This window comes from Stenomitos frigidus ULC18, from assembly GCF_003003795.1.
In the GTDB taxonomy this organism is placed as follows: domain Bacteria; phylum Cyanobacteriota; class Cyanobacteriia; order Leptolyngbyales; family Leptolyngbyaceae; genus Stenomitos; species Stenomitos frigidus_A.
Genome location: NZ_PVWK01000062.1, coordinates 57,672 through 113,038, shown reverse-complemented (window position 1 = coordinate 113,038; position 55,367 = coordinate 57,672). Strand labels below are relative to the sequence as shown.

General features: G+C 51.8%; 48 protein-coding genes and 1 pseudogene (1 of these 49 only partly in view). 28 read left to right on the top strand and 21 right to left on the bottom strand.

Annotated elements, in window-relative coordinates; genetic code table 11:
• Both C7B82_RS11695 and C7B82_RS11690 read left to right on the top strand, forming a co-directional pair.
• Positions 1-255 (top strand): annotated as a pseudogene (locus C7B82_RS11695) (photosystem II q(b) protein); the annotation flags it as partial.
• A 123-nt stretch (positions 256-378) separates the two neighbouring features.
• Positions 379-1,398, top strand: a complete 1,020-nt coding sequence (locus C7B82_RS11690; RefSeq protein WP_106256460.1) for an alpha/beta hydrolase — start codon at positions 379-381, stop codon at positions 1,396-1,398.
• A 27-nt stretch (positions 1,399-1,425) separates the two neighbouring features.
• On the opposite strand, the gene C7B82_RS11685 is transcribed toward C7B82_RS11690, so the two are convergent.
• Entirely contained in the window at positions 1,426-3,360 is a 1,935-nt protein-coding gene (locus C7B82_RS11685) for a primary-amine oxidase (protein WP_106256459.1), read from the bottom strand.
• A 349-nt stretch (positions 3,361-3,709) separates the two neighbouring features.
• Between C7B82_RS11685 and C7B82_RS11675 the strand changes: the two genes are divergently transcribed.
• The 4 genes from C7B82_RS11675 to C7B82_RS11660 all read left to right on the top strand — a co-directional run bounded on the left by C7B82_RS11675 (position 3,710) and on the right by C7B82_RS11660 (position 6,181).
• A complete protein-coding gene (locus C7B82_RS11675; RefSeq protein WP_106256458.1) occupies positions 3,710-3,949 on the top strand; it encodes a tellurite resistance TerB family protein in 240 nt (79 codons plus the stop codon).
• A gap of 50 nt (positions 3,950-3,999) precedes the next feature.
• Positions 4,000-4,302 (top strand): MarC family protein, encoded by a 303-nt coding sequence (locus C7B82_RS11670; RefSeq protein WP_106256457.1) that lies wholly within the window; start codon positions 4,000-4,002, stop codon positions 4,300-4,302.
• Positions 4,303-4,528: 226 nt separating this feature from the next.
• Positions 4,529-5,293 carry a hypothetical protein gene (locus tag C7B82_RS11665; RefSeq protein ID WP_106256456.1) on the top strand — a complete coding sequence of 255 codons (765 nt, stop codon included), beginning with the start codon at positions 4,529-4,531 and terminating at the stop codon, positions 5,291-5,293.
• Positions 5,294-5,389: 96 nt separating this feature from the next.
• Complete coding sequence (locus C7B82_RS11660) at positions 5,390-6,181, top strand: MlaE family lipid ABC transporter permease subunit (RefSeq protein ID WP_106256455.1); 792 nt, start codon at positions 5,390-5,392, stop codon at positions 6,179-6,181.
• 5 nt (positions 6,182-6,186) lie between these two features.
• Here the strand turns inward: C7B82_RS11660 and C7B82_RS11655 are convergent, their stop codons facing one another.
• The 4 genes from C7B82_RS11655 to minC all read right to left on the bottom strand — a co-directional run bounded on the left by C7B82_RS11655 (position 6,187) and on the right by minC (position 9,724).
• A complete protein-coding gene (locus tag C7B82_RS11655; RefSeq protein WP_106256454.1) occupies positions 6,187-7,053 on the bottom strand; it encodes a shikimate dehydrogenase in 867 nt (288 codons plus the stop codon).
• A gap of 50 nt (positions 7,054-7,103) precedes the next feature.
• Positions 7,104-7,445 (bottom strand): cell division topological specificity factor MinE, encoded by a 342-nt coding sequence (minE, locus tag C7B82_RS11650; RefSeq protein ID WP_106256453.1) that lies wholly within the window; start codon positions 7,443-7,445, stop codon positions 7,104-7,106.
• Positions 7,446-7,612: 167 nt separating this feature from the next.
• Complete coding sequence (gene minD / locus C7B82_RS11645) at positions 7,613-8,419, bottom strand: septum site-determining protein MinD (RefSeq protein WP_106256452.1); 807 nt, start codon at positions 8,417-8,419, stop codon at positions 7,613-7,615.
• 507 nt (positions 8,420-8,926) lie between these two features.
• Positions 8,927-9,724: a septum site-determining protein MinC gene (gene minC, locus C7B82_RS11635; RefSeq protein ID WP_106256450.1), complete on the bottom strand. Its 798-nt coding sequence runs from the start codon at positions 9,722-9,724 to the stop codon at positions 8,927-8,929.
• Positions 9,725-10,124: 400 nt separating this feature from the next.
• On the opposite strand from minC, the gene C7B82_RS11630 reads away from it, so the two are divergent.
• The 6 genes from C7B82_RS11630 to C7B82_RS11605 all read left to right on the top strand — a co-directional run bounded on the left by C7B82_RS11630 (position 10,125) and on the right by C7B82_RS11605 (position 18,513).
• Positions 10,125-11,936: a serine/threonine-protein kinase gene (locus C7B82_RS11630; RefSeq protein ID WP_106256449.1), complete on the top strand. Its 1,812-nt coding sequence runs from the start codon at positions 10,125-10,127 to the stop codon at positions 11,934-11,936.
• 251 nt (positions 11,937-12,187) lie between these two features.
• Positions 12,188-14,134: a lipoxygenase family protein gene (locus C7B82_RS11625; RefSeq protein ID WP_106256448.1), complete on the top strand. Its 1,947-nt coding sequence runs from the start codon at positions 12,188-12,190 to the stop codon at positions 14,132-14,134.
• Between the two features lie 101 nt (positions 14,135-14,235).
• On the top strand, positions 14,236-15,327 hold the full coding sequence (locus tag C7B82_RS11620; protein ID WP_106256447.1) for a polysaccharide biosynthesis/export family protein: 1,092 nt from the start codon (positions 14,236-14,238) through the stop codon (positions 15,325-15,327).
• Positions 15,320-16,735: a GumC family protein gene (locus C7B82_RS11615; protein ID WP_106256446.1), complete on the top strand. Its 1,416-nt coding sequence runs from the start codon at positions 15,320-15,322 to the stop codon at positions 16,733-16,735. Before C7B82_RS11620 ends, C7B82_RS11615 begins: the two co-directional genes overlap by 8 nt.
• Positions 16,736-16,965: 230 nt before the next feature.
• Positions 16,966-17,694, top strand: a complete 729-nt coding sequence (locus C7B82_RS11610; protein WP_106256445.1) for a phycocyanobilin:ferredoxin oxidoreductase — start codon at positions 16,966-16,968, stop codon at positions 17,692-17,694.
• Between the two features lie 186 nt (positions 17,695-17,880).
• Complete coding sequence (locus tag C7B82_RS11605) at positions 17,881-18,513, top strand: Crp/Fnr family transcriptional regulator (protein ID WP_106256444.1); 633 nt, start codon at positions 17,881-17,883, stop codon at positions 18,511-18,513.
• On the opposite strand, the gene C7B82_RS11600 is transcribed toward C7B82_RS11605, so the two are convergent.
• Positions 18,508-19,689, bottom strand: coding sequence for a septal ring lytic transglycosylase RlpA family protein (locus tag C7B82_RS11600; protein ID WP_106256443.1), 1,182 nt, complete (start codon positions 19,687-19,689; stop codon positions 18,508-18,510). The genes C7B82_RS11605 and C7B82_RS11600 overlap by 6 nt on opposite strands.
• 412 nt (positions 19,690-20,101) lie before the next feature.
• Between C7B82_RS11600 and hpnJ the strand changes: the two genes are divergently transcribed.
• From hpnJ to C7B82_RS11560, 8 genes are all read left to right on the top strand, one after another.
• Positions 20,102-21,550, top strand: a complete 1,449-nt coding sequence (gene hpnJ, locus C7B82_RS11595) for a hopanoid biosynthesis associated radical SAM protein HpnJ (protein WP_106256442.1) — start codon at positions 20,102-20,104, stop codon at positions 21,548-21,550.
• Between the two features lie 111 nt (positions 21,551-21,661).
• Entirely contained in the window at positions 21,662-22,501 is an 840-nt protein-coding gene (locus C7B82_RS11590) for a hypothetical protein (RefSeq protein ID WP_146141140.1), read from the top strand.
• A gap of 192 nt (positions 22,502-22,693) precedes the next feature.
• The gene (gene hpnI / locus C7B82_RS11585) at positions 22,694-23,938 is read left to right on the top strand and encodes a bacteriohopanetetrol glucosamine biosynthesis glycosyltransferase HpnI (RefSeq protein WP_106256440.1); all 1,245 of its coding nucleotides are present in this window, start codon (positions 22,694-22,696) and stop codon (positions 23,936-23,938) included.
• 25 nt (positions 23,939-23,963) lie between these two features.
• Positions 23,964-24,827, top strand: coding sequence for a ferritin-like domain-containing protein (locus C7B82_RS11580; RefSeq protein WP_106256439.1), 864 nt, complete (start codon positions 23,964-23,966; stop codon positions 24,825-24,827).
• Positions 24,828-25,016: 189 nt separating this feature from the next.
• Entirely contained in the window at positions 25,017-25,904 is an 888-nt protein-coding gene (gene hpnK, locus C7B82_RS11575) for a hopanoid biosynthesis-associated protein HpnK (protein ID WP_106256438.1), read from the top strand.
• A complete protein-coding gene (hpnI, locus tag C7B82_RS11570) occupies positions 25,904-27,130 on the top strand; it encodes a bacteriohopanetetrol glucosamine biosynthesis glycosyltransferase HpnI (protein WP_245939841.1) in 1,227 nt (408 codons plus the stop codon). Before hpnK ends, hpnI (C7B82_RS11570) begins: the two co-directional genes overlap by 1 nt.
• Positions 27,131-27,755: 625 nt before the next feature.
• Positions 27,756-29,105 carry an HlyD family secretion protein gene (locus C7B82_RS11565; protein WP_106256468.1) on the top strand — a complete coding sequence of 450 codons (1,350 nt, stop codon included), beginning with the start codon at positions 27,756-27,758 and terminating at the stop codon, positions 29,103-29,105.
• Positions 29,106-29,313: 208 nt separating this feature from the next.
• Positions 29,314-30,918 carry an MDR family MFS transporter gene (locus tag C7B82_RS11560; RefSeq protein ID WP_106256437.1) on the top strand — a complete coding sequence of 535 codons (1,605 nt, stop codon included), beginning with the start codon at positions 29,314-29,316 and terminating at the stop codon, positions 30,916-30,918.
• 350 nt (positions 30,919-31,268) lie between these two features.
• On the opposite strand, the gene C7B82_RS11555 is transcribed toward C7B82_RS11560, so the two are convergent.
• The 9 genes from C7B82_RS11555 to C7B82_RS11510 all read right to left on the bottom strand — a co-directional run bounded on the left by C7B82_RS11555 (position 31,269) and on the right by C7B82_RS11510 (position 39,514).
• Complete coding sequence (locus C7B82_RS11555) at positions 31,269-31,463, bottom strand: hypothetical protein (protein ID WP_106256436.1); 195 nt, start codon at positions 31,461-31,463, stop codon at positions 31,269-31,271.
• Positions 31,456-31,782, bottom strand: a complete 327-nt coding sequence (locus tag C7B82_RS11550) for a hypothetical protein (RefSeq protein ID WP_106256435.1) — start codon at positions 31,780-31,782, stop codon at positions 31,456-31,458. The genes C7B82_RS11555 and C7B82_RS11550 overlap by 8 nt, the downstream gene beginning before the upstream one ends.
• Before the next feature lie 193 nt (positions 31,783-31,975).
• Positions 31,976-32,209 carry a hypothetical protein gene (locus C7B82_RS11545; protein WP_181357457.1) on the bottom strand — a complete coding sequence of 78 codons (234 nt, stop codon included), beginning with the start codon at positions 32,207-32,209 and terminating at the stop codon, positions 31,976-31,978.
• Positions 32,187-33,500, bottom strand: a complete 1,314-nt coding sequence (locus tag C7B82_RS11540; protein WP_106256433.1) for an AAA-like domain-containing protein — start codon at positions 33,498-33,500, stop codon at positions 32,187-32,189. Before C7B82_RS11540 ends, C7B82_RS11545 begins: the two co-directional genes overlap by 23 nt.
• A gap of 438 nt (positions 33,501-33,938) precedes the next feature.
• Positions 33,939-36,593 (bottom strand): AAA-like domain-containing protein, encoded by a 2,655-nt coding sequence (locus C7B82_RS11530; RefSeq protein WP_245939840.1) that lies wholly within the window; start codon positions 36,591-36,593, stop codon positions 33,939-33,941.
• A gap of 12 nt (positions 36,594-36,605) precedes the next feature.
• Entirely contained in the window at positions 36,606-37,277 is a 672-nt protein-coding gene (locus C7B82_RS11525; protein ID WP_106256432.1) for a toll/interleukin-1 receptor domain-containing protein, read from the bottom strand.
• 190 nt (positions 37,278-37,467) lie between these two features.
• Entirely contained in the window at positions 37,468-37,695 is a 228-nt protein-coding gene (locus tag C7B82_RS11520; protein WP_106256431.1) for a toll/interleukin-1 receptor domain-containing protein, read from the bottom strand.
• Positions 37,696-37,864: 169 nt separating this feature from the next.
• On the bottom strand, positions 37,865-38,470 hold the full coding sequence (locus tag C7B82_RS11515) for an exopolysaccharide biosynthesis protein (RefSeq protein ID WP_106256430.1): 606 nt from the start codon (positions 38,468-38,470) through the stop codon (positions 37,865-37,867).
• A gap of 387 nt (positions 38,471-38,857) precedes the next feature.
• Positions 38,858-39,514, bottom strand: a complete 657-nt coding sequence (locus C7B82_RS11510; RefSeq protein WP_106256429.1) for an NAD(P)H-dependent oxidoreductase — start codon at positions 39,512-39,514, stop codon at positions 38,858-38,860.
• Between the two features lie 160 nt (positions 39,515-39,674).
• Here C7B82_RS11510 and C7B82_RS11505 point away from each other — a divergent pair, with 160 nt between their 5' ends.
• The 6 genes from C7B82_RS11505 to C7B82_RS11485 all read left to right on the top strand — a co-directional run bounded on the left by C7B82_RS11505 (position 39,675) and on the right by C7B82_RS11485 (position 47,400).
• The gene (locus C7B82_RS11505; protein ID WP_146141139.1) at positions 39,675-40,001 is read left to right on the top strand and encodes a hypothetical protein; all 327 of its coding nucleotides are present in this window, start codon (positions 39,675-39,677) and stop codon (positions 39,999-40,001) included.
• Between the two features lie 83 nt (positions 40,002-40,084).
• A complete protein-coding gene (locus C7B82_RS32235) occupies positions 40,085-40,252 on the top strand; it encodes a hypothetical protein (RefSeq protein WP_219904289.1) in 168 nt (55 codons plus the stop codon).
• A 61-nt stretch (positions 40,253-40,313) separates the two neighbouring features.
• Positions 40,314-40,484, top strand: a complete 171-nt coding sequence (locus C7B82_RS32230) for a hypothetical protein (RefSeq protein ID WP_181357455.1) — start codon at positions 40,314-40,316, stop codon at positions 40,482-40,484.
• A gap of 71 nt (positions 40,485-40,555) precedes the next feature.
• Positions 40,556-41,902 carry a toll/interleukin-1 receptor domain-containing protein gene (locus tag C7B82_RS11500; protein WP_106256427.1) on the top strand — a complete coding sequence of 449 codons (1,347 nt, stop codon included), beginning with the start codon at positions 40,556-40,558 and terminating at the stop codon, positions 41,900-41,902.
• A gap of 358 nt (positions 41,903-42,260) precedes the next feature.
• The gene (locus C7B82_RS11490; RefSeq protein WP_106256426.1) at positions 42,261-45,242 is read left to right on the top strand and encodes a UPF0182 family protein; all 2,982 of its coding nucleotides are present in this window, start codon (positions 42,261-42,263) and stop codon (positions 45,240-45,242) included.
• A 550-nt stretch (positions 45,243-45,792) separates the two neighbouring features.
• A complete protein-coding gene (locus C7B82_RS11485; RefSeq protein ID WP_181357454.1) occupies positions 45,793-47,400 on the top strand; it encodes an ammonium transporter in 1,608 nt (535 codons plus the stop codon).
• A 127-nt stretch (positions 47,401-47,527) separates the two neighbouring features.
• Here C7B82_RS11485 and C7B82_RS11480 read toward each other — a convergent pair whose 3' ends face one another.
• From C7B82_RS11480 to C7B82_RS11470, 3 genes are all read right to left on the bottom strand, one after another.
• Positions 47,528-49,603, bottom strand: a complete 2,076-nt coding sequence (locus C7B82_RS11480; RefSeq protein WP_146141138.1) for a chromosome segregation ATPase — start codon at positions 49,601-49,603, stop codon at positions 47,528-47,530.
• 189 nt (positions 49,604-49,792) lie between these two features.
• On the bottom strand, positions 49,793-50,254 hold the full coding sequence (locus C7B82_RS11475) for a hypothetical protein (RefSeq protein WP_146141137.1): 462 nt from the start codon (positions 50,252-50,254) through the stop codon (positions 49,793-49,795).
• Between the two features lie 317 nt (positions 50,255-50,571).
• A complete protein-coding gene (locus C7B82_RS11470) occupies positions 50,572-51,015 on the bottom strand; it encodes a helix-turn-helix domain-containing protein (RefSeq protein ID WP_106256423.1) in 444 nt (147 codons plus the stop codon).
• Positions 51,016-51,315: 300 nt separating this feature from the next.
• Here C7B82_RS11470 and C7B82_RS11465 point away from each other — a divergent pair, with 300 nt between their 5' ends.
• The gene (locus C7B82_RS11465) at positions 51,316-51,963 is read left to right on the top strand and encodes a class I SAM-dependent methyltransferase (protein WP_106256422.1); all 648 of its coding nucleotides are present in this window, start codon (positions 51,316-51,318) and stop codon (positions 51,961-51,963) included.
• 161 nt (positions 51,964-52,124) lie between these two features.
• Here C7B82_RS11465 and C7B82_RS11460 read toward each other — a convergent pair whose 3' ends face one another.
• Positions 52,125-52,988: a 3'(2'),5'-bisphosphate nucleotidase CysQ family protein gene (locus tag C7B82_RS11460; protein WP_245939839.1), complete on the bottom strand. Its 864-nt coding sequence runs from the start codon at positions 52,986-52,988 to the stop codon at positions 52,125-52,127.
• A 198-nt stretch (positions 52,989-53,186) separates the two neighbouring features.
• On the bottom strand, positions 53,187-54,074 hold the full coding sequence (locus C7B82_RS11455; protein WP_106256421.1) for a PfkB family carbohydrate kinase: 888 nt from the start codon (positions 54,072-54,074) through the stop codon (positions 53,187-53,189).
• Between the two features lie 17 nt (positions 54,075-54,091).
• Here C7B82_RS11455 and rsmI point away from each other — a divergent pair, with 17 nt between their 5' ends.
• Positions 54,092-55,069 carry a 16S rRNA (cytidine(1402)-2'-O)-methyltransferase gene (gene rsmI / locus C7B82_RS11445; RefSeq protein WP_339375280.1) on the top strand — a complete coding sequence of 326 codons (978 nt, stop codon included), beginning with the start codon at positions 54,092-54,094 and terminating at the stop codon, positions 55,067-55,069.
• A gap of 241 nt (positions 55,070-55,310) precedes the next feature.
• Here the strand turns inward: rsmI and C7B82_RS11435 are convergent, their stop codons facing one another.
• Positions 55,311-55,367, bottom strand: the 3' end of a protein-coding gene (locus tag C7B82_RS11435) for a type II toxin-antitoxin system HicA family toxin (RefSeq protein ID WP_106256417.1). Its footprint extends 156 nt past the window's final position; 57 of the gene's 213 nt are visible here — the last part of the coding sequence; its start codon lies off the right edge, out of view; the stop codon is at positions 55,311-55,313.

Below are 55,367 nucleotides of genomic sequence, written 5' to 3'. Positions count from 1 at the left end.
GCCTGGCCAGTGATTGGCATTTGGTTCACCGCTTTGGGCATCAGCACGATGGCGTTCAACCTGAACGGGTTCAACTTTAACCAATCCATCATCGACTCACAGGGTCGTGTCGTGGGCACCTGGGCAGACATCTTGAACCGTGCGAACCTGGGTATGGAAGTGATGCACGAGCGCAATGCTCATAACTTCCCCTTGGACTTGGCAGCTGGTGAAGCGGCTCCGGTTGCTCTCTCCGCTCCCTCCATCAACGGTTAGTACTGGCTGCTTGAAAGTCTGATTGATTGATTGAAAAGCGCTCCCTCATATGAGGGAGCGCTTTTTGCATGGAAGGTTACAGTACATTGAGGGTTACAGTGGTTAGGCGTCAGAACGATCGCAATGATTAGTAGCAGAAACAGTCGGTTTTACGGACGGAAACAACTGTTGTTTGTGGTTAGCTCAGTTACGATCGCTTACATCTCAACCTGTATTTTGCTCTTTTTGGGGCAACGCTACCTGCTCTATCGCCCGAAGCCTGAACTGGCGATGCTGCCCAATGCAACAGCTTTTAACTTGCCGTATGAGGATGTCTGGATACCGATCGCGGGCTCTCATGACCGACTACACGGTTGGTGGATACCCTCACCCTCTAAGCACGATCGCTATGCTGTGATCCCTGGTGAACCAGCGAATGTGCTGTCTGCTCCAAACGTCATGCTGTATTTCTGTGGCGTTGGCCGCAACATGGGCGATTATAACTACCTTGCGAGAGTTGCCGCCTTTCACCAACTCGGCTTTTCTGTATTCGTTGTTGACTACCGGGGGTATGGCCGTAGTGAAGGATTGTTCCCTTCCGAGCCTCAAGTTTATGAGGACAGTCAGGCTGCCTGGTCTTACCTTCGCGAGATCCGTCATCTACCGCCTGAGCAAATTTTGCTGTATGGCGAGTCTTTAGGAGGCGCGATCGCGTTAGATCTGGCTGTGAGGCACCCTGAAGCAGAAGGGTTAATTATGCAAAGTTCCTTCACATCAATGTCTGAGGTCGTTGAGCGTAGGCAGTTTTTGCGTTTCTTTCCTGTGAATTGGCTGCTAACAGAACGCTTTGATTCGCTCTCTAAAGTGCGATCGCTCCGCATTCCTATTTTGTTTTTGCATGGAACGGCTGATTCCGTAATTCCGCCTGAAATGAGCCAACGGCTGTATGCTGCTGCTCCTCCTCCCAAACAACTCTTTTTTATCGCTGGTGCTGAGCACGTTAGGCTTTATCAACCGGGAGCACAATCGTACTTAAGAGCCATTCAGCGGTTTGTTGAATTTTTGCTGCCGCGTGATGGTGGGCGACAGCTTTCAACGCTCCCAGAATCAAAGATCGCGCCCTCACTCTCAACCGCACGATCGCCGATTTACTATCAGCAATGACGTTACAGGTAAAGCTCCTACAAATAGTCAGCTGTGGCAATGCCCCGTTTTGGGTTGACTTGGTGGCACATCCAGAGCAGGGCTGGCAGCAAAAAAGCCGATCGGCTTTAAGGTGAAACCGCTGTAGGCAGTGGGCATTACAGGCCAATCTTCTGGGCGAGGGATGTGATGGTGTCCGAACGTGTACCAGACGACGACATCAGTATTGTCGATCGCACGGTCGGCTTGCGTCCATTTCGGCAACCCTTCACCACCGGGGTGCTGGTTGGGGTATTTACCAGCGGGATAGCGCTCATCGGCATGATACGGTGTAACCCACAAATGCTTGGTCATAAAGCCTGCCCGCTTAAGAATCGGCGATTCGGGATGGGCAAACGGCAGAATGGTATCGCCCGGAATCAGCTTGTAACCGACGGGTTGACCCAGACGGTTGTGGACATTTGGATTGACGACTTTCCAATAGCGTCCAGCCAGGGGATCAACAATGCGTTGAGCCGCTTGCTCGGTGGCTAATAGCGTTGATTCAGCATAGAAGGCGTTCCCATAGGGATTGCTTTCTCCCATTGGTTCGGCGTGGGTATTCACTTCGTAAACAGAGTTGGGCTGACCGTCAATGTCCATATCCAGCCGCATGTTGAAAAAGTGCTGATGGTTGAGGGCGTTGAGTTCTGGAGCGACGATCGTGCCGTATTTGGCGTTGTCACCGAGCGCACCACAGAGCAAAATGCCCGTGAGCTTGATTTCGTATTGAATGGTGCCGTCCTGGTAAAAGTACCAGAAAAAGCCGTACTCATAGTTATCAACCGTGGCAATAAAGGACAGGACTAAGCGGCGCGATCGTCGAACTTCGACCGCATCCAAGCGCCAGTCGGTATGCTTCCACAACATGCCGTAATCTTCTTCGTGCAAGCAAACGGCATTTTCGGTAATGGCAACCTCACCGCGACTGTCCGTAAGGACGGCGTCAAAATAATAAATTTCGCCCAGGCAATCGCAGCCCAGCTTGAGTGAGTTTGCCAGCAAGCCCACACCATGTTCGCCCAGATCAAAGGCATTTTTGCGGTAGTGCTGGGGGCGGGGATCGCCATAGGGCACCACCATCTCTGCCATCGATGCCCGGTACATAATCGGGCGCACGTTGCCGTCATCGTCGTAGCTCACGGTATAGAGCACCAGACCTTCACGTGGCGTAAACCCAAGCCGCATCTGCCACTTCTGCCAGCGAATATGGTGTCCATTGACCTCAAAGCTAGCGCCCTCAGGCTGCGTGATGTTCAAAGGTTTGATGTCATCACGCCATTTGGGGATAAAGGCAGGGGCATATTCGCCCGGATCAGGGGGTACAGGCATTATGCCCAGATCGTCAATGCGTAGAACCTGCATTTTATTCAGGTCGACGACGGGCACTAAACCATCGATCGGACATGAGTAAAAGTTACCATTTGCCACTGCCCGGAGATAACAGATGCAGCGTGATAGCCGCTGACCCATTTCGTCGGCAAACCCAAAGTGACCGATCGCCCAGGGATCGATGACCACTAACGACAGATTGGTAATGCCCCGTTTTGCCAGGGCAGCCTGAAACTCTGGATGGGCTTTAACGGCGATCTCACATTCTGCCAACTCATCCGCCATAATATTTGGCTGTACGTCTGGGATGTGCTGCCAGGAGCGAACAGTTTTCTGGTTGAGATCCACGATCGCCTCATACGTTTTGCCTGTTTCGTTGTCCAACAGCACCAGAAACACTTCACGCGGCACAGAATCACCCGGCTTGAAGCTGAGTACAACGCTTTTTGGTGGCTCGTTCAAAGTGACCGTCGGGAAGCGAAACTGCTGGCTCAGATGACGTTCCGATCGCACAATTGCCACAGCTGTTTGCACTTCCTCGGGTGTCAGCGGTTCAAGCGGATGAAGCACGGGTTGAGTGCTATTGGGTGCGATCGAGGGAGAGATAGTCATGGGAGCTTAGCCGGCAATAAAGCGATGTAGATGTTCCATCATTATCTGTAGAGTGGGCACAATGATGTCGTCTGTGGTACGGATTGTGGAGAGAAGGCAGGAGACAGGAGGCGGGAGGTACGAGCAGCGGACAGCTCTGTTTTATAGTCGGTTGCTGACCACTGACCGCTGACCGCTGATAACTGACCGCTGATAGCTGACCGCTGATAGCTGATGGCTGATAGCTGATAGCTAACCGCTGATAGCGGAAATGCCTGAAACCTTGCTGAAAACGGTATACCAGTATGAAGACAGGACGTTTATGATCACGATCAATGCCTCACGCTCCCTGTCTTAGGAGGAACTGCACATGGAAACTGAATACTCCAACAAGCCCGCACACCCACTTGACGATGCTAAACACCTGGAAAAGCTGAGAAGTACGATCGAACGAGCGATCGCAGATGGTAAATTGACCGCTCAGGAAATGCAAACGATCAAAGCCATCATTTGGTCCAATGGCAAGGTCAGCGCGGAAGAGCTGGATTTAGTCCGGGAACTGATTCACGAGAAGGTTGCGAGCGGAGAGGTTGTTTACGATTGGACGTAAAAAGCGTGTAGTGTAGCGACAAGGCTTTGCCTGTATAGACATGGTGATTAGTGGAGTCATACGCCCTTCCCCTGATTAGTGGGCCTGGTGCGATCGGGGTAGTCATTGGCATGTCCGAACGCACAACTGAGATGGGTGACTACATCGGTTGTCTTTTTGGCATTGTGCTGCTGGGTTTGATGTTGTATCTCTGTCTCATTTTGGGAGAGCCGTTAGCAAAACGGGCTGGCAGCCATGGATTAGGTGCGCTTAATCGAGTGCTGGGCTTTTTTATGCTGGCGATCGCCGTTCAGTTTATTGCGGATGGCCTTTTTGATCTGGTGAAACAAGCGGCTCCAAATCTATTGCATTGACGTGCGATCATTCGTTTTAGGCTTTTTGGTGCTGAGCGATCGTGCAAACCGCAAAATTTTCGTTCAAAAAATGCTTGCTTAGTGGAATATATAAGCATTAAAGGATTTGCAATCTTGATTTGATTGTCGATTCTGAGACTTTGGAACTAACAGTGCCGCCACTTTAGGTAGTGCGCTCCCTTTCGCTCCAGGGTTGGGCTGCTTAAATGACCCATCAAAGGAACTAATGTTGATCAGGATTGCCGTTCTCTCGTTTGCGCTCTGCCTCGTCTCTGGTTGCAGTACTCCGATCGCCACCTCACCCGCTGGGAACTCGCCGCGAAGTGCGAGCTTCAACACGGCTCAAAAAACGACTGCACCAACAGCGACATCTCAGCGTTTAGCAGCCGGTGAAACACCCGCGTCGAGAGGCTATAGCGATGGTTATGGAGACGCGACCATAAGCGATCCGCGTAATCCCGATCGATGGCTCCCGCAGTTAGGCTTTTCAGCCGCCGACCAACAAATCTATCGGCAAGAATATTATCGTGGTTACGATTCAGTGACCACAATTTCGCCGCCACCGCCACCGACAGGATCAATTTCACCCGATCGTAAAGCTGAACTACAGCGGCGCGGTCGCCAGGATGGCTTGAGTACTGCACAGTCTGGTTTTGATGCTAACCCAGGCCAGGGCATTACAGCCCTAGGGCTAACAGATCCCACTGAAATCCGCATTTACACCACCGCTTATAACAATGGCTATCAACGGCAGCCGTCACCAACACCCGCGCCGACTCTTCCTCCTCAGCAGCTTGCTCAAGTCAGGCAACAAGGCTACAACGACGGTTACAACGATGCTCAATCCAATTTTCCACAAGATACAAATCGGGGTATTACTCTTCTAGGCTTGGTCAATAATGCCGAACAGCGAGCTTACACTAACGGCTATAACAATGGCTATCAAACCTATATCAGCAGCCAGCAGCCGCTTCCTTCTGTGCTGTGGTAAGAGGCTGTAGTAGTAGTGAGTTGAGTGTCTTTCCTCACTCGTCTCACTGGAAGCGGGTAGAGAGTATGATTCAGATAATTTTTACTGGTGTTTCCGATGAATGACACGCTCTCGTCTTGGGAAGCATGGAACCAACGGCTGAAAGCAGCGGTGTTGCTGGGTGGACGGGTCGTCTATCATGTGCTGACAGGTAAAATCGATCGCCGCAACACGATTGAACAAATGAAAATTGTGGGTCCGCAATCGCTGTCTATTGTTTTGATCACGGCTGCCTTTATTGGCATGGTCTTTACTATTCAAGTGTCGCGAGAATTCCTGCGCTTAGGAGCAGGGTCGGCTGTGGGGGGGATTTTGGCGATCGCGCTCTCCCGTGAACTCTCGCCCATTTTGACCGCTGTTGTCGTTGCAGGACGTGTGGGTTCTGCCTTTGCAGCAGAACTCGGTACCATGCGGGTTTCTGAGCAAATTGATGCCCTTTACATGTTGAAAACCGATCCGGTCGATTACCTGGTGGTGCCACGCGTGGTTGCCTGCATTATGATGCTACCGGGATTAGCCATCCTCTCTTTTTTTACGGGTATGGCTGGCGGTGTACTCATTGCCAGCCAAATGTACGATATGCCCACCAGTGTGTTTCTCTCGTCTGCCCACGACCTGATGAGCGTGTGGGATATCTGCGCAGGGCCCATTAAGGGGGTGATCTTCGGTGCGTTGATCGCGATCATCGGCTGTAGCTGGGGTTTAACGACCAGCGGCGGTGCAAAGGGCGTTGGTCAATCGACCACGACCTCTGTGGTCACGAGCATCCTTGCGATTATTATTTCCGACTTTTTCCTGTCGTGGATTATGTTTACAGGCGTTGGCGATGCGGGATTGAAGGGCTTTTGAGGAGACTATGAGCCTAAACCCAGGTGCTGTTGGAGCGATCGCCGCATGACATCGACTGGAACATGCTGCTGTAGCCAGATTTCTAAGGCGGCAGCACCTTGCTGCACCAGCATTTCTAAGCCGTCGATCGCGATCGCGCCCCGATCGGTTGCCTGTTGCAGAAAAACGGTGGGATTGGGGGTATAGATCAGGTCGTAGGCGATGAGCGTGGGCACCAGAAGGTCAGCCTCTTCTGGGCTGAGTGGCGATCGTTCGATGTGAGGCGACATACCAATCGGTGTTGTATTAACGAGCAACCCAGCGTGAGGCAAAAGGTTCCGCAAATGCGTCCAGGTGTGAACTTGTAGATTGACGCCAAGAGAGGAGCCAACCCAACTGTGCAGAAAGGCGTCTAGCTTGTGAGCATCGCGCCCGACCACCTGAATAGCAGCACAGCCCAGTTGCGCACAGCCTGCGACGACTGCTCTGGCCGCACCACCGTTGCCTAAAATAACGGCTGTCGTCTGGCTCCAATCGCGCGGTTCGTCTTGGAGTGGCTTTAGGAAACCAGCGACATCGGTGTTGGTGCCACTCCAGCCGTTTTCCGTACGCCATACAGTGTTAACAGCACCAATCGCCTGAGCGGTCGGCGTTACCTCCGTCAGCAAAGGGACGATCGCTTGCTTGTGGGGAATAGTGATATTAAAGCCCTGCAAGCCAATAGCAGCAAAGCCATCGATCGCTTGCTGAAGGTGCTCTGGTTGCACCAAAAACGGTAGATAAACGTAGTCTAAACCAAGATGAGCGATCGCCGCATTATGCATGATGGGCGACAGAGAATGAGCGATCGGTGCACCGATGACACCTAATAGCTTAGTTTTGCCAGTGATCACGGGAAAAGGGAGTGGAGAGTAGGGAGTAGGGGCATTGCACTGCGATGACCCTACTCTAAAGCGATGGATTCTGTGGTCGTAGTTTCAGTTTTGGTCAGCTCAACTAGCTGAGTTGGCAGTGGCTCAGGTGTGGGCCGAACGCGACGAATGGGCAAATTGGCAATCAGTGCAGTCGTACGATCGCTGTTTTCGAGCGCAAACTCCATGCCTTCCGTATCAAGCTCCACATAGCGAGAGACCACTTCAAGAATTTCCTTTCGCATCGCTTCTAGCGCTTGAGGCGGAATATCGGTGCGATCGTGCGCCAAAACCAGCTTCAGACGGTTTTTCACTTGGTTGCGGCTGTTGTCACCGGGACGAGCAAACAGGCGTTCAAGAAGTTCAATCAACATGGAGCAAGGGGGTAGGGAGGTGAGGAGTAAGGAGTGAGGGGTAAGGAAAAGTTTTGAGTTGGAAGAACGAGAGGAGGGATTAAGGATGAGGAAGGAAAAGTTTTGAGTTCTAAGCTTTGAGTTGATTCTGACCCCTCTCACCTCTCACCTCCCACCTCTCACTTCTACTAAAAAATCTTCTTATTCAAAACTTTGCGGAGCTTGTCAAAGAAGCTGTCATTGTTAACGGTCAAATCGAGAAACTCGACTTTTTCGCCTTCGAGCCTTCGAGCAATATTGTTGAAGGCACTCCCTGCAAGAGACGGCGTTTCTGACAGCACCAATGGCTCACCTTTATTGGTGGAGACAATGACCCGCTCATCGTCAGGCACCACACCAATGAGAGGAATCGCCAGAATTTCTTGCACATCCTCAACTGTCATCATGTCGTTTGCTTGCACCATCGCAGGGCGGATACGGTTGACGACTAGCTGAATTTTCTTGATGTTACTGGCTTCGAGCAACCCAACGACGCGATCGGCGTCACGCACAGCAGCGATTTCTGGCGTGGTCACAATGATGGCTTCTTTCGCAGCGGCGATCGCATTCTGAAACCCCATCTCAATACCTGCAGGACAATCAACAAACACATATTCATAGGTTTGTGCCAGCGTCGTCACCAGTTGCTTCATCTGGTCAGGGTTAACGGCATCTTTAGTCCGGTTTTGTGCCGCTGGTAGCAAGACTAAATTAGGCTGTCGCTTATCTTTCACAAGTGCCTGCTCTAAACGGCACTGACCCGACAAAACATCAATGGCAGTATAGACAACGCGATTTTCTAAGCCCAGGAGTAAATCCAGGTTGCGAAGACCAAAATCGGCATCCACTACAGCAACCTTACGACCTCGCCGCGCTAGCGTCATGCTCAGGTTGGCGGTGGTAGTAGTTTTACCCACGCCTCCCTTGCCAGATGTAACAACAATAATGCGACTCATGAAATCGGCGGTAAATAACGAGGGGGACAACAAACTGAATGCTAGATGAGGTTGAACGATAGCCTTTAGACCATGTACTCCAAAGACTATGGACTCAGATTTGATTCTGAGACCTTGCTTGACTGCCTAACTGAAATGCTAAGAGGCTAAAGTTCCATCTTTCAATGTTGGGACTGCTTAGATTCTAAAGTGTCCTAACTATACCGAAACTAACTATGCTTATACTCCGTACACTACATTTTGATCACAGTATCAGAAAAAGCCTTGCAGAGAAGCTAAAAGAGGGGATTTTTGAAGGAGGCATAAGGCAGAGGCCCCTGACGACGAAGGAGATGCTCAAGAAAATTTACTGTTGGGTGGGGGCAGTTTTTGCTAGAGTCTTTTTCTCTAGCCGTTAAGCTTGTATCAAACCTGCTCCTACGGATCTTTGGTTGACTAGGAATCTCCTCAAAGCGTTTTCAGCTTGTAGAAGAAAACTTATCGCTGACTGCTCACTCAAGGCAAAACTCACTCCTGATCCTTACCGCCTCGATGAAAGTCAGCAGCTCTAGCAATGCGAATGGTGGCCTGAGGTGTGACATAGGCCACTTCAGGATGGTACTGAATTGGGGGCGTTTCAGGGGGTCTGGCGACAAAGTCGGCAATGCGAAGCTGGGTTGGCTCCATTTGCATGGCCATAATCAGGCAGCGAGCATTGCCTTTGGAGCCAGCATGGGCAACGCCGCGCAGACGCCCCCAGACTAAGATGTCGCCTTCTGCGACAACCGCGCTACCTGCGTTGACATCGCCCAGAATGATGACTGTACCGTTGTGATGAATGTCAGCCCCCGATCGCAGCGTGGTTTCTAAATACAGCGGTTCTGCCATAGCCTGCGCAATTTCTTGCGTCGGCTGATTTAGATGCGAAATCGAGGCTTGCTGCTCAACGGAGTAGCCAGCGGTCGCAGCAGCGACGGCAGTTTGGCGGCGGCTCGTGTAAACCCGTTTGAGCTGAAGTTGGGCTTCGGTAAGGGCATCCGCGATCGTTTGGAGTTGTCGTCCGTCTAACAGGCGATCGCGAGCGATTAAGTGCACAGTTGTTTCAGACTGCCAGAAGCGTTCGCCTGCATCTAGCCGCTGTTTCAATTGCTGCCAAACTTCAGTCCAGCGAAAGGACGTGTTGGACTGGTCATCATCCCCTTCGGGTGGCAAAAGTAACAGCAGTTTGCCCCCTTCACTGCGAAAACGCACCTGTTGCGTAAGGTCGACATCCGGGGGAGTCGGCGGAACGACAGGTACCGATGTTGATGGAGAAGCATCAGTCATGCGAAAGAAACCGGAGCTTTAACGGCTTTAATAGTAAGCTGAAATGCCGCGATCGGCACGTTGGCTAAAGCTTTAATCAAGGAGATCGTGCTGTGAGAGAACCACGCGAGGAAAGCCCCTCTCAAACATCATGCGTTTCCAGACAATTCTCCTGAAAGTTCCGGATTGTTCTGTGAAAGCACGTATACATGGATTTAAGTCCTCTAAGCTTTAAATGCTCCAAGCTCCCTTCAAGAACGGTGTATCGCGGAAACGGATGTTGCTCTTTGAGAAGCCAAGGGTGTTTTTACGCGGCATGTCTGTTACGTTTTCGACCGTCTCTTCTCGGCCGTGACTGTTAGCGTCATGCACTCAGCTCGTAACCCTCTATTTATTATTCCTTTCACCATTTATTCTTGCTATGTCGGACGTATTGACTCATGCTAAGGTCAGTTATTCAGGACTCGATCGACTGCTGGATGGGCGTTATCAAGTTATCCAGATTTTAGCAACTGGCCCTTGGGGACAAACCTACCTGGCACAAGATACTCGTCGCCCTAGCCAGCCAGAGTGCGTTATTCAGCACGTGAAACCCGCTGCTTATGGCTCTGATTACCAAGCTGCCTTGAGGCAGCTCTTTGTGCGCGAAGCGTTCACGCTGGAACGGCTGGGAGAACATGAGCAAATTCCTCGCCTGTTAGCCTGTTTTGAGGATGAACAAGGTTTTCATCTGGTGCAGGAATTTGTCGATGGTACGCCCCTGAGTTTGGTAATGACGCCACAACCTTGGGAAGAGGAACAAGTAGTGCAATTGCTGCTCGACTGTTTAGAAACCCTGGCAGTGGTACATGGAGACAGCTGTCGGCACGGCGATGTGCGGCCAGATAATCTGATCCGGCGCTTGCAGGATGGCAAACTCATTCTCACAAACTTCGGTACAGTGCGTGATATTCATTTGTCTCTGATGACGATAAATAGGCTGGCGGCCTTATCATTGGTGCCCGATACACAGGGGTATCAGCCCCCTGAGCAAATACAGGGTCTACCATGCCTTGCCAGCGATGTCTATGCTGTCGGTATGATCGGTATTCAAGCGTTGACGGGCGTCCCTCCCCTACAATTGGAGTCCGATGCTCGCACTGGAGAGGTTCTTTGGCACCCCTTTGGTCAGGCGGCAGCCTCTACACTGCGGCATGGGTTGGTGGCGGTGCTCAGCCGGATGGTGCGCACTGACCATACGCAACGCTATCCGTCTGCGAGGGAAGCCCTGCAAGCCTTACAGCAGCTAACTCAAGCAGTGCCACTCAATTTGCCGCTGAGTTCGACAGAGCCGGAGCCGATCGCGCCTGCTCTGAGCCCTGACAGCCCTCTGCAGGAAACCTCTCAGCCAGTAGTACTACCTGAGACGCCACAACAAGAACCGATCGCGGAACAGCGCTTTAGTCCGGCTGTGCAAATTGGTGTTGGCATTGGTGCTGTCATGGCAGCAGCGGTCTGCGGCTATGCTCTACCACACTTAATCGATCGTACGCTCTTTGGTGCCGCTGACCCGGATCAACAAGCCCTGGCAGCAGCAACCCAGCAGTACCAGGCAGGTCAGCTCCAAAAAGCGGTGTCTTTAGCAGAGGCGATTCCCAAAGAGAGCCCTGCCTATGCCCCGGCACGCGAGGCAATCACCAACTGGCAAACTGATTGGCAAACGGCTGAGCGCAAGTCTCAAGCCGCAAAAGCAGCCTTTAAGCAAGGGAATGGGTTGGCCGTCTTACAGGAAGCACAGGGCTTACCGCAAAATAACTACTGGCAGGCACAGGTGAAGCCTCTGGTAGAGCAATCAGCCAGTCAGGCAGAGGCAGCAGCGGCTCAATTGTTGCGCGATGCCTATGGTCGAGCGATCGTTAAAGATTTTGCAGGCGCGATCGTGGCGCTGAAACAAATCCCCGAAGGCACGTCTGTACATGCTAAAGCGCAAGAAAAGCTCCGTGAGTATGGCGAAAAGCAGAAAATTCAGGCAGTTAGCTATCTCCAGGTTGCTTACAACCAGGCAGAGACAAAAGCCTTCGACAAAGCGCTTGAGACACTCCAGAAAATTTCTGCGGATACGCCTACCCACGCCACAGCTCAGGTAAAAATACGTGAGTATACCGACAAACAACGCGTTCGAGCCGAAGCATTGGCAATGCAGGACTTGAACCCTGGTAGCCAGCTGCGAGAAGCGACTTTGGCTGCACAGTAGGAGGGCGCGGAGGGGGAACAGAGGGAGCAAGCAGCAAGCAGGGGGAGCAAAGGAAGCAGGGGGAGCAAAGGAAGCAGGAGCAGAGGAGATAAGATAGGGGCATTTTGCATTTTGAGTGGCGTCCCCTGCCGCCGCCTTTGTGTACTGGTATATGCCTTCTACAGACATCTACTTGCTATGATGCGTCGTGATCGCGATCGCTTTTTTAACGAGTCGTCTTCTCAACGAGTCATCTACTATCGGAGCAGCTTATGGGATTCCATGTTTCTCCTACCCAGCAGCAGGGGCACTACCGCTATGACCCCACGTCCCTTGATCAGCGTGGACCGGCCCGTATTTTTCCCTATGCTGGCGAAGATGGGGTTTTGCGCTACATCTTGAGCCAACGCCGCCACAATTTGCTGGCGCAAGGGCAAGTATCGGAACCCTGGAGTTTGCTGCTCCGCCAGCTTGAGCAGATGAACCAAACGCTTGATCAGGCGTGGTCGCAGTTTGCGACGCTGTTGGTTGATTTCAAAATCCTGCAATCAGGTTGGTTTAACGCCAACCTACCGCCCAACGAGCAGTTTGATGCTGAGTTTGTGCGAGAACGACGGGCAATGGCGACAGTGCTGCTGGCAGCGAAAACCGCTGCAAGGTTTCACCCCGATACTACCGATCGCCGATCGCACTTCTATCAGGTACTAGAAGACTTTGGGCGTTCTCGCCCTGTAGTCAGCTGCATTCATGAGCGTCACGGAGGGCTGAGCGATCGTGAGTTTGCTCGTCAGCGTCTGGCAGGACAAAACCCGATGGCAATCCGACAAATTCAGCAGACTGATCAGGCGTTGCTGCAAGTATGGTCAGAACGCCTCCGGGCAGAGCATGAGCAGACAGGTCAGGTATCGTCAAACAGTGATGCAGTCGATTTAGCCCAGGCAGCCGCAGAACGTCGCCTTTTTGTGGCGGACTATCCGCTTTTGCAGCAGCTCACTCCGGCTAATTTACAGAGTGGCCGCTATGTCGGTAGCCCGATCGCGGTCTTCTACCGTGCCGATACAGGCCTGGAGCCCGTGCTGATTCAGGTGGAGCCTGGCAGATTGGTGACGCCAACTCAAGCGGATACCGATCGCTGGATGCAGGCAAAGCTGTTTGTGCAAACCGCCGATGTTACGTATCACGAATTAATTGTGCATCTGTGTGACACACACCTGACGATGGAAGCGTTTGCGATCGCCACTCCCCGTCAACTGCCTGCGACACACCCGGTCTACCGTCTGCTGCGTCCCCATTTTCGTTTCCTGCTGGCAATCAATACGCGTGGTAATACAATTCTGCTGGGCGAAGGGGCTGCCATTGACAATTTAATGGCGCCCACTCGTGCGGCCTCGCTGGCAATCATTAACCAGGCCTACCGGGAGCGATCATTTCAGGACTACGCGCTGCCTACGATCATTCATCAGCGCGGCATTGAGCCAGATGTGCTACCAGAGTTTCCCTACCGGGACGATGCACTGTTGCTGTGGGAGGCGATCGCGCGCTATGTCACCCGCTACCTGCAACGCTATTATCCAGATGATCAGTCAGTGCAGCGAGACCCTTACTTGCAGGCCTGGGCAGCAGAATTGGGTGCGCCGCTAGACTCTCGCCCGTCAACCGAGTTTCCGCAAGTGCCTACCTGGTTACCGTCAGAGTGGCTCCAGCACACCAGGCTCAATCCTGACCCGCTGCCAACCGATCCTCGCGTGCCCAACTTTCCACCAGCAGCAGGGGCAGAAGCTCAAGTCGGCTCCTTGACCAGTTTGCAACAATTAACTAATATTGCGACTCAGGTAATTTTTACGTGTGGACCGCAGCATGCAGCGGTCAATTTCAGCCAGTTCGACTATGTTGGCTATACGCCCAACGCTCCTTTAGCACTTTACAGCCGTCCTGATACCGCCACCTCGTTGCAGCAACTGCTGCCAAACGCCGACCAAGACTTAGCCCAAATGGAGCTCTCGTTTGCGTTGAGCGGCATCCGCTGGGGGACACTGGGCAGCTCGGAGTTAATACAGTTTGTGGAGGCGGGCGATCGCCAAACGTTGGCACAATTTCAGTCTGATTTAGCCGCGATCGAACTCAAAATTAAAGCTCGCAATCAACAGCGACTCGCCGAGTACGGGGTCGATTATCCGTATTTGTTACCGTCACGGATTCCGAATAGTATCAATATTTAGTTTTTGGTTGTTAGTGATGAGTTGTTAGAGAAGACAGGAGCCAGAAGTCAGGAGCCAGAAGTCAGAACTCAAAACTCTTTTCCCCTCTTATTCCTTATTCAATGCGCATTTACCAATCGACTATTTCAATCTTGACGGCGTTTACGATCGCGACGGTAACTGTCCTTCCAGGCTATGCGCTGCCGCTGTCGCCGGGCGATCGTGTGCGAGTGTTGACACCAATGGACGACGAATTGCCGTCTGACAGCCGCTTTCGGTTAAGTGGGCTGTATGAAGTGAATGTCGATGGAACGCTGCAAATTCCATTTCTGGAACCGCAGCCTGCAGTTGGTTTAGAAGTGTCTGATGTGCAAAAAAAGTTGGCCGAAGCGTTAGTCAACAAGGGCTTTTTTCGTCCCGAATCGCTTGAGTTGAGTGTCAATGTCGTCTCCTGGGCACCTGTACAAGTGACGGTTGCGGGAGAAACGTTTCGTCCCGGTCGGGTGTTAATTAATGCGATCACAGAGAAGAGACAGATGCAGGAGGGACAAACGCCCCTTGCGACAGACGTTGTAACTGGCAGCTACTCGCCCGATCGCTACTTGAGTGCCGCCATTCGCGGGGCTGGTGGCTTAAAGCCGACTGCGGATCTGCAACGCATTCGGCTGCTGCGCGGCAAGCAAGAAAAGACATTTGATCTTTCTGGCGTACTCACAGGCAAAGCGGTGCCTGATGTGCCGCTGATCGCTGGAGATCAGGTGATTGTGCCAACGCTGACCTACAGCCAAAATGAGTTGGTGCGCCCGTCTCAGTTAACGCCGACGGATATTACTGTGTTTTTGTCTAACCAGACGGCTCCAAATACGCCCAATGCGAGTAAGGGGGGGCAGGTGGTCACGTTTGCCTATGGCACTCGTTTTTCACAGGCTGTGATCGCGGCTGGTTGCGCGGGTGGTACGCAGCGAACGAATGCTCGACGACGCGCTGTGCTGGTGCAGACCGATCGGCTAACGGGCAAAACCACCGTGGTTGAACGCCCAATCGAGCGCTTGCTTAAGCAGTCTGATAACGATGCCGAAAATCCTTTCTTGATGCCGCAAGATGGGGTAGTTTGCTACGATTCAACTGTGACGAATCTCGCCAGCATCTTCCGTTTAATCACCGATATTGCAAGTCCGTTCTTCTTAATTCACAGGTTGTTTCGGGATGAATGAGTTTCCTCAAATTTCCCCGTCTGCATCGCTGTCAACCCTAGATCGGGGACGCGGACTGCGGTACTTGGCTCTAGCGGCAGCACTGAATGCTGCTGTGTGGAGTTTAGTGCTCTACCTGCTCAAAGACTCACCACGCCTCTACACCAGCCTCTATTCTGTTATTCTGCCAGAACAAGTTATTCGCACTAAAGGGCAACCCCCTGAGCCAACGGTCAAGACCGAGTCTCCAGACACGCCGCTAAACGCGACCCGTGAAGATGTAAAAGCCAGCTACAAACTGATTGCGACCACTGATGAGGTACGCCGATCGGCGGCTCAAAAGCTGGGCATGACGACCTCGCAGTTTGGCCTTCCCTCGGTAGAGGGTGTGAAAGGTACTGCCCTGATGAACTTTAGTGTGCCGGGTTCTACGCCAGAAGAAGCACAGAAAAAGGCTCAGGCATTATATGAAGCGTTCCAGGAACGGTTGACCCTATTGCGGTTGCAACAGTCTGCTGAAGTGGATACAGGTTTTGAAAACTCGTTAGGTATTGTGCGCAAGAAACTGGAAACCGCGCAACTTCGCCTTTCTGACTATAAAGTTCGCTCTGGTCTGGCGTCCAACGAGCAGATTGATCAGCTTGCCACCAATATCGAGGCGCTCCGGCGGCAACGGGTCGAAGCGATCGCCCAACAGCGCGATGCCACAATACGGACGCAGCACCTATCAAGCAGCCTCAAGCTGTCTTCCCAATTGGCAACAGAAGCCTTTACCTTGCGTGCTGACCCCCTCTTTCAAGAATATTTGCGTGCCTACAGTGAAGCAACGGCTAAATTGGCGGATGTGTCGTCAAAATTTGGCCCTAACCACCCCGTGGTTGTGCAGGCAACCACCCGACAAGCAGCGACTGAAAGCGCCCTCCAAAGCCGTGGTGAGGTTATTTTAGGGCATCCGACTGATCTAGCCGCGATCGCTCGCCTCAATACAGGTGGTGAAACTCAAGGCAGTAGCCCACGCGAGATCCTCTTTAAGGATATTGTGACCAATGAAGTCGAGCAGCGTGGCACGACAGCACGCGTTCAGGAACTCGATCGCCAGCTAGCGCAACTAGAACTGCGGCTCAGTGTCTTATCGCAGCGCAGTTCCACGCTAGAAGCCCTCAATCGGGACGTCCAAATCGCTCAAGCCGTTTTTTCTTCCACCTTAGCGGGGCTACAGGTAGATAAAGGCAATATTTTTGGTTCCTACCCGCCTATTCAGCTCGTTGCCGAACCAAATTTGCCGACGGCTGCGACGATTCCACGCCGCGAACCGTTATTCATGTTTGCGGTAATCGTCTCACTGTTGATTGTGGCTGGGCTGCTCATCGCGTGGCTGCGTAAAACATCGTTTGTGAAGTGGCAATGGGCGATCGGCAGTCGTCCCTAAGTAGCGGGCTGCTTAAGTGGTGGACTAAGTGCAAAAGCGCACCTTCGTTTTGAATGGGTTCCTCACGGTCTGCATGGTAAGCCTGACTGTAATGTGAAACCGAATACAGTGTGGAACCGAATCAGTGTCGTGGTATCCAGTCCGCAACAGGGTACACAACTGCCATAGGATGGCTACAGGGCCGATCACGATCGACGCCCTCCGCTTTTACATTCCTCTTAATCCTCCTTATGTCTTCCTCCTCTTCTTCGCTCCGCACCCAACTGCACCCTGCGATTCGCCAACTGGCCGACGATATTGAATCGGTTTGGCAGCGACACCTGGATCTCTCACCCTATCCGCTGCCAGCAGAACTGGGCTATGTTGAAGGGCGGCTGGAAGGCGAAAAGCTGACGATCGAGAACCACTGCTATCAAACCCCCCAGTTTCGTAAGCTGCACCTGGAACTAGCGAAAGTGGGCACAAACCTCGATATTCTGCATTGCGTTATGTTTCCACGCTCAGACTATGCGCTGCCGATGTTTGGCACAGATTTGGTCGGCGGTCGGGGACAGATTAGCGCTGCGATCGCAGATCTTTCGCCCACTAGCCCTGATCACCATTTACCGAATCCATACCAGAAAGACCTGAAAGCCTTACCCACTAGCCAATTTTCGCAACCGCGTGAACTGCCACCCTGGGGCGATATTTTTTCTGAGTTTTGTTTATTCATTCGTCCTGGTAACGCACAAGAAGAAACTCAGTTCATCGATCGCGTCAAGTCAATGTTGACGATTCACTGCTTACAGGCGATCGCGACACCATCAACGCCAGAACAACAGGACGACATTCTCGCAGGGCAGCGCTACTACTGCGTCAAACAACAGCAAAACGATAAAACCCGCCGTGTGCTCGAAAAAGCCTTTGGCAACGATTGGGCCCATCACTACATGACAACTGTTCTGTTTGATTACGTTTAAGGCGCTTAGGCGTGTACTGCCTCTCGTCTCACAACCAGCAACCAACAACTTTTCTGCCCTCTGCTCTTTGCCTTCTTGTCGTCTCAAACCTGCACCAAAACTTAACCTGAAGGCAACCTTTTAATTAACTTCCCTTGAAATAGAGGTTCTAGTGTTGTTGTAATCTCCATCACACACAAAGGCTCTATGCTGCAATCCTACGCCTCTAGAGAAGTTACCCAACCGGATCTGCGTCAATTTCTGGAAGAACTCTATCACGGGCGGGATCTAAGCTCGTTTCGGGCAGGACAAACCATTCCCATGAATCCACAGGTCGTTTGGGTCGTTTGCCGTGGGGTCGTACAACTCAGCACTCTGTACCAAAGCGGCGATGAAGCGCTGTTGGGGCTTGCTGGCCCCTCCATGCCCTTTGGATTGCCATTAACGTTGATTTATCCGTATCAAGCAACAGCGTTGTCGGATGTTGACTTAATGGGACTGACGATGGCAGAAATTGACCAATCTCCGACTCTGGCGCAAGAGATTGGTCGTCACACGGTGCGTCGGCTCCGCCAAACAGAGGCAATGCTGGCAATGGCGGGCTATCGGCGAGTTGAGGATCGGCTGCGTCAGTTGCTGTTGCTCCTGCAAATGGAAGTGGGTCAACCAGTGGCTGAAGGTACTCGCATTAGCATTCGTCTGACCCACCAGCACTTAGCCAGCGCGATCGGCACCACACGGGTGACTGTCACACGGTTGCTGGGGCAACTTCGAGGGGAAGGACAGCTCATCGTCGATGCTCATCGCCACCTGATTTTGCCGATGGGTGTCGTGCTATAGCCGTTGGGCGATCGTTTGATTCGACGCAGTGGCTGATTTCTCAGGCTGCATGATTTCGGCTTCTACCGTTACGACTCCCGATGTTTCACTGCCCAGGCAGCGTGCGGCTTCACGGGATAAATCGAGCGTCCGATCCTCAAAATAAGGCCCCCGATCGTTGACTCGCACAATCACCGCTTTGCCATTTTCCAGGTTAGTGACCTTGAGATAGGTGTCAAAGGGCAGCGACGGATGCGCAGCCGTAAAATCGTTCTGGTTGAACATTTCCCCAGTGGCGGTTTGCCGCCCATGAAAATAGGGGCCATACCAGGACGCTAAACCCTCAATGTATTGCCCGGTTGCTTGCAGCCCATACATTTTCGCCTGCGCGTCAGCCAGCGAGAGTGGGGCTTGTGCCACGGCGGTTCGCAAATCGTTGATCCACTGGATCGCCAAACTTTCAGGGGTGCAATCCCACTGAGCTTCAACCTGTGGGTCAATGGTAAATAAGACGCGATCGCCCAACTTTCCAGCCGGAACCCCATTGACAAGGCCTGGTTGAAGCTGATTCCACTGAGGCTTGGTGGCTTTTAGCGCTTGCTCCAGGCGGTGTGCCAGTTGCATGGCCTCCCGACGTTTAGGAGCTGCACCAACCACATGATTTTTCACTTTGACTTGAAAAAGGCTAGGCGTTTGAGCCGCTTTGCCTTTCAAGCGACTGGCTGAAGACTGGTCGGGTTGGGCGATCGGTAAACATTGACCAAACCCTAATCCTGATGTACCTGTATGCGCCAGGTTTGACTGAGCGATTTGCTTTGAGGTAACGGGTACCACTACAACTGGAGGCTCACTATGGCCTGTTGTAAATTTCTGAAAGCCAGAAAATAGGCTTTTGAATGCGCTCAGAACACCCAGCGACGGTACAGGCGCATCGGCAAACGGTAGCAAGAGCGAAAGGGCTGGGGTTGGTTGGAGCAGTGCTGCTTGTCCGATCGAGCGCGTCTGCGTTGAAGGGAGCGCCATACTCAAGCGATCGTGACTAGCAGAAAAGATTGGCTCCTGAGAGCCGCTGACTTTCAGGACAGCCTGAAGCGGTAAAGCGTTTGCTAAGTAAGCAGGCGGTCGCAGCAGGTCTTGGCTAGACGAGAAAAAGCAGTTTACCCAAGATGCAACCCACACAAGTCCAAAAATTGGCATGAATGATTCGGTAAATGGTAGTACGCACTACAGAATGAAAAACAGTACTCTATAGTACCCTTCACCAAACCTTTAAATCTCTACCGCAAGGATAACGATCGTTAAGCGAGCCAGTTTGTAACGTGTCTCCGCTGGCTCGTTGGGCTCCAGGCAGAGGTTCCGCAGGTTCTAGAAGCTTTATGTGTAACTCTTTCAAAGCAGGAAACTTATTGCGGATGACTACGCGAGCAACCACAGAACTCTAGCTTAAGGGGTAAATTACATTGTTTTTTCCAGCAGAAAGCCCTATGGCTATGCGTGAACTCGTAATAAAATCATCACAGAAAGTTTACTGTGTTGACATACTGAAGCTCTAAATACTGGTTAGAGCATGTGACTGAAACGCCCCGACCTGTTCCTAAGAGAATCATTTGTGAAAAAAACGTTGTTTTTAAGTCCACCGTCCTTCGATGGGTTTGATGGCGGTGCTGGGTCAAGATATCAGGCTAAGCGTGAGATTACTTCCTTCTGGTACCCGACCTGGCTGGCACAGCCTGCTGCGCTCGTGCCGGGTAGCAAACTGGTGGATGCCCCTCCCCACGGCCAGACGCTTGAGGACGTGCTCAAAATCGCGCGCGCTTACGAACTCGTGATCATGCACACCAGCACGCCGTCTCTGGTAAATGATGTGAAATGTGCTGAAGCCATCAAAGCGCAAAATGCGTCTGTGTCAGTGGGGTTGATTGGTGCCCATGTAGCTGTGTTGCCCGAACAAACGTTGCTTGAGAACCCTGCGATCGACTTTGTTTGCCGTCATGAGTTTGACTACACTTGCAAAGAGTTGGCAGAAGACAAACCCTGGGATCAAATCAAAGGCTTAAGCTACCGCGATGCGAATGGGACACTGCATCATACGCCAGAGCGCGATCTCATTCATGATTGGGATGCGATGCCGAGCGTTTTGCCGACCTATGCGCGGGACTTAGACATCACCAAGTATTTTATTGGGTACTTGCTACACCCGTATATCTCGTTCTACACAGGGCGCGGTTGTCCGGCGAAGTGTAGCTTTTGCCTCTGGCCGCAAACGATCGGAGGACATCAGTACCGCACGAAAAGTCCAGCCGTCGTAGGACGAGAACTGGACGAAGCCAAAGCAATCTTTGGCGATCGTGTGCAGGAATACATGTTTGATGACGATACGTTTACCATCGACAAACAGCGGGCGATCGCCATCAGTGAGCACATGAAGCGGCTGAAGCTGACCTGGAGCTGCAACGCCCGTGCCAATCTTGATTACGATACCCTCAAACAACTGCGCGATAACGGGTTGCGCTTGCTGCTTGTGGGGTTTGAGTCAGGCAACCAGCAGATTCTCAACAATATCAACAAAGGTATCAAGCTAGAAGCAGCACGGCAGTTCATGAAAAACTGCCACGCATTGGGCATTACCGTTCATGGGACGTTCATTATTGGCTTGCCAGTGGAAACCCGTGAAACAATTGAAGAAACCATTCGCTTTGCGTGTGAACTGAGTCCGCATACGATTCAGGTATCGATCGCAGCCCCGTATCCGGGTACAGAACTGTATGCGCAGGCAAAGGCAAACGGCTGGTTTACAGATCAGGCGTTGGTGGCTAGCTCTGGGATGCAAACGTCAACGCTGCAATACCCAGACCTCTCCAATGCGGCGATCGAAGATGCTGTGGAACAGATGTACCGTCGGTTCTACTTCCGTCCGAAGGCGATTATCCCTATCGTGCGCGAAATGTTGAGCGATCGACAAATGCTAGTCCGTCGTTTGCGAGAAGGCGGCGAATTCTTCTCGTATCTTAAGGAACGTCGTACACAATCGATCGCCCACGGACAAGCGATTCAGTAGGGGCGAAGCCTTTGATCAGTCATCACTCGACGATTACGGGAAATCATTGCCCGAATGCTTCGCCCCTACGCGAAGATGTTTAGCCATCCAACACTCAGGCAACCTATCTCAGTGCGCAAGCATTTTGTTCTTTTACTGCTGGTGATCTTTCAGGTTTTGGGCGATGTTTGGCTAAGCCGAGGCATGCGACAGGTGAGTGAGGTGAAAACATTAAACCTTGCGAATCTCTTATCGATCGGCCTACAAGTACTGACCAACCCCTGGATTGTGCTCGGTGTTTCCTTTCTGATCGGCTCACTGTTGATTTATCTCATCGCGCTGTCACGACTAGACTTAAGCTATGTGCTGCCCATGACAGCGACAAAGTTTGTGTTATCGGCTTTATTTGCCTGCTTAGTGCTGCGTGAGAGTGTTTCAACGGTGCGCTGGTTTGGGATCGGTTTGATTTCCAGTGGTGTGTTGTTGGTAGACCTGGGCGAAAAAACGCTTACTGAAACGCCAAAGCAGCGCCTGCGAAGCGGTCAATTTTCGGCGCTGATGCTGATTCCTTTGTCGTTTTCGCTGGTGCTATCAAAGCTTGGAGTCGCCATTGCGGCGATGGTTTTAGCGGCATCTGCTGGCGATCTATTGCTGGCCGCTGGGATGAAGCAAGTGGGAGCCGTGACAACATTGCACGCGCGATCGCTGTTAAAGCTAGTCCGTCGGGCGTTGAGCAGTCCCTTTATTGGCTTAGGGGTTGCTTGCATGGCGGCTGATTTCTTCTTATTTATTGCACTGTTGAGTTGGGCAGACCTGAGCCTGGTCATACCCATGACGGCCCTGAGTTATCCCTTGAGTGCACTGGGTAGCCATTACTTTTTACGAGAATCATTACCGATCGGCCGTTTGGCCGGTACGGGATTGATTGGCATTGGTGTAGCGTTTGTTTCTCTCAGCTCAGGTGCGCTGTAAGGTGTGAATGTCACCGATTAAATATCATTGTTTGGAAGTCATTGCTATTGCTAGAAAGTTAGGTTAATCTTCGAGTTTTTAATGCTGGTTATTGTTGGTGGCAAGGCGAATGGCCTTTCATGGTTAGCAGCCAAGGATGAGTCGAGTCGCAGCAGGTTAATGAAAGCAATTTAAAGTTTTGCATCTCAATCTATGGCGTATCTACATTCTCTTTCGATTTTCTCGACTGTACTCTCAACCATCAGACTTGAAATCACGTTTTATCTGCTCGTACCTTTGTTCTTTCTGTGTTTAACAGCAATTGGTTATTACGGTTACGCCCTTTATGCGGCTCACACCTTCTTCTCCCAAAAGCGATTAGTTGAGCCCAGTTTTGATCCAGCCGTCAGTATCCTCAAGCCTGTTTGTGGGCTTGAACCTCATGCCTATGACAACCTCGCGTCTTTTTGCCGTCAGAACTATCCCACCTATCAAGTCATTTTTAGCGTGCAGGATTGGCGTGACTCCAGTGTTGCGGTCATCCGGCAACTCATTCGCGATTTCCCAGACCGTGAGCTTCAATTAGTGATTGACGATCGCACGCTAGGTGCGAATCGAAAAACCAGTAATCTTGCCAATGCCTTCGCTAAAGCGAAATATGACATCGTGCTGCTTGCAGACAGTGATGTGCATGTGGAAGCAGACTACTTACGGCAGGTTGTCCAACCATTGAGCGATGGCAATGTGGGTGTGGTGACGTGTCTTTATCGCTCACTAACAGAAGGATGGTTAACTAAATTAGAAGCGCTCAGTTCCGCCACTGAGTTCCTACCAGGAGTGTTAGTGAGCGATCGGTTGGAAGGGACAAAATTTGCGATGGGTCAGACGATTGTGATCCGGCGCTCTGCCCTGGAAGTGATCGGCGGCTTTGAGGCGATCGCGAACTATTTAGCCGATGACTTTCAACTGGGTCACTTACCGGCTCAGGCTGGCTACAAAATTGTCCTTTCCCAGCACATTATCGAACACGTCATGGCCTCTAGCACAGTGATGGGTGCGCTACAGCGCCAACTGCGTTGGATGGTCGGTATCCGTGTGTCTCGCCCCTGGGGCTACGTCGGGTTGATTTTTACCTACGGGACGGTGAGCAGCCTTCTCTTTCTGCTGGCAACCGGAGGCTCGCTGTTGGGTTGGGTGGTGCTCGGTTTGACCTGGGTAAGCCGTTTAGCGATGGCATGGTTTGTCGGCGTTCAGTGCCTTCAAGACCCGGTTGCCAAACAATTGTTGTGGTTAGTGCCATTGCGAGACTGCATGAGTTTTGCACTCTGGTGCTACGGCTTCACAGGCAACACGATTGTGTGGCGTGGACGGCAGTTTCGGCTCACGCGGGGTGGTGAACTGGTACTGCGCTCGTCCGGTTTGTCCGCAAGCGCTAAGTCAGTGATCAGTCGAACATAAAGAACGTAACCAAAGGAACGAACGTATGAAAATTGGATCGGACGCCCACAAACAGTTGTTCTGCCAAAGCTTTATGGACAGCTATCAGGACTATGAGCCTGAGAAACTTCCCTGGCCTAAGCTGGATGCTGCTGCGCTAGAGCGCTTACGGGGCATCCCCTTTTGGCAGGAAGCACTGCGCGTCGAGCGTCAGGCTGGAGTCATGGTCACGGCGTTTGCTGAGACGGTGAGCGATCCCGACATTCGAGCGGCGATCGCCCTCCAGGCAAAAGAGGAAACCCGTCACGGTCGGCTGCTGGAGTTTCTGATCAATCATTACGATGTCAAGATTGCGGAGCCACCAGCCCCTGTCGTGCCAGACAACATTGAGCAAGAGTTTATCGACTTTGGGTTTGGGGAATGCCTGGATTCGTACTTCGCGTTTGGCATGTTTGGGCTAGCGCGTGAAACCAACTATTTCCCTGAAGCGCTGTTCACCATCTTTGACCCCATTTTGCATGAAGAAGCACGGCATATCGTCTTTTTCACCAACTGGGTGAGCTACCTGCAAGTGCAGCAGGGACGTGGCTTTACCCCCTTACGAGGCGCTTACTCCGGCTGGCACTACGGTCGGGCGCTGTTGCATTTGGCGCAGATCTTTGGCAAGGCTGGCGATGGCACTGGCGAAGTCTTTACCGCGACGGGAGCAGGTACCTTTGTCGATAACCTGACACCCGATCGTGTCTTCTCCGCTTGCCTGCGGGAAAATGCCCAGCGGATGAGCGTCTTTGACGATCGCCTCCTGCAACCCCGGCTCTTGCCCAGGCTTTCTGCGATCGCCCAAAGCACCCTCAGACTGCTACCCCGGCGGCAACCTACCCAAGCCAATATCAGCGTTTCGGAATCGTAGCGGTGGGTACGTAAGTAATTTGGATTCAGCTATCAGCTATCAGAACATAGGTTTGGTTGAGAGATGAAACCCAAATCCAGTAGAGCTTACTTTCAGCCTTTACCCACTGTTAAAAGCTAATTGCTGATAGCTGACTGCTGATAGCTAAAAGTGACATTACTCCTTTACAGCCTCTTAACGTGAAACAGGATGCATCAATCTGGACACCCGTCGTCTCGTCGTCAGCTCATTGTCAATGGGGATGATTTTGGGTTTTCGTCGGGCGTGAATCAAGCCATTATTGCGGCTCATGAACGAGGCGTTCTCACCAGCACCAGCCTGATGGTGACAGGCGACGCCTTCGAAGAGGCGGTGGCATTGGCAAAGGCGCATTCGACATTAGCAGTGGGGTTACATCTCGTGCTAGCCTGCGGGCGATCGGTACTGTCGCCAACCCAAATTCCTCACTTGGTAGATACCCAGGGTAGCTTCTCGAATCAACCGGAGAAAGCGGGGCTTTACTACCACTTCAATGCGGCAGCACGTCGCGAACTGCCGCTTGAAATACGGGCACAGTTAGAGAAATTCCGCCAGACGGGGCTACCGCTCTCCCATGTAGATGGGCATGTGCATGTGCATGTGCAGCCAGTGGTGTTGCATCATCTGGTGAGATTGGCAAAGGAGTTTAACATTCGGTTCATGCGCCTGCCCTTTGAAGAAGCGTCGATCGCCATCCAAGCCGATCGCTCTGAATGGATCACCAAACGGCTGCTGTCGTTTGTGTATGCGGGTCTGCGTCGCTATGGTAAACGGGTGCTGCGATCGCAGGGGATTCACTCGGTCGATCGCGTGTATGGCTTGCTGCATAGTGGTCGGATGACGGAAGCGTATCTGCTGAAGCTGATTCCTCTGATTCAAGCCAATTTGGTGGAAATTTATTCTCATCCGGCAACGCGTGTGGCTGGTGAGCCTGACAACGGCATTGGGTTGGGGCAGGCAGAGCGCGATGCACTCATCAGTGACCGCGTGCGGATCGCTATTCAACATCAAGGCTTTGAATTAACCAATTATTGCCACTTAGGAGTCGTTAGACCATAGTGTTATATGCCTTTAATCTGATTGAGCTACACCCATTGACGCTCAGCATCAGTGATTACGCGTCCTCTTTGCCGTTATTGTTCTGCGTGAGTGCTATTGTTTATTACTGTTTAGCGCTGTACGCCGCGATCGATTTTCTGGCTACACCTACCACCGTTGATGCAGCGTTCCATCCGCCCGTGAGCATCCTCAAACCCCTGTGTGGGCTTGATCGCAACACGTATGAGAATCTTGCATCCTTTTGTCGCCAGGACTATCCCACATATCAGATTATTTTTGGCATTCAAGACCTCAGCGATCCTGCCGTCGCGGTTGCAAAGCAGATTATGCGAGACTTCCCGGCGATCGATATTGATCTGGTAGTGAGCGATCGCATGATTGGAGCCAATCGCAAAATTAGCAATCTGTCCAATGCGGTCACAGCCGCCAAACATGACATTTTGCTGATCGCAGACAGTGATATAAAGGTCGGTTCAGACTACTTGATGAATGTCGTACAACCCTTAAGCCAAAAGACCGTGGGCGTTGTCACCTGCACCTATCGATCGCTAGCGCAAGGCTGGGTTGCGGCGTTTGAAGCCCTGGGCATCACGACAGAGTTGGTACCGACGGTCTTAGTCTCCCGCACGCTAACAGGTATGACGTTTGGGATTGGTGCCACGATCGTTCTACGGAGGGCTGTGCTAGAGGCGATCGGTGGGTTCCCAGCCGTCGCTAACTACCTGCACGATGACTTTCATTTAGGTCGCATGCCAACTAATTTGGGCTACCAGGTGGTGTTGTCCCACTACGTCGTGGATCATGTCCTGGCAACCGCGAGTGTCATTGATTTTATGCAACACCAGACCCGTTGGAATCGGGGGATTCGCTTTTCTCAACCCTGGGGCTACACCGGACAGATCTTCACCTTTGGTACAGTGGCAAGCCTCGTATTTGTGCTGACGGCACACGGTTCGGCATTCAGTTGGGCAGTGCTAGGCATCACCTGGGCTTTCAGGCTGGCAATGGCATGGGTAGTTGGCGTTAAGGTTCTACGCGATCCGATGGCGAAACCGCTGCTGTGGTTGGTGCCGCTGAGCGATCTGGTGCGGTGTGCGCTGTGGTGCTATAGCTTCCTTGGCAACAGCATTGAGTGGCGTGGTCGGCACCTGACATTGACGGAAGGTGGTAAACTCGTTGGTTTTACATCGGGTCGCGTTTATAACCAGCCCCTTGCGAATGATTAGGCAACTTCCTGGTATTGCTTTAGCGTCATGGACTCAATCATACCGACGCTTGCAATTTAGGGGCGTGGCACTGGGACGGTCATCCTGAAAGCATTGCAGAGCGTTTCGCCTCAATATCGCGCCCTACAGAAACTCGAACTAATTTAATTCTCATTCTTGAGAACCAAAACGTTTACTTTACTCAAATACAGACTCTCAACATCATCCGTCTGGAGGTGGTTTTTCGATCGCGTCTGCTTCTATATATTGGGATGTCCTGTTCTGGCTGTGTTCAACAAGTTCAATGTCCGAGTAGCCACAAATTCAATACCCAAGCGGCTTTAAGCCAATGCTTAGCACGCTAAGTTATAGCCAGGACTCAATGTTCGACGCGTACTAATTTTTAGCGGCTGAGGTGCTATACACCTTACAGCTTTAGATGTTATTTGCATAACTGGTCTTTGATGCGGGTCAATGGCATCATCACAATCATCCATTCATCACGGCTGCTTTTAGGAATCAAACGGAGCCTGAATGAACCATCGGTTTATTTCATGCCCTTCAGCCACGCCAGTTTCTCCCGCTGACTTCAACGACTTGCATGAGCGCGATCGCCAATCGTTACACCCTTTGTGATGTCCTCAAAATGGAATCTACTAATTCAACGAATCAGGTTCAAGACCTCGATGGACAAAAGCCAGCCGTGCTCGATCGGGATATTTCTTCACCCCAGCCAGCAACCGACCAACGACCCAACGAACCGAAAGTACCCCGTCAACATCCTTACCGGAAATGGATTCTTCTAGGCGCGTTGGGGGTGGGCGTGATCGCTGGCAGCATTGTGGGCTATCGCTGGTGGCGTTTCGCGGCAACCCATGCTGAAACCGATGATGCGTATGTCACGGCTGATGTGCATCCCATCAATGCCCGCATTAATGGCACTGTGGTTAAAGTCGCTGTCAACGACAACCAGCAGGTCCAGCAGGGCGAACTGTTGGTAAAGCTCGATCCACAGGACTATGAAGTCGCTCTCCAGCAGTCGAAAGCCTCGTTGGAAGCATCTCAACAACAGGCGCGGGTTGCTCAGGCAAATATTGGTGTCACTGTCACCAATGCACAGGGTTTAACGACGCAGGCACAGGGCAATATTGATGCTGCTGCCGCCAGCGTTTCCACGTCTCAAGCGGCGCTGGCAGAAGCCCAGGCAGGGGTGCCAGCCGCCAAAGCGCAACTCGCGCAAGTGAAGGCAAACCTGGTCAAAGCTGACCTTGACTACAATCGCTACACGACGCTGTTTAAAGAAGGTGCCGTGGCTCAACAACAGCTTGACGCTGCCAGGGCAACGTACGAGTCAACACGAGGACAATATGATGCGATCGCCGAGCAGATCAAACAAGCACAAGCCCGAGTCGTGCAGGCGCAGACCAATCTGAATAATGCCCAGGCAAAACTGGGTTCGACGCAGGGAAACTTGCAGCAAGCAAACGCCAGCGGTCAGCAGACCGAAGTGAATCGACGGCAGTATCAGGCAGCACTAGCAACGGTTGATCAGTCGATCGCTCAGTTCAAGAATGCTCAATTGCAGTTGAATTACACCTCGCTTACGGCTCCCCTGGTGGGACGCATCGGCAATCGCACGGTACAAGTCGGACAACGCGTGCAGCCCGGACAAACGCTGATGTCGTTAGTGCAGCCGATCCCCTGGATTACTGCCAACTTCAAAGAAACTCAGTTGGGAAAGATGCAGCCCGGACAGGCGGTTGAAATTAAGCTTGATGCTTTCCCAGACCGTGTCTTTAGAGGCAGAGTGGATAGCCTTTCACCCGCATCAGGCGCAAAATTTGCGCTCCTGCCGCCCGATAATGCCACAGGCAATTTCACCAAAATCGTGCAGCGCATCCCTGTCAAAATCATCTTTGATGCCGATAGTATCAAAGGCTATGAAACACGCATTACTCCAGGGATGTCGGTGGTCGCAACGGTGGAAACGCCGTGAGGAAAGGAGTCAGAAGTCAGAAGTCAGTAGCGTACAAATGTAGATACTACAATTCTGAGCCACGCTTCAGTCCATTTCAATGGACTTCGTACTATTAGCCCTGAATTTCAATTCGGGGCGGGTGTGGCAAGAGGTGAAGGTTTCAAGCTGACGCGCTGCCCAATGCCTTTTTCTAACCAACAACAACCAACCGCTAAACACTCACTCAATGACCAGCACTCGCACCGATCGCCCCCCTCAACTGCCAAATGCTGCCCAAGGCTCCGATGAGCGTCAGGTGTCTGTGCGGGAATGGATTGGCGTGATGGCAACGCTTTTGGGCGCGTTCATGGCAGTGTTGGATATCCAGGTGACAAATGCGTCGTTGAATGACATTACGGGTGCCTTGAGCGCGACGATCGATGAGGGTTCGTGGATTTCGACAGGCTACCTGGTGGCTGAAATTGTGGTGATCCCGATGACGGGCTGGCTGTCGCAGGTGTTTTCGGTACGGCGCTATCTGCTGGTGAATGCCGTTCTCTTTCTCATGTTTTCCATTGCCTGTGCGTTCTCCGCCAACCTGGGCATGATGATCGCGTTTCGGGCGGGACAGGGCTTTACAGGCGGTGTGCTGATCCCGATGGCATTTACGGTCATTTTGATGACGCTGCCGAAGTCGAAGCAGCCGATCGGTCTGGCGATGTTCTCGATTACCGCGACCTTTGCACCGTCGATCGGCCCTACAGTCGGCGGTTGGCTGACGGATAACTACGGCTGGCAGTATATCTTCTACCTCAATGTCATTCCTGGGCTACTGTTGATTGCGGGCGTTTGGTACGGCTTGCCCCGCACACGGATGCAGCTTAACCTGTTGCGGAATGGCGACTGGTGGGGGATTGCAACGATGGCGATCGGGTTTGCCTCCTTTGAGTTTTTTGCGGATGAGGGGAACCGCAAAGATTGGTTCGGCTCGGTAGAGATTCAACGTGCAGCGATCATTGCGGCGATCGCGCTTCCCGCGTTTGTCATCATTCAGCTCATCCGTAAGCAGCCGTTGCTCAATCTGCGCCTGCTGTGGCGACGAAACTTTGGCTTGTCGATCATCGTGACGTTGGCGTTGGGCTTGGGCTTGTATGGCTCGACGTTTATCTTGCCGCTGTATCTGGCGCAGGTGCAGGGCTACAACGCGATGAAGATCGGGGAAACCATCATGTGGTCGGGCATTCCACAGTTGTTTATTACGCCGTTTGTGCCCCTGCTGATGAAGTGGGTTGATCTCCGGCTGTTGGTGGCGATCGGGATGGGCTTGTTTGGCACCAGTTGCTTTATGAATTCCCACATGACGCACGATACGGGGATTGACCAGTTGATCCCGGCGCAGATTGTGCGGGCGCTGGGGCAACCGCTGGTGATTACGCCGCTGTCGAGTATTTCAACGGCGGGCATTGAACCAAAACAGATTGGCTCTGCATCGGCACTTTACAATATGTCGCGCAACCTGGGCGGTTCGGTGGGGATCGCTATCCTCGGAACGATTCAATCCCAACGAGAACGCTTTCATTCCAATCGACTGGTGGATTCGGTGTCGCTGTCAAATCCCATTACGCGCGATCGCATTGATCAGCTCACGCAGTTTTTCACGACGAATGGCGCGGATGCCGTGACGGCACAAAATCAGGCGATCGCGCGGATTGCCAGCATCGTTCGTCGTGAAGCCAATGTGATGGCGTTCAACGATTGCTTTTTCTTTATGGGCTGTGCGCTGGTGGGGAGCGCGGTGCTGGTGTTCTTTCTCAAAAAAGCCAAGCCTAGCGCTGGACCAGCCGGTCACTAAGGCTGAAAAGTTTCTCGCATTCGGGGCAGTCGTGGAAGGCGGGTGGGCGTTCCATGGGCGGGATCTGGTAGCCGCAGGTACGACACATTCTGGTGAAGAGAGGACGCTGAACCAGTGAGGTTCGCAGCACCACGACTTGAGTCAGCACTCCACAGATAATAAGGGCGATCGCAATAGTCATGGCTCGAAAGACAGAGAGGTTGCAATACCTTTATTAAACGTCTTTTTTCGATCGGCTGAGCGAAATGTGATGAAAGGTAGATTTTATTTAACACATGTCCCAGAAACCGGGTTTCTTTTCAAGTCTCTGCTGTACGCCCAAGGTTGTGACCAGAAACCCGGTTTCTCGACTACAGCGCAATCTTACGTGCTTCCTCAGCCTCTAGCAGAGCCAGAGTTGCTGTAGCTTCTGCCAGGTATTGAGCAATATTGGCTCGAACGATCGGATTCGTCTCTCGTTGTAGCTCTTTGAAATGGAACGACACCCGAATGCGACATCCCTTTAGGGAATCGGGATCAATGGCATAGCGTTTCGTTTCAGGCATCCAGACGTTCCTCCTGTAACTCAATCCTGAGCAACCGTCGCTCAGACTCAGCGTAAACAAATTTTACCCCAAGCATCACATTGTTCTGCAAGACAAGATCCTGACGCGATTCTGTCGGACTGAGCGAAGCATGTCTTGCCAAAACAGTATAGGAACCCAAGGGCAAATTCCCAAAAATCGCAATCCCCGATCGCATCATCACAGGTTGCTGGTCAATAACGATGCCCTCCATAGCCAGCAAAACAACGATCAGTTCTCCGTCTATTGAAGACATTCCAATGCCCTGCTCATTGCGAATGACAGCAATAATGTCTGACAAAGCATTCTACCCAAAATTGCCTTCAAATCTTAAAGCATGTTGATCGGATTAGCTATCAGCCATCAGCTTTTTTGACTGCTGACTGCTAACAGAAACCTCCCAGAAACCGGGTTGCTTTTCAAGGCTCTGTCGTACGCCTAAGGTTGTGACCAGAAACCCGGTTTCTCGCACCCTACACCCCACACCCCACACTCTACCCCCCAACCAGCTTCCTCCACTCCCGCACCACCCACTCACCCCACCCACCCTCTCGCTCCGGCACGGCAGAGACTTTACGGACGCGCCCAACGCCTTTGCAGAGCTGACGATCGGACTCGCTGACGTTGGAGTTGGTGGTGAGGTAGTCATGGAGCCAATCGTAGCTGCGTGCCATTAAGTCACATAAAGCTAGACCATGTTCACGTCTACTGTTTGTTGCATTCTTCATAAGGAAATTGCTGCTGTGTTTTCTTGCCTCCATACATAAGCACATGGCAAAAGCGTTCAATAATCTGTCGCTGCCTTTCTGTTTCTCTATGCAATTTTTCTGCGTATGATGTGCGCTCCCAAGCGAGAACTGCCAACGGTACAGAGATCAGAACCAGCAGCATAGACATCAATGCTACACCGCGAGCGCGTTGAATCCGCTGCATCCAGTTGACGGGCAGATGGCTTTTCACCCACTGGTCATCAAACACCTCGCGATAGATGGGGTTCCGCACCGTCAGCGCCCCATCAGATCGCTTTACCACCCCCGACAGCTTCAGGTGCGACTTCGTCAGCGATTGCTCCTCATCCAACACAGGCTGTCGCCCACGCCACACCTCGCGGTAAGTGGTCAACACGCCGTACACATCATCTGCCCGTTTCGTCAGCATGTCGCGCACAAACTGCATGTTGCTGTCCTGCTCACACATTGCGCCCAGGAACGTGCTGCTGACGGTGCGATCGACCGCCTCCTTCGTCCAGTACAACTGCCCCGCATCCACCAGCGCACGGCACAGGCGTTGCGTCAGGTAGGGGTGTCCGCCCGTCCACTGCATCACCCAGCCCAGCACCTGGGTTGCCTGGTCGGCGGGTAGCCCAAAGCCAGCCGCCAGGGGCAGCGCTTCTGTCTGGGTGAAATCGGTCAGGTCTACCCGCTGCCCAATGTTAAACGGCGTGCGTTTGGGGTCGTGGATGAGGTCGCCGGGAGTGGCAACGCCCACCAGCACAAACGAGAGTCGCTGAAAGACGGGTTTATGGGCACGGGCGAGGTAGAGATACCGGATGGCGGTGAAAAAATCGTCGGTGAAGTCGAGGCTGAGGGTGGTATCGATCTCATCCACAAAGATCACGATCGGTTCCGGGATCTCGGTCAGCAGCACCGACTCAAAGAACTGGGTTAACCGTTGGGACACGCCGAGGTGTTCGCGATCGCGCCACCAGCTCACCACATCGGTGTCCAGCATCAGTTGGTCTTCCAGCTTCACCAGAAAGCCGAAGTACCACTGCTCTGCGGTTACCTGTGCGCCCAGGTCTTGCAGATCCACAATGGCAGAGCGAATGCCCTCGTCTGCCAGCGTTTCTGCCGTCTGCACCATCAGGCTCGACTTCCCCATCTGGCGGGGCGTGAGGACATAGGCGAAGGTGGACGATCGACACAACCCCCACAGCTCCTCATCGGCGCGACGGGGCAAATACACCCCGCCACCTGCCTGCACAGTGCCGCCAACGGTGTAGATGGTTGCTCCACTCATCCAGCCTTCCCCTCCTTCACACGCAGGACATCCATGTGCGTTACTACAATCTTGATGAATGTCTGTGGGAGACTCATCGGCGAGACTTTGAGCCTCGTGAATGAGCTTTTGAGCCTCATCGGCGAGTCCCCAACATTCACCGACGAGTCCTTGAACTTCACCGGCGAGTCTTTAATACTCTTAAATGAGTCTTTGAACTTCGTGAATGAATCTCTATCACTCACTAAAGAGTTTTTGATCCTCGTGCGTGAATCTTGGAGCCTCACCGACGAGCCTCCAAGATTCAATGAAGAGTCTTTTACTCTCGTTCACGAGTCTTTGATGCCAGGAACCCGGCCACGAGTTTTTGCCGCTGAAATATCCAGGTTACAGCTAGAAACCTCATGTATTCTAAAACCAGTCAATTTAACTTCTGACTCCTTACTACTCTGTCTTCCCTTATTCCCTCAAATGCTCCCGAAAATAGTCTGCGTAGAGCTGGCAGCGAGGCAACACCGTTTGCCCCTCCCGCCGCACTAGACCTGCCCCTCGCAGACGAAAGAAGACCTGCTCATCTTGACAGACATTGTTCTTGATCACCTGCATAAAGCCTTGCACCAATGCCTTCTTGTCGTGCATCCGAAACAGGTGGTAGCGGAGGTGATCGCCAAACGGTCCCCGATCATCGATCGCCTGCCCAAACAACTCCGCCACCGTAATCTGTTGGCTTGCCGTTAGATACAGCGCTCGTCGCACCAGATAGGGATGCCCATGCAGGAGGCACATGAGTTGTTGCTCCTGCTCCGCATTCAAGGGAGAGCCGTGACGCTGGTTAAGGTCTGCCATTTGATCAAAAGTAAAATCCGTCAGGTCAATCACCAGCCCCACATTAAACGGCGACTGGTTCAGGTTTTCAATCAACTGGTAGGGTTCGGTTGAGGTCACCAGCGCCAGGTCAAGCTGCCGCCAGATGGGCGATGTGGCGCGGCTATTGTGCCAGCTTCGCAGCATACTAAAAAAGTCCGAGCGGAAGTTCGTATCAAAGACGGACTCCAACTCATCCATTGCCAGCACCAGCGGACTGCCCAGCTCCTTCAGCAAATACCGCTGCATGTAACGCGTACAGCGCTGACTGTTGCCCAGTGGCATCGCCCAATAGGCATCCACCTGGCTGTCCATCTCTAGCTCATCCGTCAACCAGGCGCAAAACTGACGAAAGAACGGCTCTGGATTGGTCAACGCGGTTTTGTCGAAGAGTTGAAAGTCCAGGAAGGCAACTCGCTTTCCGACAGTGACGGCAGCGTCGATCGTCCGTACTAGCAGTGAACTTTTACCCATCTGCCGGGGACCTTTGATGGTGATAGTTACGCCTTTCCCCGTCTGCTGAATCGTGCTGAGGGCGATCGTATCGTTCGGACGCTCCACATAAAACCGCGACTCCGTGTCCATCGTCCCTTCGGGCATTTCCAGGGGCGTCAACTGAGCAGCGGGCAGCGGTGGCGGAATGGTAATCGGTGAGGCAGTTTGAATCAGGTTCGCTTTCGATGCGTCTGTATCCAGCGAGAGGGTGTTGCCTGCGATCGCTTGTATCAATTCCTGCAAGAGCCGAGATGTATCGGCGGCATTTTCCCAAAACGCCCAGTTAATGCCGTTCAGGTAAGCACTCAGCGGATACGCAAAAGGCTCCCGGTAGTTCAGCCGAATCGGTAAAATGATGGGCTTGCCTGCTTGCTCCTCTGCCAGATGATGTGCCATCTCAATCTCGCCCAGCACCATTTCGCTGTGTACCGACTGCGCCGAAAGCAACGAAATCAAAAAGTCTGACTGCCGGATCTCTGCTTCAATTCGCTCTGCCCACGGGGTACCCACCGTCATCATCTGGTCAATAAACACCTGATGGTGCCGGCTTAGCGCCTGAAAAATTTGCAGCGCGATCGGTTCATCCGGCTCTACCCCATGCTTAAAGCTAATAAAGATCCGTCGTTCTCGAATCCTTTCGGATTCGATCCGCAACCCTTGGGAGGAATTAACGACTAAGGCTTGTTCAGTGAATTCATGCCGTTGATTTCTTTCCTCCCAAGGATCAGGTAAGCCTTGATCCCAAGGATCAGCAAGATTAACCAGTCGTTCAGTAAAACTTTTATAGCTTCGTGTAAGAGATAGCCTATCGCTACTTCGCTCAATTAGTGCAGCAACTTCCTCACCATAAGCATAACGAGATACATGTTGAACTTGAATTTCATCAAAGTATGCGGTGAGATTACATTCAGTAAGTGCATATACCTCCTTGAAAAGATCTTCAAATTGCAATTGATAGCCACTAATATGTTGCTCAGAATTTCCAAATCGCCAGTGTTCACGCAAAGTAGGCTCAGCGGCTTCAATACGTGATGGTAAAGGAAACACAACGAGCGGACGCAGGTCATCGGACTGCTTACGGTATTTTGTTGCTCGTTGTGCTAGTTCTAAGACCCCTGTGAGACTCTGACGATTGGGAGTAAATACGACAACAAGCTTTTGAGGCATTAGCATCGTACAAATTCCGCTTGTATCAGTTACCCCAGTACGAGAGTCAATAAGAACGTATTGATACTGCTCCGCTAGTCGATCAGCGAAAACGCGAATTAAAAGTGGAGAACGATGGTAGAAATCTATCCAGTGAAAGGAATTAACCTTGAGAGAGTAATCTTCATCAAACCGACCAGCTTTCAATAAATGAAGGAATGGGATGTCAGTCTCCAGAATGAACTTACTAAGATCGATTCCCTCAAGAAGAGAGATTGCCATTTCTTCGGCATCTTTAGCATCCTCGTGATTACGTTCACTAGCTAATGCATCCAAATCTCGAAATAAGTCGATCAATCCTGGATGCTCATCGAGAGAAGAAGGATGGCGATCAATGCGGGAAGAGAAGTGATTGCTAAACTTACTATGAAAGTAGCGATGAAGTCCTGGAGCTTCCAAGTCCCAATCGACCATCAGCACCCCTTTACCTTTGATTTCAGCTTGCTGCTGCGCAAGAATGCACGCGACATTAGCCAAAGCCATTGAACGCCCTGTACCACCCTTATAAGAATAGAACGTAATTACCTGACCTAAGGCATCAGTTTCCATGATTAACCTTACCTATGGCATGGGAAATGGAGGTCTAGGGCCTTGAACTTCATCTATCCACAAATTGATTTCATCCTCTGTAGGAAGCACAAAACTCTCGCATCCCTGACATGGATCTTCTGATAAAGTTTCGAGTGTTCTATACATATCTGCGATATATTTAGCAATGTTTCTAATTTGACGAGCAAAATCAGATCGACTATTAATTGATTCAGCACCAAGCAAAAAATCTTCAAAATTGTAATACTGTCGTCGTTTTTTAATTTCGTGAGGGAGGTGATCTTCACCTCGAACTACAATCGGAATAATTAACCCATGTGGAATAATTAGCTCATGTTGCTTATTTTTCTTAGTGTCTAAGCTCCATAATTTGCCCCATGATTTAAGTCGCCTACTTTCTAATTCCTCCATTGCTTTGTATTCTCGTGCACAGTAAGTGTGTTCTCTACTAAAGTACTTAGGTGTGAAAACTAGAATCATACAAAGGCTTTCACAAATCGCTGTGGCTAATGCTTCATTATAAAAATCACCTCCTTGTAGACGCTCCCGATCAAGATATACTTCTTTGTCCATCCAAATTTCGATCTCGCTAGAAAGCGCGTCATGTAAGTCATTGATTATCTGCTGCATCATTCGACGCTGCCCATGTCTATAGCTAATAAAGCAAGAGTATTTAAATGGCATAGCTGCTATCTTTAATCTGGCGGGAAAAAACTCTTACAGGAATAAGTCTCAGTCTTTGAGGCAATCAACTTAGTATAAGGACAACGTGCTTAGCTCCAAAAAATATATACAACATATTAATAACAACCCTGTTTTCATAAGGCTGGTAATGTGACTAAGATAAGCCTTCTTCACAGGAAAGTCTAGAAATTTAATCTGTTTCGATTTGCTCTGCCCAGCGAGTCCCCACCGTCATCGTCTGGTCGATAAACACCTGATGGTGCTGGTTCAACGTCTGAAAAATTTGTAGCGCGATCTGCTCATCCGGCTCGACTTCACGCTTGTAGCTAATGAAAATGCGTCGTGGTACCTCGCCTGTAGCTCCCGACTCCATAGCCGTTGGTTGCGTAGACGTAGCAGCGACAGGACGATCAGACATGCGTTGATTCGACACTCGGTGATCAGAGGCAGCGATGCCCTCAATCTACATTAAATTTGTGCAGGAAAGATAAGAGACCAACCAGAAACCAGGTTTCTTTAAGTGCCATCACATTAGATGATCGGTGTCACCCTAGAAACCCGGTTTCTTGCTTCTCTCGCTTCTCGCGTCACCCCAACAAATCCTGAAAGAAGCCGGGCGATTGCCAGAGCGCATAGCCAATCCCCGCCACCGCCAACGTAATGGCGATCGTCAATCCGTAAGCAATGCACATCAGCAAGCCATCTTCTTCCAGCGTGGCAACTGCCAGCAGCAAGATTCCAGCCGTCGGAATGGGGTTGGTAAAGGGGATTGGGAGCATCAGCAAAAATGCTAACCAGGCAATGCAAACGCCATTCAACCGCCAGATGTAATGGCTCTCAGCAAGTTGCCGCAAGCGTGGTCGTGCTAGCTTTTCCAGCACTCCAGTGATGCGTCGGAGCAGGTTTAGCAGGTTCAACACCAGCCAATTCGGAAACTGAAACTGCGCAATGCGTTTGGGTAACCAGGGCGATCGCCGCCCGATCGCCATCTGCGCTCCTAAAATCAAGCAACCTAGCCCCAGCGGACCGGCAAAACCCGGTGGCATCGGCAGTAGGAAGGGCAATGCCAGCAACCCAATCACGAGACTGAAGCCCCGCTCTGAGGTTTCGGTCAAAATGTCGCCCAGCGTCAATGGTTTCTCTCCCAGGAGGGTTAGCAACGCTTCAAGATCTTGAGAAAACCTTAGATTCATGCTGCAAGTGTAGGGCCTCCATCGACGGCTTAACGAGCTTCTAAAGACGGATGCACAATCAGGTTTGACTGCATTGTCATCAAACTTTAACGTTTAACATCCGTGTTTCCTAGCCAGACTAACCGATCTCAACGGGGGCTGACACCTCAAACTGCCACTGATCACGGGAAACGATCACAGCTTCTCCGATCTGTGGGCGGTCGTGCGGGTCTCCCTTGGGCACTCCCGGCTTCTCCGACCGACACTGAACCCAACTCCGGTTTGACGCCTTGACGCAGAACGCGAACAGTTGCTTCCACTGCTCGCGTTCTCATTCTGATTGGCTAAAGTCGAGTCGAAGAAAGCGGGGAGCTGAAGAAATTCAGGATCTGAAGCCAAGTGGCATTCCTAAACGTACTGCACCAGGTCTTGAGCTGGGTAGCGAACTTTCGCCTGAGCGGCACTCTTGTCATCCTCTGCACGATAGCCAGCCGGACAGGCAACAACAGAGGCATAGCCTTGCTCTGCCAATCCTAGAATCTCATCGTATTTCGGTGGGTTGAACCCTTCCATTGGGCAGGTATCAATACCCAACAGAGCGGCACTAGTCATGAACTGCCCCAGCGCAATGTAAACCTGCCGCTTTGACCATTCATCGATGTCAAGGGGATAGGGCGGCTTTTCCAAAAAGCCGTTGATCACCTTGGCAAACCCCTGCAAGTTCTCGACCGGCACCTGCCGCACATGGGAAATATTTTGCATGTAGCGATCGACATCGGCGGTATTCAAATCCTTTTTGAACGCCAGCACGACGAGATGAGATGCATCGGCTACCTGAGTTTGTCCCCAGCTATGCTCGACTAACTGCTGACGGATCGCCGGATTCGTGATAACAAAAAACTTCCAGGGCTGCAAGCCAAACGAAGAGGGGGTAAGGATTAAGCTCTCTACTAGAGCTTGCCAAACGTCTTCCGCAATCTTCTTGGTTGGATCAAACTTTTTGGTGGCGTAGCGCCAGTGTAACTGTTGCAGTAATTGTTCGGTCGAAACTACAGCGCTGCTCATATATGTCTTTCTGTGAAGGCACTCTGATTATAACGGAGACAAAATCATTTTCTGTGAGGGGCTTTAGCGATTATCTCGGTTGTCAACTACTTGTCCCCGCAGGAGCCAACCGGGGTGGTTCAGCAGTTGTTGGCTCAGTCCAGCTTCAGCAGCTAGCGGTTTGGGCACCGGACTCATGGCCTGGGCAAAATGGGCGAACACGCCGGCCTCAAGCACCGTGTTTGAAGGCGCGCTAGCCAAGCAGTATTCCCTGACTGAGGGCGATCGCCGTGGACTACAGCGACTCCAACAGCTTTTTAGCTTGCGGGATGAAGAAGTGACCGAGATCGAAGCAATCATCGAGCCACTGCCACCGCCGCCTTTCTCACCACCTTCACCCCTTACAAGGAGCTTGATGAATGCGATTCTTCAAAACGCCCTTACATTAAAAATGTACGGAATCTTAATGGTGGTTGGGCTTATACCCTTAAGCACATTCAAGAAATAGGTGGTGCAGTTGAAAGTCGCGTATTTGAGCTATTTGGGTTGCCTTCTAGCAGAGGCGCAAAATTAGCCTTCAAAGGTGACCTGATGATCTTGAACCAACAGGCTAAGGTCACTCATGTGGTGGAAAGGCTCGATGATGAAGTCAGGAAACATGAATCGGGTTATTTCCGCTTGGGGCGTGATAAGCATCACACGGTTGCTATTGATGCATCACAGCCAAGCCGCGAAAAGATCACAGAAATAACCGCGTAATCCTTGGGTGGATGGGTGAAGCCTTCTTTACTAAACCTTTTGCCCCCTGGAGATATTCATCATGAAAACCACGCAAACAAACTCATCAGCTCAAACCACACAAACGAACCAAAGCCACCAAACCACGCAATCGCCTATTGCCAGCAGTCTCTTCAGCAATCGCGGTTTATATGCGAGATGGGAAACCTTTCAAGGCAAGCTAGTTTGCCGCTGGTTTAAGCAGCCTGACTAACGGCATCGCTTTAGCGATTAACAGAGCGCCATCTTGAAGACGGGAACGCAAACTATAGAGATTTGAAAGCAATGAATGCTTCTACTATTCAGACAGCTAAACAACTTCAAACCGCCATACTTCACGAGGCTGGCAGCGACGTGTTTATCTCCTATTCCCGCAAAGATCAGTCCTTTGTGAGGACATTAAGTGCCGCGTTTAAGCAATTGAACCATGATCCGTGGGTTGATTGGGAAGATATTCAGAAAGGAGAAGAATGGTGGAAGGCGATTCAGCGCGGTATTGAGAACGCTCACACGTTTGTCTTTATCATGAGCCCTGACTCTGTTAAATCATCCGTTTGTCGGGAGGAAATTGAATATGCAGCCGCGTGCAATAAGCGCTTTTTGCCTATTGTGTACCGGGAAGGCTTTGATCAGAAGCAAGTTCATTTTAAGTTGTCTAGTCACAACTGGCTCTTTTTCCGGGAAGCAGACGACTTTAATGAAGCTTTTCAGGAATTAATGAAGGCGATCGACACCGATCTGGAATATGTACGTATGCATACACGCTTGCTGGTGCGTGCTCTGGAATGGCAAGGAAAGGCAAAAAATCCAAGCTCTTTGCTGCGCGGGCTTGATCTGGAAGAAGCGCAGCAGTGGTTAATCAAGCGCATGGGCAAAGAACCGCTGCCAACCAACGCGCACGTCCAGTACATTAAGGCTAGTCGAGATACTGAGGTCGCCAGGGTCAGTGCCCGTAGAAAAGCACGACGAACCGTTTTGCTGACCACGCTTCTGGCCAATATTGTCCTATCTGTGGCAGGCGGCAGTTGGTTTTACCAGTTTCGCCTCAACGAGGCTTTAGAGCGTATCCAAAAAGAAATGGTGCAGGCGCTTCAAGCAGGGAGATTCGGCACTAATGGCGATCACTTTGCGGCTTTAGCAGACCTCTATGTGCCGAAAGGAAGTACTCCAATCGATAACCCACTTTATCAAGAGCATCAGAAGTGGTTGACCGATCTCCATACCGTCTTTCCCAATGCCATTCCTCGGACTTATAAGGTGGGATCGCCCGGCAAAATTATGTGGATTGGAGACCTTTCGAGAAGCATTGCGATCGGTCGTGAAACCACTGATTTTTTGGAGCCCTTTAAAGCCGAACACTCAGAGCGCAAGGTGTTTGACGACAAAATAACGGTGATTATGACTCCCTATGAAGATGAACTGGGTCATTGGATCTCAGCCTCTGGCCCGATCAAAAACTCAGCAGGGCAGATTGTTGGCGGTATCAGAGTTGATTTCACCGAAGCTTACTTGATTCAGGTACAGGCAGAAACCCAAAAGACGTTGCTTGTGGCCTATCTGCTGGTTGCCGTGTGGCTATTCATTCTGAGCTGGATTATTTTGCGATCGCTGCGTCCTATTGAAGAAGATTGAGCTGGGCAGCACGGCTTAACCCCAGCCTAAACAGCAGAATTCACTGCCCTTAACCGCATTCCAGCTTCTTAGTTTTGTCAGTCAAGCAGGGCTTTACCACGCTTTTTAGCATTGTGAACACACTCAAAAAAGCCGAGATATAACAGTAGCTTTTCCTGCGAGACGCCGCGATGGGGGCGGAACCAGGAACGAAAGAGAGACCAGAGACAAGATGACTTGAGGAGGAAACCCCAGGATTCTGCCCGGTCGGGGTTGGTCTCGCAAGCCATTGATGCCCTGTTTGATAAAGTTAACAGTTGAATAGACAATGTTGTATGGTTGAAACCATTGTTCATCCGTAGTTGACTGCTTAACTCCTGTGATCGGAAAACGGCTATTTCAACTCTCTATCGTGCTTCTGGGAGTGGGGCTACTACTTGATCTGGTCTGCCGTTTAGGAGCCGAGCTACTCTGGTTTCAGGAGGTCGCTTACCTCTCAGTCTTCCAACTCAAATTCCAGGTGCGACTGGTACTTCTAATGGTGGTGGCGGGGTTAACGGCAGTTTACTTGCTGGGTAATCTGGCGTTAGCGCAGCGTTTCAAGTACTCTTCTACTTCGACGGCGGTTGGCTACGGCCAGGAGCGCAAAAAAGGGTTATTGTCCCCCTACAAAGTAGAGCGATCGCAGTCTTCTCCATCGTCTACTCCATCAAAGGCGACGTTATGGTTCCGATCGCTTCTCCCTCTCACTCTGGGACTAAGCCTGCTGGTGGGGTTTTTACTGCTGTCTTATGGGCAGCTTGCCGTCCACTACTGGCAGCATGGGGCAACACTTTCCGGCCCGTTTGTGTCTCGCCTCAATCCTAAAATTCTCTGGCAGGCGATCACACAGAGGAGTGACCTGGTCTGGCTGCTAGGTGGAGTCTGGGGCCTTGCAATCCCCCTGCTCATCTATCCTCACTTTGGGCTAAGCGCGATCGCCGTGACGCTCAGCCTCTTATTTGGGTGGTTGTGTTCAAAACAATGGGCCGTCGTCCTGCAATTTTTACATCCCACCTCATTCGATAGCACCGATCCCTTATTCGGACGCGATATTAGTTTCTACATTTTCGCCTTACCGTTTTGGGAATTGTTAGAACAATGGCTCTTTGGGCTCTTTCTCTATGGGTTTATTGCAGTGTTACTGACGTATTTGTTGTCAGGCAATAGCCTTAGCCAGGGAAGCTTTCCGGGGTTTTCATCAGCGCAGCAGCGACACCTCTATGGAGTTGGCAGCGGCTTGATGGGTGTCATGGCGTTAAGTTTTTGGCTCAGTCGCTATGAATTGTTGTATTCACCGCGTGGAGTCAGTTTTGGTGCCAGTTACACCGATGTTGTGGCTCAACTGCCCGCTTATACGGCCTTAAGCGTGTTTGCACTAGCGATCGCACTCGTTCTCTTGTGGTACACCCTTTTCTGGCAACCGAAAGCCACCCATTGGCACTGGGTTAAGCTTGGTTTCGGTCTGTTTGGCACGCTGCTTGTTGCCAGCGTTGTTGTTCCTGAAATCATTCAATCTTTGGTGGTGCAGCCGAATGAACTCGCGCGGGAGCGCCCCTTTATCGAGCGCACGATCGCGCTGACCCGTCAGGCTTTTGATTTGGAAGTGATTGATGCCAGCAACTTTGATCCGCAGGGGCAATTGACAGAAGCCGACCTCACCGCCAATGAACTGACTGTGCGCAATATCCGTCTGTGGGATCAACGCCCGCTACTGGAAACCAATCGGCAACTCCAGCAGATTCGCCCCTACTACCGCTTTCCCGACGCGGATATCGATCGTTACACCTTGCAAACCGATGTGCCTGCTCGTCCATCTGCAACGCCCCAGAAGCGTCCAGCACCTAGTCCCGCGACTCCAACTGAACAACGACAAGTCTTGATTGCCGCGCGTGAGCTGGACTACAGTGCTGTCCCCCAGGAAGCACAAACCTGGGTGAACCGCCATCTCATTTATACACATGGCTATGGCTTTACCCTGAGTCCCGTAAATATTGTGGGTGCTGGTGGCTTACCAGAATATTTTGTCAAAGACATTACGGCTAGTGACGCTGGGGCACTAACGACCTCTAGCCCTGCGATCCGTGACAGCATTCCCATTGGGCAACCCCGTCTCTATTACGGTGAGATTGCTAATACCTATGTGATGACGCAAACCCTGACGCAGGAGTTGGATTTTCCTAGCGGTAGTGACAACACCTACAACGTCTACGATGGCCGTGGTGGCATCAACATGGGTTCTTGGTGGCGGCGAGGCTTGTTTGCAGTTTACCTGCGTGATTGGCAGCTTTTGTTTACTCGCGATTTTTTGCCAAAGACAAAGGTTTTGTTCCGACGCAACATCAAGCATCGGGTGCAGGCGATCGCGCCTTTTCTGCGCTACGACAGTGATCCTTATCTGGTGACAGCCAATGTGCCTAAACCAGGAGAGACCGATCAGAATTATCTTTATTGGATTGTGGACGCTTACACGACCAGCGATCGCTATCCTTATGCTGACTCTGGCACTGAAGGCATCAACTATATTCGCAACGCGGTCAAAGTTGTGATTGATGCTTATCATGGTTCCGTCGATTTTTATGTGGCTGATCCAAGTGATCCCATCATTACAACCTGGTCAAAAATCTTGCCTGGGTTGTTCCAACCGCTCAACGCAATGCCAGCCGCCTTGCGGAGCCACATGCGCTATCCCGTCGATTTTTTTAAGCTGCAATCGGAACGGCTGATGACGTATCACATGACCGATCCACAGGTGTTTTACAACCGGGAAGACCAGTGGCAAATCCCCAATGAAGTGTATGGCAGTGAACCTCGACCAGTCGAGCCGTATTACCTGATCACCAGTCTGCCTGCTGTGCCGTTTGAAGAGTTCATTTTGCTGCTGCCCTACACTCCACGCCAACGAACCAATCTGGTTGCCTGGCTGGCCGCGCGATCGGACGGTGAGAACTATGGCAAATTGTTGCTGTATACCTTCCCGAAAGAGCGACTCATCTATGGCCCCGAACAAATTGAAGCGCGCATTAATCAAGACCCGGTGATTTCCCAACAGATTGCCCTCTGGAATCGTCAGGGTTCGCGAGCCATCCAGGGCAATTTGCTCATCGTGCCGATCGAACGATCGTTGCTGTATGTGGAACCACTTTACCTGGAAGCCACTCAAAACAGTCTACCCACGCTGGTACGGGTAATTGTTGCCTACGAAAATCGCATTGTCATGTCACCCACGTTGGAAGGAGCCTTGCAAGCGATCTTTAAACCCCAAGTCACTCAAGACGCAACGATTGTGCGTCCTGTAGAAGAGCCAGCGATCGGACAGTAGCCAGTAAACAACGACTGATGCATCGATTAATAAGGCAAGAAAGATAATGGAACAGCTGTTGGTGATTCAATGCATCAGCCTCTGTTCCATCATGAGCCGGAATTAAACACCACAAAAACCGATCAAGGATGTTTGCGAAGTCCTATCGCTCTATTAAGAAAAGGGTGTAGAGCAGAACAAAGGCTAAGGATACCCTCTGGGAAACCCTTTGGTCTTGCCAGACCTGTGCCTTGGGCGCTGACAATTGACCGTTCTTTATGATTAGCTGCGGTAAATCAGTCTGGACAGCCGTAACCCGCGATACAGAATTACTGTTGGTGGATTGATGGAATGGACAGATAGAACCTGGCACTAGCAATGATTGAATGAGCGTTATTCCAGTCTTATAAAACCGTCAAGTGAATTTAACCTGGGCGATTTTTTGACTCCTAATTAACGGAACTCATAGATTATTGCGCAAGTGGATATCTATGAGCAGTTATTTGGTTTGCTTTAGCTGGCGTTCTTGCCGCTAATGTCTGTTTTCATTCACCTGAGGAAGCTGAGAAGTATGTCTAAACTTTTGCTGAAGCCGCGATCGAAACCGAGGCGCCGCCGCTTGTCTATGCATTTAAAATCGCTCCGCCTCGATCGCCATTGGCTGTCGCCTGAGTGGCTTAGCAAACGGTTGGCGCCCAGTTGGCAAGCTTGTATTCCCCTAGCGCTGCTCATCGTCGTCGGTTGGAGTGTCGCGGCTTCTGCTCAAGCGCCCACGCTAGAAGCTGTGGCTGAGAGCGTCGGTGGCCTGAAAGTGGTACTGGACACCATGTGGGTCATGATCGCTGCCATGCTGGTGTTTTTCATGAATGCCGGTTTCTGCATGTTGGAAACCGGGTTTTGCCGTCAGAAAAACGCCGTTAATGTACTCGCCAAAAACTTAATTGTGTTTGCCTTGTCTACGATCGCCTTCTGGATCTTGGGTTGGGGGTTGATGTTTGGCAATGGCAATCCGTTTTTTGGCACTGAAGGTCTGTTTTTCCTGTCAGGTGCGGACAATAGCCCGCTGACGGGTGATGCTTACCAGGGTGCTTACAAAGCCATCGGCTGGGCTGGTGTACCGTTGCTCGCGAAGTTTTTCTTCCAGCTTGTCTTTGCGGGTACGGCTGCCACGATCGTCTCGGGTGCTGTAGCAGAGCGAATCAAGTTTGTTGATTTTCTGATTTTCAGCTTGCTGCTGGTGGGCATCGCGTACCCCATTACAGGTCACATGGTTTGGGGTGGCGGTTTGCTAGCAGGCGCTGGTTTCTGGGACTTTGCGGGTTCCACAGTGGTGCATTCAGTCGGCGGTTGGGCAGCCTTGATGAGTGCGGCACTGCTGGGCCCTCGCATTGGGAAGTACAACAGCGATGGCACCGCCAATGCGTTTCCAGGGCACAATTTGTCGATCGCTACTCTCGGCTGTTTAATCCTCTGGCTCGGTTGGTTCGGGTTCAACCCGGGTTCGACGATGGGTGTGAGCTCACTGATTGCACACATTGCTATGACCACGAATATCGCGGCGGCCTGTGGTGGCTTGGCGGCGACCATTACAGCCTGGTTGCTCTTGGGCAAGCCCGACCTCTCGATGGTGATCAATGGTATTCTGGCCGGCTTGGTTGCAGTTACCGCCGCCTGTGCTTTCGTGCCGGTCTGGGCTGCGGCGATTATTGGTGCCATTGGTGGTGTGCTGGTAGTTTATGCCGTCTTGTTCTTCGACAAGAACAAGGTTGATGATCCGGTGGGAGCTGTTTCGGTTCATCTGGTCAATGGTGTATGGGGGACATTAGCGGTCGGTCTGTTTGCGACCGGTCCTGGTGTCACCAAATTTGGCACAGAGCTGTATGCCGAAGGGCTTGGGCCGAAAGCGGGTCTGTTTTTAGGGGGTGGACTTGAGCAGCTTTGGACTCAATTCGTAGGTGCTGCGTTGGTTGGTCTCATCACAGTGGTACTTTCCACGCTCTTCTTGTTGGCACTGAAGGTAACGCTGGGCATTCGAGTATCACCGGAGGAAGAACTGCAAGGTTTGGATATTGGCGAACATGGCATGGAAGCGTATGCTGGTTTCGTCAAGTCGGCGACTGAGACTCGTGTCGACGTGGCTGCTCCCAGTTCTAGCGGTGTGGTTGACTCCCCTTATTAAGGCCATTTGGCTTTAGTTGCATCATTTAATCTGGGATGATTTGTGGACATGACTTTCCTTGACTGAACCTCGATTACTGGCAAGGAAGGTCATGGCTGCAGAGACTCACCGCCGACTACGTAAAAAACTATTGCCCGATCGCCCGTTTCCAGGCCTGGATTTCTTGCTGGGCTTCAGCGTAGATGCCAGAGCGCGAAGGAATCTTTTGAGCAATTGCGATCGCTCCTGGCAAATCGTAGACGGCTTGACTTCTCGCTACCTGTAGGAGTTGCGTACTCCATTCGGTAATGGCATGATCAGCCTCCGATCGCAGGGCACTATCCGCTGGCACCTGATCGGCAGTTCTGATTGCATTCGCCAAGCCGTCTGGAGAACCTGAATTTGCTAACTGACGAGCAGTCTGAAGATTTTGCTGTGCTTGTGCCTGCAGTTCCTGGTTGCGTAGCTGACTGCGCCATTGCTTTACGTCTACCTGAGCATCGGCATAGAGCGATCGACCAGCCCCAATTTGTTCTGCCGTTCGAATCGCTGCGGTCAGATCGCCAGCGCTAGCAAATTCGCGCGCACGATCGAGATACGGCTGATCCTGAATTTGCTGAATCTGCCCTGTCCAGGTACGGGCTTTACCCTGAGCTTCTTTGTAAAGTGCTCGTCCCTGAGTGATTTGGTTTGCCTGGGCAACAGCGGCTTGTAAGGACGTGGGATCACCCTGCGCTGCTATTTGCTCTGCCTGATCGAGAATAGGACGGTCTTCAATGGTTTGAATTTGCGCTGTCCAACTCTGGATCTGTTTCTGCACCTCATTCCAGCGTGGGTTGGAACGGGAAATGGTGGAGGCTTCTGCGATCGCTGCAGAGAGGTCGCTAATGGTGCCGGGTTGCGAGATAATACGCGCCTTTTCGAGTTGCGCGATCGCCTCAATTTCAAGTTGCCAACGGACAATCAGCTGCTGTGCTCTGCGATAGAGCGGTCGATCGGGGCGAATGCGTTGTGCCTGAGCAATGGCTTCTTCGAGGTCAGGCACCGTGTTTAGCCAGACTTGAGACTGGGCGTTTGCCAGCACCGTCAGATCCTTCACGTGCTCGTTCAAATTGGCGATGTCAGGAATCTTGTTCAACACATTCAACGCTCCCTGCAAATCGCGCCGATCGAGCATCACCTGTGCCAAATCAAGCATCTTTTGCCCAAACTCTCCGATCGCCTTCTGAGCCGCTTGATGGACATAGCTATTTGGGTTAATCGACTGCGCCAGCTTGATGGCTTCTAGCAAGTTGGTGAGTCCACCCTGATCGGCTAGGCGTTGCGCTTTGCCTAGCGTATTACCATCGTCCCGCGAACCGTTAATTTTGCCCGTGAGTTCGTTGTACTTCGTCGTCTGCCAGAAATTATTATCGATATCCAGCAGCCGCACCGCATAAGAAAAAGCCTGTCGCCAATCGAGGTCTCGCAATGACTCTTCTGCTTTGCGATAGATGGTTTCGGCCTTAGACCAAATGGTTTGCCAGCGCTGCACTCGTTCTTCCACCAGCTTGTAGCCAGAAACTTTAGGCGAAAGCCGCCGTGCGGCCGCGATCGCCTCATTCAGCTTGCCAGCGTTGAAATCTGCTTCTGCCAGCTTCAAGACCTCCAGCGACCATAGCTCGACTAGTCGATCGGCCTCATCCCGCAGCGGGTGGTCTGGAGGCAGAGAATCGATCAACGCGATCGCCTCCAGCAAATCGTTTGAGGTCTGTTTACTGGCTGCCAGGCGTGCACATTCAAAGCGCAACGACGCCGAAGCCAGGGGCCAAAAAATGGCTGGGCAGTTGGGTAAGCCTGGCAATTGAAGCAACAGCGCTAACGCCAGCGCGCCTGTGCCGACACAGCCAAAACCCGTTGCTAGGAGCCAAAATTTCCAGCTATATAGCCATCCTAGCCATCGACGTGGTGGCCGGGGAGTCTTCGAAGTGTCCAACACAGGTTCATCACTACCCGATCGATTGACTGATCGGTGCGACGGCTGTTGGTTTGGTTTGGGCGGTGGCGGTGGCACAGGACGCGATCGAGCCGGTAGGTCTGCCCCTTTTGCCTGAGCCCGCGATTGCGATACTGAAGAGACAGGGATAGCATGAGACCCTGCTGGTTGAGGCCGCGTTCCATCCTTTCTAGGTTTTGGCGATCGTCCCAACGGCTTACGGTGAGGCATTCCTGGGTCTCTAGTCATACTCAAAAAATAAGCAGCAGTACCGCATGGAGTCTTCAAACCGCATGCATAGATGCCATGCTACTCTCCAAGTTCCAAAAAGCCAAATTGGTTTGTCATGTGAGTGAGGGTAGAACAAGGATCGTAAATACAATCACCCGTCATTTAAATTGCTGTAGGCAAGACTGCCGCATCCCTACAGCAATTTGCTTAAAGTTGGCGATTCTCAAAGCGACCCACTTTCACCCAGTGCTCATAGCCACTACGGATACTTCTGCGTCTCACCGCTTCTGCGACATCTGGATTTTTGGCTAAGTAGCTAGCTTCATTAAAGCGTGGAAAGCGGCCTTCAAAGCGCCCAGCCTTTTGATAATGCGCGTAGCCATCTCTAAACTGTCCCCGTGCAACTGCTGCTTTCACATCTGGGTAAGCCGTTAAATAGAAGCGTTCATCAAAGTTGTTAACATCCCTATCACGGTTGCCATAGCGATCGATGGTGCGATCGTCATCACGGTTGTTATACCGAGCATCATTGATGACTCTGCCACAAACGATTCTGCCGTTTGTCTCTGACTCAATACAGACTCTTTGTGCCATCGCGGGTAGTGCCACCACGGTCATGGCGGCCGTCATTGCAACACCCAGCAATCCCAAAACCTTCGTTATACTCATACTCTTTAGCCTTTTGGTTAGCTACAACTACAGCGAGATTTGACCGGGCTCAAGGCCGTACGGTCAAAAATTCCCTATTCGTAGAGTAGACGCGCAGAGCCTCTCCAGGTTCCTACGGTTAGTATGGCAGTAGCAGATTGCCATACTAACCGTAGGAACAAGAATTTAATCACTCCGGCGTTTCCCGTAGGAGCGCAGGGCCATGCGCCCCTACCTGCAAATAATGCGTCGATTTTATTTAATCCACAATCCTTACTTGTCTCGCTGAAGCCGCTTGCACCGTTTACGCCTTTTGCTAATCGCACCCCGTCCTTTGCTCAATCACAAGCATCCTCTTCATCTTTTAACCGTTGCAAGTAATCCCAGCCACGTTGTGCCCAGACTTGTTTACCCGTTTTCGCTGCGATCCAACGGGCAACTTTAGGCCCCGTCCAGCGTTCACCGTCTGGTGAGGCTGCTTGAAGTGCTTGTTTGAGTTCCTGCTGTTGTTCTGGCGTAAGGAGCGATCGTGGAGACGGTTGCCCTTGCTGACTGCGGTTTTTGACGCCTAAAGGGCCTTGTTGGTTGTAGCGGCCAATGATTTCCTTGGCATAGTCATAGTTCATCCCAATGAGTTGCGCTGCTTGTCTCACCGTCCATTGCTGCGCCACCAGATGTACCAGGTGCCACCGACGCGCTTCGATCTTGTCCTGCGCATGCCGATAAAGGTGTTTGATTTCGCTAGCTGTCAGATGTGGTTTGAGTTGTACTCTTGGTGGCACGATCGAACCCAGGCACTAAAACAATGGCTATGACACTGATCAGCAACTTTTGAGACGCTCCGGACAAAAGCTTGCTCGCAGATTGAAACAGCTCTAACTAGAGACACTTCACAAACACCAGGGAAGAACAAGCTGTGACAATCCCAAGCAGCATCAGGCAAACGCGCAGGGGCCGATCGAGTAGGGGGATTCAGGGGGCTAGACCTCAGAGGTCTGGAGATGCGCGATCGGGCTGGACTTTGTTAACATATCTTTATAATCCAAGGTCAACCCCTCATCCAAATCGCTTGTCTACAAACCATGCTGCTACGCCCCGAACAGCGCGCCAAACTTGACGATACAAACGATAGCTTCTTCTATGGGCAACCGCGTTTTGTCACCCATGTTGATGAAGGCTTTATCCAGCAGTTGACCGATCTCTATCAGGAACGGTTGCAGCCAGACATGCGCGTTCTGGATCTGATGAGTAGCTGGGTATCACATTTACCAGAGGCGATCGCGTTTACGCACGTCGAAGGGCATGGGCTCAATGGTGAAGAACTTGCGCGCAACCCTCGGCTAGATCATTACTTTGTGCAGAACTTGAACCAGGAACCGACGCTGCCGCTAGATGATCAATCCTTTGATGCGGTGCTGAATACGGTTTCTGTGCAGTACATGCAATATCCCGAAGCCATTTTTAGCGAGATTCACCGCGTGCTCAAGCCCGGTGGCGTTGCCATCATCAGCTTCTCAAACCGAATGTTTTATCAAAAGGCGATTCAGGCCTGGCGTGATGGCTCTGAGGGCGATCGTGTGAGACTTGTTGAAGGTTATTTTACGTCAGTGCCGGGATTCACCAAGCCGGAAGTCGTGGCGCGACAATCACAAGCACCCGGCATCATGCAGCTCTTTGGTATGGGTGGTGGCGATCCCTTCTATGCAGTCATTGCTCATCGTCAAGCTTAGGAATGAGAATTTAATCAAACCGACAATTTTGTAGGGGCTTAGCATTCGGGTAAAAGCGCTTGCCGTAGCCGAAGGCAACCCTGCCGAAGGCTAAGCCCTTACGTGAGAATGACCGATGTTATTTAATCCACGCTCCTTAGAGGTGTTTCGGTACAGTATCGCTACGGAGCATCGATCGCGGCCAAAAGCCTTACTGCCTCAGCACATAACTGGTCGTGGCAGTGCCCATTGCTGGCAACCAGACCACCCCATTGGCTGACATCCTCCTGGTTGTAGTGCAGCAACGAGCCATCAAAATGGGTGAAGCGCCCTCCGGCCTCCGTCAGGATTAACTCCGGTGCCGCCAAATCCCAATCTTTAGGAGCAGACGTACCAGAGAGCGAAAGGTAGATATCTGCCTGTTGTTCTAGAATCGCGGCGATTTTGCCACCCACACTCCCACGCGATCGCTGTTGTTGTACAGGGAAGCGTTGCAACAGTTGGTTCAAGCGCTCATCTCGATGGCTACGGCTGGCAACGATCGTCAGTTCTGCCAACTGTTTTCGTTGCGAGACATGGATTGGTACTGGTGTTTCGTGTTGCCGCTCAACAAAGGTGCCGCCGCCCAACGTGGCAAAGTAAAGCGTCCCAGCGGCTGGACAAGCCACCACTGCCAGCACGGGTCGATCGTCCTCTAGCAACGCAATATGAACGGCATATTCTCCGGTGCCCTTGATGAAATCTTTTGTGCCATCAAGCGGGTCAATAACCCAGACCAACGGCTTCGACAACCGTTCCTCCAGGGGCTGTGTTTTATACGTTTCTTCTGTTAAATACGCAAACTCACGCCTCCCCAAACTAGCGTGCAGATTGTTGAGGATATAGGCATCAACGGCCGTATCGGCAGCCGTAACGGGGCCATCACCTGAGTCCTGAACGTTGAGATCTAAATGCTGAACGTTGAGCAAGATATCGGCAGCACCCCAGCCAATGCTACGGGCGATCGTCAATAGTTCCTGTAATTCCGCAGCGTGCAAGTGGTTCAAATTGGGCAGTCTCCGAGAGGGGTGAGGGAAGGGTAAGAAGTTTTGAGTTTTGAGTTTTGAGTTTTGAGTTTTGAGTAGCGCTTTGCGCCGCTACGCTAGAGAGTTTTGAGTTAGTTTTATCGCTGACTGCTGACTGCTGACTGCTGACCGCTGACCGCTGACCGCTGGCCACTGACTGCTGACTGCTGACTCCTCAATTCACTCAAAACTCTCTCCTCTTCCTTCCTCCATCCAGCGGCGGGTACCAAAGTATTGGCAGGACTGAGCCGCGATGTTGGCAGCGATCGCCAGTGCGTCTCTAAAATCTTCTCGCAGAATGGCGTGGCAGAACGCACCATGAAAGATATCTCCCGCTCCTAGTGTATCGACCACGGTAACAATGGGCACGTCGATGTGTCCCGCTGAGGTTACTGTCCAGTACTGAATGGGTTGCTGCCCTTGCGTAATGGCGATATGGGGAACGCCTAAATTTAACAGGTACGCCGCCACGTCTTGCGGGCTTTGGCAGTGGGGAGGGTGAAAGTTGGCGGAACAGATCACATAGTCAGCCAGAGGCAGCACTGTTTCAAAACCCGGTTTCCAGCTACCGCCATCAATGACAACCGGAATTCCGCGCGATCGTGCCTCCATTGCGATCGTTCGTCCCACCGCCATTTGGTGCCCGTCGATGAGGATGACAGCCACATCCTGCAAGCTGTTGGCAGGGATGTTGGCACTCGCCTGGGCTCTCACTGCATTCAACGAGACGACTGCTCGGTCGCCTGTTTTTTCTGTCACCATGATGGAGGAGACGGGCGGCGGAGTCGCAAGAGTCGGACTTAGATCGTTGAGTGTCACCCCATATTGCTGAAGATCGGTCAGAATCAACTGCGCCATTGGATGCATGCCCAGCACACCCATCACGATCGCCTCGTTACCCAAATGACTAAACGCAACAGCCGCATTCGTCGCCGGCCCCCCCGCTGACACCGTATAGTCAGAAGCAGCGAGTTTTTCATTAGCCAACGGTGGGCGATCGACCAGATAGATGAGATCGAGCGTCACAACACCGATGAAAAGTCCCCGATGGGATTGAAGTTGGGACATTGGTCAGTAGTTAGTGGTTGGTCAGCAGTCAGCAGTCAGCGGTCAGCGGTCAGCGGTCAGCGGTCAGCGATAAAACTAACTCAAAACTCTCTAGCTTGTCGGCGCAAAGCGCTACTCACCCCTCACCCCTCACCCCTCACTCCTCACCTCCCATGCCCGGAACGCTCTATCTCGTCGGCACACCGATCGGTAATCTAGAAGACATGACCTTTCGAGCCGTGCGGATTCTGCAAACGGTGGATTTGATTGCTGCTGAGGATACGCGCCATACAGGCAAGCTGCTGCATCATTTTCAGGTAGGCACCCCCCAAATTAGCTATCACGATCACAATCGGTATAGTCGCACAACAGAGCTACTAGAACGATTGCAGCAGGGAAAAAGCATTGCGCTGGTGACGGATGCGGGGATGCCGGGTATTTCTGACCCTGGCTATGAACTGGTGAAAGCTTGCGCGGAGGCGGATATTTCTGTGGTGCCCATTCCGGGGCCGAGTGCCGCGATCGCCGCTTTAATTGCATCTGGTTTGCCGTGCGATCGGTTTATTTTTGAAGGTTTCCTACCCGCTAAATCGCAAGCCCGTCGTGCCCATCTAGAGGTGTTGCAGACGGAGCCTCGAACGCTGATTTTTTACGAAGCGCCCCATCGGATACGACAAACGTTGCAAGATCTTCTGCTTTTGGGAGCAGACCGTCAAATTGTGCTGGCGCGGGAATTGACCAAACGGTATGAGGAGATTTGGCGTGGCACGGTGGCAGCGGCGATCGCGCACTACAGCAGTCACGAACCACAGGGCGAATTTACGGTAGTGGTGGCTGGAGCAGACGCTACTCAGCCTGTGCTCTCTGAAGCAACCCTTAAAACCGAACTGCAAAATCTTTTGAAGCAAGGTCTGTCGCGATCGGATGCCAGCCGTCAACTGGCACAGCAAACTGCATTACCCCGGCGTCAGCTCTACCAGCTCGCGCTGTCACTGCCTGAGCAAGATGAAAGATGACGATCGCCTCATCAGAAAGTGGCTCACGTGATCGCGGCTTTTTGGCGTGTAGGGCGTTTGCGATCGGATTTTTTCTTCAAGCCGACGGATTGCGCTTCGTTACTATCGTGCAGGGTAACAATGCCGTTGTGGGGTGTTGCAATCGCATTGCAGGCGATGACAATCGCTACGCGAAGATCGTTTGTCAGTCAATCAGCTCCAACGCTTTGATCCAATGAAGCTATTTTTACAAGCAGTGGCGCTATGCACCGTCAAACGCACTCCAATCAATGCCTAACTGTCGAATGGCAGCCCGCAC

Excerpts from the sequence above, each read along its gene's own strand:
- C7B82_RS11605 (WP_106256444.1), top strand. The coding sequence starts at position 17,881 with ATGCTGCAATCCTACGCCTCTAGAGAAGTTACCCAACCGGATCTGCGT.
- C7B82_RS11500 (WP_106256427.1), top strand. The coding sequence starts at position 40,556 with ATGAATGCTTCTACTATTCAGACAGCTAAACAACTTCAAACCGCCATA.
- C7B82_RS11610 (WP_106256445.1), top strand. The coding sequence starts at position 16,966 with ATGTCTTCCTCCTCTTCTTCGCTCCGCACCCAACTGCACCCTGCGATT.
- C7B82_RS11455 (WP_106256421.1), bottom strand. The coding sequence starts at position 54,074 with ATGTCCCAACTTCAATCCCATCGGGGACTTTTCATCGGTGTTGTGACG.
- C7B82_RS32230 (WP_181357455.1), top strand. The coding sequence starts at position 40,314 with ATGAAAACCACGCAAACAAACTCATCAGCTCAAACCACACAAACGAAC.
- C7B82_RS11660 (WP_106256455.1), top strand. The coding sequence starts at position 5,390 with ATGAATGACACGCTCTCGTCTTGGGAAGCATGGAACCAACGGCTGAAA.
- C7B82_RS11580 (WP_106256439.1), top strand. The coding sequence starts at position 23,964 with ATGAAAATTGGATCGGACGCCCACAAACAGTTGTTCTGCCAAAGCTTT.
- C7B82_RS11685 (WP_106256459.1), bottom strand. The coding sequence starts at position 3,360 with ATGACTATCTCTCCCTCGATCGCACCCAATAGCACTCAACCCGTGCTT.
- C7B82_RS11510 (WP_106256429.1), bottom strand. The coding sequence starts at position 39,514 with ATGAGCAGCGCTGTAGTTTCGACCGAACAATTACTGCAACAGTTACAC.
- C7B82_RS11625 (WP_106256448.1), top strand. The coding sequence starts at position 12,188 with ATGGGATTCCATGTTTCTCCTACCCAGCAGCAGGGGCACTACCGCTAT.
- C7B82_RS11525 (WP_106256432.1), bottom strand. The coding sequence starts at position 37,277 with ATGCCATTTAAATACTCTTGCTTTATTAGCTATAGACATGGGCAGCGT.
- C7B82_RS11485 (WP_181357454.1), top strand. The coding sequence starts at position 45,793 with ATGTCTAAACTTTTGCTGAAGCCGCGATCGAAACCGAGGCGCCGCCGC.
- C7B82_RS11565 (WP_106256468.1), top strand. The coding sequence starts at position 27,756 with ATGGAATCTACTAATTCAACGAATCAGGTTCAAGACCTCGATGGACAA.
- hpnI (WP_106256440.1), top strand. The coding sequence starts at position 22,694 with ATGGCGTATCTACATTCTCTTTCGATTTTCTCGACTGTACTCTCAACC.
- C7B82_RS11480 (WP_146141138.1), bottom strand. The coding sequence starts at position 49,603 with ATGACTAGAGACCCAGGAATGCCTCACCGTAAGCCGTTGGGACGATCG.
- C7B82_RS11530 (WP_245939840.1), bottom strand. The coding sequence starts at position 36,593 with ATGGAAACTGATGCCTTAGGTCAGGTAATTACGTTCTATTCTTATAAG.
- C7B82_RS32235 (WP_219904289.1), top strand. The coding sequence starts at position 40,085 with ATGATCTTGAACCAACAGGCTAAGGTCACTCATGTGGTGGAAAGGCTC.
- minD (WP_106256452.1), bottom strand. The coding sequence starts at position 8,419 with ATGAGTCGCATTATTGTTGTTACATCTGGCAAGGGAGGCGTGGGTAAA.
- C7B82_RS11630 (WP_106256449.1), top strand. The coding sequence starts at position 10,125 with ATGTCGGACGTATTGACTCATGCTAAGGTCAGTTATTCAGGACTCGAT.
- C7B82_RS11520 (WP_106256431.1), bottom strand. The coding sequence starts at position 37,695 with ATGTCTGATCGTCCTGTCGCTGCTACGTCTACGCAACCAACGGCTATG.
- C7B82_RS11545 (WP_181357457.1), bottom strand. The coding sequence starts at position 32,209 with ATGAAGAATGCAACAAACAGTAGACGTGAACATGGTCTAGCTTTATGT.
- C7B82_RS11620 (WP_106256447.1), top strand. The coding sequence starts at position 14,236 with ATGCGCATTTACCAATCGACTATTTCAATCTTGACGGCGTTTACGATC.
- C7B82_RS11615 (WP_106256446.1), top strand. The coding sequence starts at position 15,320 with ATGAATGAGTTTCCTCAAATTTCCCCGTCTGCATCGCTGTCAACCCTA.
- C7B82_RS11600 (WP_106256443.1), bottom strand. The coding sequence starts at position 19,689 with ATGCCAATTTTTGGACTTGTGTGGGTTGCATCTTGGGTAAACTGCTTT.
- C7B82_RS11540 (WP_106256433.1), bottom strand. The coding sequence starts at position 33,500 with ATGAGTGGAGCAACCATCTACACCGTTGGCGGCACTGTGCAGGCAGGT.
- C7B82_RS11555 (WP_106256436.1), bottom strand. The coding sequence starts at position 31,463 with ATGCCTGAAACGAAACGCTATGCCATTGATCCCGATTCCCTAAAGGGA.
- C7B82_RS11465 (WP_106256422.1), top strand. The coding sequence starts at position 51,316 with ATGCTGCTACGCCCCGAACAGCGCGCCAAACTTGACGATACAAACGAT.
- hpnK (WP_106256438.1), top strand. The coding sequence starts at position 25,017 with ATGCATCAATCTGGACACCCGTCGTCTCGTCGTCAGCTCATTGTCAAT.
- C7B82_RS11560 (WP_106256437.1), top strand. The coding sequence starts at position 29,314 with ATGACCAGCACTCGCACCGATCGCCCCCCTCAACTGCCAAATGCTGCC.
- C7B82_RS11665 (WP_106256456.1), top strand. The coding sequence starts at position 4,529 with ATGTTGATCAGGATTGCCGTTCTCTCGTTTGCGCTCTGCCTCGTCTCT.
- minC (WP_106256450.1), bottom strand. The coding sequence starts at position 9,724 with ATGACTGATGCTTCTCCATCAACATCGGTACCTGTCGTTCCGCCGACT.
- C7B82_RS11690 (WP_106256460.1), top strand. The coding sequence starts at position 379 with ATGATTAGTAGCAGAAACAGTCGGTTTTACGGACGGAAACAACTGTTG.
- minE (WP_106256453.1), bottom strand. The coding sequence starts at position 7,445 with ATGTTGATTGAACTTCTTGAACGCCTGTTTGCTCGTCCCGGTGACAAC.
- C7B82_RS11515 (WP_106256430.1), bottom strand. The coding sequence starts at position 38,470 with ATGAATCTAAGGTTTTCTCAAGATCTTGAAGCGTTGCTAACCCTCCTG.
- C7B82_RS11475 (WP_146141137.1), bottom strand. The coding sequence starts at position 50,254 with ATGAGTATAACGAAGGTTTTGGGATTGCTGGGTGTTGCAATGACGGCC.
- C7B82_RS11675 (WP_106256458.1), top strand. The coding sequence starts at position 3,710 with ATGGAAACTGAATACTCCAACAAGCCCGCACACCCACTTGACGATGCT.